General features: G+C 66.0%; 56 protein-coding genes (2 of these 56 cut by a window edge). 46 read left to right on the top strand and 10 right to left on the bottom strand.

Going from position 1 to position 55,926, the window contains the following annotated elements:
• The 5 genes from ftsZ to AC4GYS_RS00560 all read left to right on the top strand — a co-directional run.
• On the top strand, positions 1-1,154 hold the 3' portion of the coding sequence (gene ftsZ / locus AC4GYS_RS00580; protein WP_491107177.1) for a cell division protein FtsZ. It extends 250 nt beyond the left edge of the window; only the last 1,154 of its 1,404 coding nucleotides appear in the window; the start codon falls outside the window, past its left edge; it ends in the stop codon at positions 1,152-1,154.
• Positions 1,155-1,335: 181 nt separating this feature from the next.
• On the top strand, positions 1,336-2,574 hold the full coding sequence (locus AC4GYS_RS00575) for a hypothetical protein (protein WP_491107176.1): 1,239 nt from the start codon (positions 1,336-1,338) through the stop codon (positions 2,572-2,574).
• Complete coding sequence (locus tag AC4GYS_RS00570) at positions 2,571-3,734, top strand: deoxyguanosinetriphosphate triphosphohydrolase (RefSeq protein ID WP_491107175.1); 1,164 nt, start codon at positions 2,571-2,573, stop codon at positions 3,732-3,734. The genes AC4GYS_RS00575 and AC4GYS_RS00570 overlap by 4 nt, the downstream gene beginning before the upstream one ends.
• 99 nt (positions 3,735-3,833) lie before the next feature.
• On the top strand, positions 3,834-5,939 hold the full coding sequence (locus AC4GYS_RS00565) for a putative bifunctional diguanylate cyclase/phosphodiesterase (RefSeq protein WP_491107174.1): 2,106 nt from the start codon (positions 3,834-3,836) through the stop codon (positions 5,937-5,939).
• Positions 5,940-5,977: 38 nt separating this feature from the next.
• Positions 5,978-6,619, top strand: coding sequence for an NAD-dependent epimerase/dehydratase family protein (locus AC4GYS_RS00560; RefSeq protein ID WP_491107173.1), 642 nt, complete (start codon positions 5,978-5,980; stop codon positions 6,617-6,619).
• On the opposite strand, the gene AC4GYS_RS00555 is transcribed toward AC4GYS_RS00560, so the two are convergent.
• Positions 6,616-6,885 carry a PilZ domain-containing protein gene (locus AC4GYS_RS00555; protein WP_491107172.1) on the bottom strand — a complete coding sequence of 90 codons (270 nt, stop codon included), beginning with the start codon at positions 6,883-6,885 and terminating at the stop codon, positions 6,616-6,618. The two genes, AC4GYS_RS00560 and AC4GYS_RS00555, sit on opposite strands and share 4 nt — an antisense overlap.
• Positions 6,886-7,046: 161 nt before the next feature.
• On the opposite strand from AC4GYS_RS00555, the gene argS reads away from it, so the two are divergent.
• The 9 genes from argS to tatC are packed head-to-tail and all read left to right on the top strand — an operon-like array spanning position 7,047 to position 14,013.
• Positions 7,047-8,780: an arginine--tRNA ligase gene (gene argS, locus AC4GYS_RS00550; RefSeq protein WP_491107171.1), complete on the top strand. Its 1,734-nt coding sequence runs from the start codon at positions 7,047-7,049 to the stop codon at positions 8,778-8,780.
• A gap of 2 nt (positions 8,781-8,782) precedes the next feature.
• A complete protein-coding gene (locus AC4GYS_RS00545) occupies positions 8,783-9,472 on the top strand; it encodes a hypothetical protein (protein ID WP_491107170.1) in 690 nt (229 codons plus the stop codon).
• Positions 9,472-10,146, top strand: a complete 675-nt coding sequence (locus tag AC4GYS_RS00540; RefSeq protein WP_491107169.1) for an SPOR domain-containing protein — start codon at positions 9,472-9,474, stop codon at positions 10,144-10,146. The genes AC4GYS_RS00545 and AC4GYS_RS00540 overlap by 1 nt, the downstream gene beginning before the upstream one ends.
• Positions 10,146-11,156, top strand: a complete 1,011-nt coding sequence (nagZ, locus tag AC4GYS_RS00535) for a beta-N-acetylhexosaminidase (protein WP_491107168.1) — start codon at positions 10,146-10,148, stop codon at positions 11,154-11,156. The genes AC4GYS_RS00540 and nagZ overlap by 1 nt, the downstream gene beginning before the upstream one ends.
• A 27-nt stretch (positions 11,157-11,183) precedes the next feature.
• A complete protein-coding gene (locus AC4GYS_RS00530) occupies positions 11,184-11,930 on the top strand; it encodes a segregation and condensation protein A (RefSeq protein ID WP_491107167.1) in 747 nt (248 codons plus the stop codon).
• A complete protein-coding gene (gene scpB, locus AC4GYS_RS00525; RefSeq protein ID WP_491107166.1) occupies positions 11,927-12,496 on the top strand; it encodes an SMC-Scp complex subunit ScpB in 570 nt (189 codons plus the stop codon). Before AC4GYS_RS00530 ends, scpB begins: the two co-directional genes overlap by 4 nt.
• Before the next feature lie 30 nt (positions 12,497-12,526).
• Positions 12,527-12,799: a twin-arginine translocase TatA/TatE family subunit gene (locus AC4GYS_RS00520; RefSeq protein ID WP_491109330.1), complete on the top strand. Its 273-nt coding sequence runs from the start codon at positions 12,527-12,529 to the stop codon at positions 12,797-12,799.
• Between the two features lie 15 nt (positions 12,800-12,814).
• Positions 12,815-13,174, top strand: coding sequence for a Sec-independent protein translocase protein TatB (gene tatB, locus AC4GYS_RS00515; RefSeq protein ID WP_491107165.1), 360 nt, complete (start codon positions 12,815-12,817; stop codon positions 13,172-13,174).
• The gene (gene tatC, locus AC4GYS_RS00510) at positions 13,171-14,013 is read left to right on the top strand and encodes a twin-arginine translocase subunit TatC (RefSeq protein WP_491107164.1); all 843 of its coding nucleotides are present in this window, start codon (positions 13,171-13,173) and stop codon (positions 14,011-14,013) included. The genes tatB and tatC overlap by 4 nt, the downstream gene beginning before the upstream one ends.
• Positions 14,014-14,120: 107 nt before the next feature.
• Here the strand turns inward: tatC and AC4GYS_RS00505 are convergent, their stop codons facing one another.
• Both AC4GYS_RS00505 and AC4GYS_RS00500 read right to left on the bottom strand, forming a co-directional pair.
• Positions 14,121-15,665: a sensor histidine kinase gene (locus tag AC4GYS_RS00505; RefSeq protein WP_491107163.1), complete on the bottom strand. Its 1,545-nt coding sequence runs from the start codon at positions 15,663-15,665 to the stop codon at positions 14,121-14,123.
• A 22-nt stretch (positions 15,666-15,687) separates the two neighbouring features.
• A complete protein-coding gene (locus AC4GYS_RS00500) occupies positions 15,688-15,900 on the bottom strand; it encodes a NepR family anti-sigma factor (RefSeq protein ID WP_491107162.1) in 213 nt (70 codons plus the stop codon).
• Between the two features lie 279 nt (positions 15,901-16,179).
• On the opposite strand from AC4GYS_RS00500, the gene AC4GYS_RS00495 reads away from it, so the two are divergent.
• The 3 genes from AC4GYS_RS00495 to AC4GYS_RS00485 all read left to right on the top strand — a co-directional run bounded on the left by AC4GYS_RS00495 (position 16,180) and on the right by AC4GYS_RS00485 (position 17,934).
• Positions 16,180-16,989 carry a response regulator gene (locus tag AC4GYS_RS00495; RefSeq protein ID WP_491107161.1) on the top strand — a complete coding sequence of 270 codons (810 nt, stop codon included), beginning with the start codon at positions 16,180-16,182 and terminating at the stop codon, positions 16,987-16,989.
• A 78-nt stretch (positions 16,990-17,067) separates the two neighbouring features.
• Positions 17,068-17,208, top strand: coding sequence for a hypothetical protein (locus tag AC4GYS_RS00490; RefSeq protein ID WP_491107160.1), 141 nt, complete (start codon positions 17,068-17,070; stop codon positions 17,206-17,208).
• A 33-nt stretch (positions 17,209-17,241) separates the two neighbouring features.
• Entirely contained in the window at positions 17,242-17,934 is a 693-nt protein-coding gene (locus AC4GYS_RS00485) for a sigma-70 family RNA polymerase sigma factor (protein ID WP_491109329.1), read from the top strand.
• Positions 17,935-18,040: 106 nt separating this feature from the next.
• Here the strand turns inward: AC4GYS_RS00485 and AC4GYS_RS00480 are convergent, their stop codons facing one another.
• On the bottom strand, positions 18,041-18,166 hold the full coding sequence (locus AC4GYS_RS00480; RefSeq protein WP_491107159.1) for a hypothetical protein: 126 nt from the start codon (positions 18,164-18,166) through the stop codon (positions 18,041-18,043).
• Positions 18,167-18,290: 124 nt separating this feature from the next.
• Here AC4GYS_RS00480 and AC4GYS_RS00475 point away from each other — a divergent pair, with 124 nt between their 5' ends.
• The 14 genes from AC4GYS_RS00475 to AC4GYS_RS00410 all read left to right on the top strand — a co-directional run bounded on the left by AC4GYS_RS00475 (position 18,291) and on the right by AC4GYS_RS00410 (position 34,315).
• Complete coding sequence (locus AC4GYS_RS00475) at positions 18,291-20,981, top strand: bifunctional [glutamine synthetase] adenylyltransferase/[glutamine synthetase]-adenylyl-L-tyrosine phosphorylase (RefSeq protein WP_491107158.1); 2,691 nt, start codon at positions 18,291-18,293, stop codon at positions 20,979-20,981.
• Positions 20,978-21,436: a peroxiredoxin gene (locus AC4GYS_RS00470; RefSeq protein ID WP_491107157.1), complete on the top strand. Its 459-nt coding sequence runs from the start codon at positions 20,978-20,980 to the stop codon at positions 21,434-21,436. The genes AC4GYS_RS00475 and AC4GYS_RS00470 overlap by 4 nt, the downstream gene beginning before the upstream one ends.
• Before the next feature lie 36 nt (positions 21,437-21,472).
• Positions 21,473-21,940: an MgtC/SapB family protein gene (locus tag AC4GYS_RS00465; protein ID WP_491107156.1), complete on the top strand. Its 468-nt coding sequence runs from the start codon at positions 21,473-21,475 to the stop codon at positions 21,938-21,940.
• Between the two features lie 74 nt (positions 21,941-22,014).
• Positions 22,015-22,797, top strand: a complete 783-nt coding sequence (locus AC4GYS_RS00460; RefSeq protein WP_491107155.1) for a succinate dehydrogenase iron-sulfur subunit — start codon at positions 22,015-22,017, stop codon at positions 22,795-22,797.
• An 85-nt stretch (positions 22,798-22,882) separates the two neighbouring features.
• Positions 22,883-23,341 carry a PaaI family thioesterase gene (locus AC4GYS_RS00455; RefSeq protein ID WP_491107154.1) on the top strand — a complete coding sequence of 153 codons (459 nt, stop codon included), beginning with the start codon at positions 22,883-22,885 and terminating at the stop codon, positions 23,339-23,341.
• Complete coding sequence (gene zapE / locus AC4GYS_RS00450; RefSeq protein WP_491107153.1) at positions 23,338-24,444, top strand: cell division protein ZapE; 1,107 nt, start codon at positions 23,338-23,340, stop codon at positions 24,442-24,444. The genes AC4GYS_RS00455 and zapE overlap by 4 nt, the downstream gene beginning before the upstream one ends.
• A gap of 64 nt (positions 24,445-24,508) precedes the next feature.
• The gene (locus tag AC4GYS_RS00445; protein ID WP_491107152.1) at positions 24,509-25,648 is read left to right on the top strand and encodes a hypothetical protein; all 1,140 of its coding nucleotides are present in this window, start codon (positions 24,509-24,511) and stop codon (positions 25,646-25,648) included.
• 133 nt (positions 25,649-25,781) lie between these two features.
• Positions 25,782-26,747 carry a malate dehydrogenase gene (mdh, locus tag AC4GYS_RS00440; RefSeq protein WP_491107151.1) on the top strand — a complete coding sequence of 322 codons (966 nt, stop codon included), beginning with the start codon at positions 25,782-25,784 and terminating at the stop codon, positions 26,745-26,747.
• Positions 26,744-27,628: a succinate--CoA ligase subunit alpha gene (gene sucD / locus AC4GYS_RS00435; protein WP_491107150.1), complete on the top strand. Its 885-nt coding sequence runs from the start codon at positions 26,744-26,746 to the stop codon at positions 27,626-27,628. Before mdh ends, sucD begins: the two co-directional genes overlap by 4 nt.
• Positions 27,629-27,686: 58 nt before the next feature.
• The gene (locus tag AC4GYS_RS00430) at positions 27,687-27,974 is read left to right on the top strand and encodes a GIY-YIG nuclease family protein (protein WP_491107149.1); all 288 of its coding nucleotides are present in this window, start codon (positions 27,687-27,689) and stop codon (positions 27,972-27,974) included.
• Between the two features lie 56 nt (positions 27,975-28,030).
• On the top strand, positions 28,031-30,862 hold the full coding sequence (locus AC4GYS_RS00425) for a 2-oxoglutarate dehydrogenase E1 component (protein WP_491107148.1): 2,832 nt from the start codon (positions 28,031-28,033) through the stop codon (positions 30,860-30,862).
• Positions 30,863-30,880: 18 nt separating this feature from the next.
• On the top strand, positions 30,881-32,131 hold the full coding sequence (gene odhB, locus AC4GYS_RS00420) for a 2-oxoglutarate dehydrogenase complex dihydrolipoyllysine-residue succinyltransferase (protein ID WP_491107147.1): 1,251 nt from the start codon (positions 30,881-30,883) through the stop codon (positions 32,129-32,131).
• Positions 32,132-32,141: 10 nt separating this feature from the next.
• Positions 32,142-33,533 carry a dihydrolipoyl dehydrogenase gene (gene lpdA / locus AC4GYS_RS00415; protein ID WP_491107145.1) on the top strand — a complete coding sequence of 464 codons (1,392 nt, stop codon included), beginning with the start codon at positions 32,142-32,144 and terminating at the stop codon, positions 33,531-33,533.
• Positions 33,534-33,625: 92 nt separating this feature from the next.
• On the top strand, positions 33,626-34,315 hold the full coding sequence (locus tag AC4GYS_RS00410) for a PepSY domain-containing protein (RefSeq protein WP_491107144.1): 690 nt from the start codon (positions 33,626-33,628) through the stop codon (positions 34,313-34,315).
• On the opposite strand, the gene sppA is transcribed toward AC4GYS_RS00410, so the two are convergent.
• A complete protein-coding gene (gene sppA, locus AC4GYS_RS00405) occupies positions 34,312-36,171 on the bottom strand; it encodes a signal peptide peptidase SppA (RefSeq protein WP_491107143.1) in 1,860 nt (619 codons plus the stop codon). The genes AC4GYS_RS00410 and sppA overlap by 4 nt on opposite strands.
• A 110-nt stretch (positions 36,172-36,281) precedes the next feature.
• Between sppA and AC4GYS_RS00400 the strand changes: the two genes are divergently transcribed.
• The 4 genes from AC4GYS_RS00400 (at position 36,282) to AC4GYS_RS00385 (ending at position 40,618) form a co-directional block, all read left to right on the top strand.
• Positions 36,282-37,691 carry an MATE family efflux transporter gene (locus tag AC4GYS_RS00400; RefSeq protein ID WP_491107142.1) on the top strand — a complete coding sequence of 470 codons (1,410 nt, stop codon included), beginning with the start codon at positions 36,282-36,284 and terminating at the stop codon, positions 37,689-37,691.
• Positions 37,692-37,809: 118 nt separating this feature from the next.
• Positions 37,810-38,097 carry a co-chaperone GroES gene (gene groES / locus AC4GYS_RS00395; protein ID WP_491107141.1) on the top strand — a complete coding sequence of 96 codons (288 nt, stop codon included), beginning with the start codon at positions 37,810-37,812 and terminating at the stop codon, positions 38,095-38,097.
• Between the two features lie 71 nt (positions 38,098-38,168).
• The gene (gene groL, locus AC4GYS_RS00390; protein ID WP_491107140.1) at positions 38,169-39,815 is read left to right on the top strand and encodes a chaperonin GroEL; all 1,647 of its coding nucleotides are present in this window, start codon (positions 38,169-38,171) and stop codon (positions 39,813-39,815) included.
• A gap of 308 nt (positions 39,816-40,123) precedes the next feature.
• A complete protein-coding gene (locus tag AC4GYS_RS00385; protein WP_491107139.1) occupies positions 40,124-40,618 on the top strand; it encodes a hypothetical protein in 495 nt (164 codons plus the stop codon).
• A 1-nt stretch (position 40,619) separates the two neighbouring features.
• Here AC4GYS_RS00385 and AC4GYS_RS00380 read toward each other — a convergent pair whose 3' ends face one another.
• The gene (locus AC4GYS_RS00380) at positions 40,620-40,766 is read right to left on the bottom strand and encodes a hypothetical protein (RefSeq protein ID WP_491107138.1); all 147 of its coding nucleotides are present in this window, start codon (positions 40,764-40,766) and stop codon (positions 40,620-40,622) included.
• Positions 40,767-40,856: 90 nt separating this feature from the next.
• Positions 40,857-41,132, bottom strand: a complete 276-nt coding sequence (locus AC4GYS_RS00375) for a circumsporozoite protein (protein ID WP_491107137.1) — start codon at positions 41,130-41,132, stop codon at positions 40,857-40,859.
• A gap of 208 nt (positions 41,133-41,340) precedes the next feature.
• Here AC4GYS_RS00375 and AC4GYS_RS00370 point away from each other — a divergent pair, with 208 nt between their 5' ends.
• The 7 genes from AC4GYS_RS00370 to AC4GYS_RS00340 all read left to right on the top strand — a co-directional run bounded on the left by AC4GYS_RS00370 (position 41,341) and on the right by AC4GYS_RS00340 (position 51,130).
• Positions 41,341-42,306 (top strand): ArsR/SmtB family transcription factor, encoded by a 966-nt coding sequence (locus AC4GYS_RS00370; RefSeq protein WP_491107136.1) that lies wholly within the window; start codon positions 41,341-41,343, stop codon positions 42,304-42,306.
• A complete protein-coding gene (gene metF, locus AC4GYS_RS00365; protein ID WP_491107135.1) occupies positions 42,303-43,223 on the top strand; it encodes a methylenetetrahydrofolate reductase [NAD(P)H] in 921 nt (306 codons plus the stop codon). The genes AC4GYS_RS00370 and metF overlap by 4 nt, the downstream gene beginning before the upstream one ends.
• Positions 43,220-44,245 (top strand): homocysteine S-methyltransferase family protein, encoded by a 1,026-nt coding sequence (locus AC4GYS_RS00360; protein ID WP_491107134.1) that lies wholly within the window; start codon positions 43,220-43,222, stop codon positions 44,243-44,245. Before metF ends, AC4GYS_RS00360 begins: the two co-directional genes overlap by 4 nt.
• 1 nt (position 44,246) lies before the next feature.
• A complete protein-coding gene (gene metH / locus AC4GYS_RS00355; RefSeq protein WP_491107133.1) occupies positions 44,247-46,865 on the top strand; it encodes a methionine synthase in 2,619 nt (872 codons plus the stop codon).
• A gap of 79 nt (positions 46,866-46,944) precedes the next feature.
• Positions 46,945-48,945 carry a protein-disulfide reductase DsbD family protein gene (locus AC4GYS_RS00350; RefSeq protein WP_491107132.1) on the top strand — a complete coding sequence of 667 codons (2,001 nt, stop codon included), beginning with the start codon at positions 46,945-46,947 and terminating at the stop codon, positions 48,943-48,945.
• Positions 48,946-48,969: 24 nt separating this feature from the next.
• On the top strand, positions 48,970-50,187 hold the full coding sequence (locus tag AC4GYS_RS00345) for a threonine ammonia-lyase (RefSeq protein ID WP_491107131.1): 1,218 nt from the start codon (positions 48,970-48,972) through the stop codon (positions 50,185-50,187).
• 133 nt (positions 50,188-50,320) lie between these two features.
• Positions 50,321-51,130 carry an arginyltransferase gene (locus tag AC4GYS_RS00340; RefSeq protein ID WP_491107130.1) on the top strand — a complete coding sequence of 270 codons (810 nt, stop codon included), beginning with the start codon at positions 50,321-50,323 and terminating at the stop codon, positions 51,128-51,130.
• Between the two features lie 295 nt (positions 51,131-51,425).
• Here AC4GYS_RS00340 and AC4GYS_RS00335 read toward each other — a convergent pair whose 3' ends face one another.
• A complete protein-coding gene (locus AC4GYS_RS00335) occupies positions 51,426-52,121 on the bottom strand; it encodes a VIT1/CCC1 transporter family protein (protein WP_491107129.1) in 696 nt (231 codons plus the stop codon).
• A 45-nt stretch (positions 52,122-52,166) separates the two neighbouring features.
• The gene (gene ctrA / locus AC4GYS_RS00330) at positions 52,167-52,874 is read right to left on the bottom strand and encodes a response regulator transcription factor CtrA (RefSeq protein WP_491107128.1); all 708 of its coding nucleotides are present in this window, start codon (positions 52,872-52,874) and stop codon (positions 52,167-52,169) included.
• 243 nt (positions 52,875-53,117) lie between these two features.
• Here ctrA and AC4GYS_RS00325 point away from each other — a divergent pair, with 243 nt between their 5' ends.
• From AC4GYS_RS00325 to AC4GYS_RS00315, 3 genes are all read left to right on the top strand, one after another.
• Positions 53,118-53,795 (top strand): RluA family pseudouridine synthase, encoded by a 678-nt coding sequence (locus tag AC4GYS_RS00325; protein WP_491107127.1) that lies wholly within the window; start codon positions 53,118-53,120, stop codon positions 53,793-53,795.
• Positions 53,792-54,202, top strand: a complete 411-nt coding sequence (arfB, locus tag AC4GYS_RS00320; RefSeq protein WP_491109328.1) for an alternative ribosome rescue aminoacyl-tRNA hydrolase ArfB — start codon at positions 53,792-53,794, stop codon at positions 54,200-54,202. Before AC4GYS_RS00325 ends, arfB begins: the two co-directional genes overlap by 4 nt.
• A gap of 95 nt (positions 54,203-54,297) precedes the next feature.
• Positions 54,298-54,777, top strand: coding sequence for a GAF domain-containing protein (locus tag AC4GYS_RS00315; RefSeq protein ID WP_491107126.1), 480 nt, complete (start codon positions 54,298-54,300; stop codon positions 54,775-54,777).
• Here the strand turns inward: AC4GYS_RS00315 and AC4GYS_RS00310 are convergent.
• On the bottom strand, positions 54,774-55,244 hold the full coding sequence (locus AC4GYS_RS00310; protein ID WP_491107125.1) for a universal stress protein: 471 nt from the start codon (positions 55,242-55,244) through the stop codon (positions 54,774-54,776). The genes AC4GYS_RS00315 and AC4GYS_RS00310 overlap by 4 nt on opposite strands.
• A gap of 106 nt (positions 55,245-55,350) precedes the next feature.
• On the opposite strand from AC4GYS_RS00310, the gene AC4GYS_RS00305 reads away from it, so the two are divergent.
• On the top strand, positions 55,351-55,926 hold the beginning of the coding sequence (locus AC4GYS_RS00305) for a pyruvate dehydrogenase complex dihydrolipoamide acetyltransferase (protein ID WP_491107124.1). Its footprint extends 813 nt past the window's final position; the window shows 576 of its 1,389 coding nt (coding positions 1-576); it begins with the start codon at positions 55,351-55,353; its stop codon lies off the right edge, out of view.

Here is a 55,926-nt window from a genome sequence, read left to right as displayed (position 1 = left end):
CTGCCGAGGAAACCATCGAGGAGCTGGAGCGGACGCTCGACGGCGCCCACATGTGCTTCATCGCCGCGGGCATGGGCGGCGGCACCGGCACCGGCGCCGCTCCGGTCATTGCCAAGGCCGCCCGCGACAAGGGCATCCTGACCGTCGGCGTGGTCACCAAGCCGTTCGCCTTCGAAGGCGCGCGCCGCAGCCGCGCGGCCGACGCCGGCATCGCCGAACTGCAGCAGCACGTCGACACGCTGATCGTGATCCCGAACCAGAACCTGTTCCGGCTCGCCAATTCGGACACGACCTTCAAGGAAGCGTTCGAGATGGCCGACGAGGTGCTGCAGCAGGGCGTGCGCGGCATCACCGACCTGATGGTCATGCCGGGCCTCATCAACCTCGACTTTGCCGACGTCCGCGCCGTGATGGGCGAGATGGGCAAGGCGATGATGGGCACCGGCGAGGCGACCGGTGAGAACCGGGCCATCGAGGCGGCCGAAAAGGCGATCAGCAATCCGCTGCTCGACGGCGTATCGATGCGGGGCGCCAAGGGCGTCATCGTTTCCATCGTCGGTGGCGAAGACATGCGCCTGATGGAGGTCGACGAAGCCGCCAGCCACATCAAGGAACTGGTCGACCCGGACGCCAACATCATTTGGGGCTCCGCCTTCAACAACGATCTCGACGGCCGTATCCGCGTGTCGGTGGTCGCGACGGGCATCGAGGCGGAAGAATCGTCCAAGCCGAGCGGGGCGTCCGGCTCCGGCACCAAGGTCTTTGCCTTCCCGGGCCGTTCTAGCGTGCCCGCGGCCGCCCCGGCGCCTGCCGCCGCTCCGGCCGCTCCGGCTCCGGCTCCTCGTGCGTCGGAAGCGGCGCTTGAAGAACCGCTGGACCTCGGCTCCGACGAAGGCGGCGACGAACTGCTGCTCGACAGCGAGGATATCCTGACCACGCCGGTCGGCGCACCGCCGATCCGCCCGCCGGTTGCGGAGGTCGAGCCGGCCGCTGCTCCGGCCGCGCGTCCGGTACGGGACAGCGGCACGCTGTTCGAGCGGATGAGCAACATCGCGCGCGGCGCGGCCAAGGTCGAGGACAGCGAGCCGGCGCCGACCATTCGTCGCGAACCGCTCGACATTCCGCGCTTCCTCAACCGGCAGAATAATCAATAGCGCCACTCTGCAATCTGCAGATATGCCATCGGGACGGGCTTCGCTGGTCGGCAACGGCCGGCGGAGCCTTTCTCGTATCGGTCATGGACCCGTCACGGTTCGTCTTCCTCACCTCACGGCTCGCCGCGAAGCCGACGACCGGAAAGCTTGTGGCAAGCTAGGGAGAGGCATGGGGTTGGGGATGTCCACGACATTGCGCGTGATAGGTTTGGCTGTGCTTGGCGTCGGGCTGTCGAGCCCGTCGGCGGCACAATATATCGGCGGTGGCGCACCGCCCCCACCGGTCGCGCCTGTCGCCGGTTACGCGGAAAGCCCGAGCGCGGCTCTTGCGCGCCATGTCCGCACTCTGGCCGGCAGTCCCCGCAACTATGACGCGCTGATCGGTGCGGGAAAGGCGGCGCTGGCGACCGGCGATCCGGAGGCCGCCATCGGCTTTTACGGGCGGGCGGAAGAGGTCAATCCGCGCAGTTGGGTGCCCAAGATCGGCCAGGGCGCGGCACTGGTTCAGATCATGGATCCGGGGGCGGCTCTTGCCGCGTTTGAACAGGCGCAGCGGCTTGGCGCCAGCCAGTCCGCCGTCGCGCTCGAACGGGGCCTTGCCTTCGACCTGCTCGGCGACCAGTTGAAAGCGCAGAACGATTATCGGGTGGCGCTGTCCGGCGCCGATCCGAACGAAGCCCGCCGGCGTTTAGCGCTCAGCCTGGCCGTCAGTAACAAGCGGGCGGAGGCGCTGAGCACTCTCGATCCACTGCTTGTCCGCCGCGATCCGGGAGCGATCCGGGCCCGTGCCTTCGTGCTGGCCTGCACGGGTGATGCCGCGGGCGCCCGAAGCGCGGTCAACGCGGCTCTGCCGGGCATGGCGGGGACGATGGAACCCTTCCTGCGTCGGCTCGCAACGCTGCGACCAGCGGAAAAGATCGCCGCCGTGCATCTGGGCGTGATGCCCGGCAACGGAGCGCCGTCGCCCGCCTACCAGGTCGCTGACAGCGCCCCGCAGGGCAATCGGCTGGGCGAGATCGAGCAGTTGCTGCGCGCTCCGCCGCCGGCCCCTGCGCCGATGGCCTCCAGACCCGTCGCCCAAGCGCCGGCGCCCGTCCGGGTAGCCATGGCTTCGCCCGTAACGCGTCCGCCAACCGTCGCCGGACCAGCGCCGAAGCGGCTCTGGCTGCAGCTGGCCACCGGCAACGCTGCGACATTGCCCGCGCAATATCGCCGCCTGTCATCGAAGGAGGCGTCGCTGTTCGAAGGGATCAGCGGCTATGTCGTGGAGGAGCCCGGCAAGGCCAGGCTGGTGATTGGTCCGTTCAAGAGCAAGAGCGACGCCGACATGTTCGCCGAAGACCTGGCGAGCGTGAACATCGATGCCTTCGCCTGGACGAGCCAGCCGGGACAACAAGTCCGGAAACTCGGCACGCAATGACGCTTGGCCCGGCGCTGGCCGCCCATCCAGCGCGGTCGCGCGGGCGCCTTTACCCTGAGCCGGATTCGGGTCCGCGCGGCCCCCGCGACGCCTTCCAGCGCGATCGCGACCGGATCGTTCATTCCGTCTCTTTTCGCCGACTGCGGCACAAGACGCAGGTGTTCGTGGCGCCGGATGGTGATCATTACCGGGTGCGACTGACGCACTCGATCGAAGTCGCCCAGATCGGCCGTACGGTCGCGCGCGTGCTCGGCCTCAATGAGGATCTCACCGAGGCCCTGTGCCTGGCGCATGATCTTGGCCATCCCCCGTTCGGCCATGCGGGCGAAGACGCGCTGAACGACGCACTGGCGGCGCATGGCGGATTCGACCACAACGGTCACACGTTGCGGCTGGTGACCAAGCTGGAAGCGCCTTACCCCGATTTCGATGGTCTCAACCTGTCCTGGGAGACGCTTGAGGGCCTGGCCAAGCATAACGGGCCGGTCGCCAACGCGCCGTGGGCGCTTGCCGAGGCCGACGCGCAGTTCGGGTTCGAACTCGGCAGCTGGCCCAGCCTGGAAGCGCAGGTCGCGGCGCTGGCCGACGACATCGCCTACGACAACCACGACATCGACGACGGGCTTCGCGCCGGCATCCTGTCGCTGGATGCCCTGTTGGAACTGCCGCTGGTCGCCCGTCATTGGGACGCGATCGGCAGGCGGCATCCCGACCTCGTGCTGGACCGCAAGCTGAAGGCGCTGGTCCGCGACAAGATCGGCACCATGGTCGGCGACCTGATTGCCGAAACCCGGCGGAGAGTGGTGGAGAGCGGGGTCAAGACCCTCGAGGACGTCCGCGCCGCCGGGCGCCCGCTGGTCGGCTTTTCCCCCGAGCTCGCCGCCGAAGAGCGGGACCTCAAGCGTTTCCTGTACACGCAGCTCTACAATGCCACGCCCCTCCAGCCCGTCCGGCTGGAAGCGCAACGGATCGTCGGCAATCTCGCCAAGGCCTATCTGGCCGAGCCACGGCTGCTGCCCGATGCCTGGTGCCTGGACCCGTCCGATCCGACTGCGCGGGCCCACTCGGTCGCCGACTATCTGGCCGGCATGACCGACCCGTTCGCGATCAAGCGCCACGAACAGCTGATCGGCCCGGTTCATCTGCCGGACCGCTTCTAAGGCGATACCGCACCACTTCGGTGGTAATTCAACGATTCGATAACTTCCTGCCGGGTACGGTGGTCGGTGGTGGGTCGTCTTCCCGCCGGGGAGTGATTCATGCCGTTATCCGCCGCCAGCGTCCTTGCCGATCAGGCATCGTCGGACGGGCAGCTGTCCGCCAAGGCGGCGGCCCTGATCGATTCGGTTACCAACGACGCCTTTGTCTGCGCCGATATCGGCAATCGCATCATCCACTGGAATCGCGCGGCGGAGCTCATGTTCGGGTGGAGCCGGGCGGAAGCGCTCGGCCGACCGCTTACCATCATCATGCCGGAACGAATGCACGGCCCGCATACCGCCGGCATGGCCCGCGTGGCCGGTGGCGGAGAATCCAAGCTGGCCGGGCAAACGGTGGAGGTTCCGGCTGTCCATCGCGACGGGCGTGAGTTTCCGATCGAGCTTTCGCTCGCGATGTGGACCGATCCCGCCACCGGCAAGCCCGGCGGCTTCGCTTCCGTCATTCGTGATGTGACGGCTCGTCACGAGCTCCGGCAGGAGAAGGAGCGCACCCAGGCCCTGCTCGATACGGTTCTGGAGCATTTGCCGGCCATGCTGTTCGTCAAGGACGCAGACACGCGCCGCTATCTGCTGCTCAACAAGCAGGGTGAGGAATCGATCGGCCTCGAACGGGCGCAGGTCATCGGCCGCACGGATGCCGAGCTGTTCCCGGACGTGGGGCCGTCATACATGGCGCGCGACGACGAAATGCTGCGCAGCGGCAGCAGCACGATCTTCGAAAGCCAGTTCCGGCGCGACGATGACGAGGTGCGGGTGCTGTGTACTCGGCGCTTGAGCGTGGAGGCCGCGGACGGGCAGCGCTTGATCATCGGGATCTCGGAAGATGTGACGGATCGCCGCAGCGCGGAAGCACGGATCCAGTATCTCGCCGAGCACGACGATCTGACCGCCTTGGCGAACCGGGCGACCTTCAGCCGGAGCCTGCGAGACCTTTGTGCCGACGGCCGGCTTGGCGCTTTGCTGTGCATCGATCTCGACCGGTTCAAGGCGGTGAACGATCTTTACGGGCATGCGATCGGCGACGGGCTGCTCGTGCAAGTGGCGGAGCGGGTTCGCCTTACGCTCGATGGCCGCGGCGTAGCGGCGCGGCTCGGCGGCGACGAGTTCGCCATCCTGCTCCCCGATGCGACGGCGAACGAGGCTGCGACCGTTGCCAAGCAGCTGATCGCGGCAATCGATTCGCCCTTCGCTGTCGAAGACCGCGTTGCCCATGTCGGCCTCAGCGTTGGCATCGCAATGCACCCCGATGACGGGGAGGACGCCATCGAATTGATGCGCAATGCCGATCTGGCGCTGTATCGGGCGAAGGAGCGGGGACGGCGGTCGTCCTGCTTCTTCGATGCCGAGATGGACCGGCTTGCGCGCGAACGGCGGGAGCTGGAGAACGACCTCCGCCACGGCTTGTCGCGCGGCGAAATCCTGCTCCACTACCAGCCGCTTGCGTCACTCGACGATGGCCGCATCTTCGGGTTCGAGGCCCTGGCCCGCTGGCATCATCCGGTGAGGGGCGAGCTTTCGCCGGAGCTATTTATTCCGATCGCCGAAGAGGGCGGCCTGATCGTCGAGCTTGGCCAGTATGTCCTGGACCTGGCCCTGTCCGAGGCCGCCCGCTGGGCCCCGCCGCTCAAGATCGCGGTGAACCTGTCGCCGATGCAGTTCCTGCAGGGCGATTTCGCGGCCGACGTGGAGCAGGCGCTGGCCCGTTGGGGCGTTGCGCCGGAACGGCTGGAGCTGGAGATCACCGAAGGCGTGCTGATCCGCGACGCGGACGCCGCGCTGCAGATGCTGCGGCGGCTGAAAGCGCTCGGCATCGGCATCGCCATGGACGATTTCGGCACCGGCTATTCATCGCTCAGCTATTTCAGGATGTTCCCCTTCGACAAGGTCAAGATCGATCGTAGCTTCGTGCGCGACATGGGCTCGAACCAGCAGGCCATGGCGGTCGTGCACGCGGTGATCGGGCTCGCTCGCGGGCTTGGAATGCCGGTGGTCGCGGAAGGGGTCGAGACGGCCGAGCAGTTGAAGCAATTGGCGGACGAAGGCTGCACCCAGGTGCAGGGCTTCCTGATCGGCTCACCCGACCGGATCGAACAGTTCGAGGCGATCGTCGGGCGGGACGGCCAACGGGCGTCCGCCGCCGCCTGAAGCGTAGCTTTGCGCCGCAGAAGTTGTACGCTTTCCCAATGACGCTGCGCATCGCCGCCATCGGCGCGACCGGCCTGATCGGCCGGAACCTGTGGCCGTTGCTGGAGAAGCGGCATGACCTTCTCGTTCTTGGCCGCAACCCAAGCGGCGCGCGGCACGAGCGGCTCGGACCGGGCGACGCGTGGCCGGACCTGCTGGCAGGCGCGCAGCTTGATGTCGCCGTGTCCACGCTTGGGACCACCCGAAAGAAGGCCGGAAGCTGGGACCGGTTCGCGGCGGTCGATTGCGATACCGTGCTCGCCTTCGCGCGGGCGGCACGAGACGCGGGAGCGCGCCAGTTCATTACGGTCTCGTCCGTTGGCGCCAACCCGCTATCGGGCAACCGCTATCTCCGCCTGAAGGGCGAGGTGGAAGAGGCCTTGGCCGCGATCGGCTTCGACCGGCTGGACATCGCCCGTCCCGGCCTTTTGCTCGGCGACCGGCCCGGCGACAGCCGCAGGCTGGAGCGCCTCGGCATAATTGTTAGCCCAATCGTCAATCCGCTGCTTCGCGGGAAGCTGGAGCGCTACCAGGGCATCGACGCAGCACTGGTCGCTCGGGCGCTGGCGAGCCCCGTTGGCCGAGCGGAGCCCGGGCGCTTCGTCCATACCAATCGGGAGTTGAAGCTGCTGGTTGCCTAGATCGTTGCGCGGGGCGGGCACAGAAATACGCCGCCGGCCTGTCGCCCGGCGACCCAGCGGATCTGCGCGGCGAGCGGCTCGTCCTTTCCAAATTTGATTCGGACGTGCTCCCCGACCTCGAAGGTTTCCGCGGTTTCGATCCGGAACCCCTCGGCCGACAGGTCGACCAAAGTCACCGGCAATTGATTCCCGCTGGCATCCAGCAGGACCGCAGCCTTGCCGATCGCGGTACGCACCGCCCGTCGCTGGCCCGAGCCATCGTTCATGTCCGTTGCTCCCTGCAACTCGTCTAGACCGACGCGACGCGAACACAACGTAGGCTAACGACGGTATCATAGCGGACGCAGGGCGCCATAGGTCGTGACGACCGGTCGAGCCTGCGCTACGAGGCGGCAAACCCATTCGTTTCCAGCAAAGTCGAGATCCCTTGAGCCTGTACGCCCGCTTTTCCGATCAGCTTCATCAAGTGCTGGACCGCCTGACGGACGACGGCGCACTCCCCTCCGGCCTCCCGCGCAAGGCGGTGGCGGTCGAGCCTCCGCGCGATCCCGCGCATGGGGATCTGGCGACCAACGCCGCCATGGTTCTGGCCAAGGGCGCCGGGACCAATCCGCGCGCACTGGCGGCCGCGCTCGAACCCCGGCTGGCGCAATTGCCGGGCGTCACGGCGGTCGAGGTGGCGGGGCCTGGCTTCATCAATCTTCGCCTGGCCCCGGACGTCTGGCGGGACGAACTGCGCGCAATCGTGACCGAAGGCGACCGCTACGGCCGCCGCGACATTGGCGGCGGGGAGCGGGTCAACGTCGAATATGTCTCCGCCAATCCCACCGGCCCCATGCACATGGGGCATTGCCGTGGCGCCGTGGTGGGCGACGCGCTCGCCTCCGTGCTCGAAGCGGCGGGGTTCACGGTCACGCGCGAATATTACGTCAATGACGCGGGCAGTCAGGTCGACACGCTCGCCCGCTCCGCCCACCTGCGTTACCGCGAGGCGCTCGGGCAGGAGATCGGCGAGATCCCGGAAGGCCTGTATCCCGGGGATTACCTGAAGCCGGTCGGCGCGCTGCTCGCCGCCGAATTCAGCGATCGGTACGTGATCGCTCCGGAGGCCGACTGGCTGCCGGTGTTCAAGCAGCGGACGGTGGCCGCGATGCTGGACCTGATCCGCCACGATCTGGGCCTGCTCGGCATCCATCACGACAAGTTCAGTTCGGAAGCGGAGCTTCAGGCTTCCGGCGCACCGGAGCGGGCAATGGAAGCGCTCCGGGCCAAGGGGCTGGTCTACCAGGGCGAACTGGAGCGGCCCAAGAGCCTGTCCGAGCATGACGAGTGGGAACCGGTCGAACTGACCCTGTTCCGCTCGACCGAGTTCGGCGACGACCAGGACCGGCCGATGAAGAAGTCGGACGGCAGCTGGACCTATTTCGGCGCGGACGCGGCCTATCACCTGCAAAAGGCAGAGAATGCCGACCATCTCGTCAACATCTGGGGTGCGGACCATGCCGGAACGGTGAAGCGCGTTCAGGCTGCGGTCCGGGCGCTGACCGACGGCAAGGTCGATCTCGACGTCAAGCTGGTCCAGATGGTCCGCCTGTTCCGCGCCGGCGAGCCGGTGAAGATGAGCAAGCGCTCCGGCTCCTTTGTCACGTTGGCCGATGTGGTGGAGGAGGTGGGCAAGGACGTCGTCCGCTTCATGATGCTGACCAAGCGCGCCGACACGCCGCTCGACTTCGATTTCGCCAAGGTGGTGGAAGCGTCGAAGGACAACCCCGTCTTCTACGTGCAATATGCCCACGCCCGAATCTCTTCGCTGGGGCGCAAGGCGGCGGAGGTCGGTATCGCGCTCGACCAGCCGGCCGACCTCGATCTGCTGGACGACGAGGAACTCGGGCTGGTCAAGCTCGCGGCGCAATATGCACGGGTGATCGAAGGCGCGGCGCTGGCGCATGAGCCGCATCGCATCGCCTTTTACCTTTACGACCTTGCCGCGGCGTTTCACGCACTGTGGAACCGGGGCAATGATGATCCATCGCGACGGTTCCTGCTGGAAGACCGGCCCGAGCTTAGCCGTTCCCGGCTTGAACTGGCGCGCGGGGTGCAGCAGGTTATCCGCTCCGGCCTCGCCTTGATGGGTGTCGAGGCGGCAGAGGAGATGCGCTGATCTTGGCCCAACCGGCCGCCTCGAATGATCGTTTGCCGTGGCTCACGGAGGTGCCGCGCACGCCCGCGCCGCCACCACCCAAGCAGCGCTGGAAGTTCCCGTGGGGCGCCGTGCTGATCGGCCTGGCCTTCGCGTTCGTGGCCGTCGCCGCTTATTACCTTGGCATCCGTAAGGCGATGGCGCCCGCCGACCCCGTGGAACAGCCGTCGATGCCGCTCGACGAACCGTACGAGGCGCCGCAGACCGATGCCGTAGTCGAACCAGACGTTCCGGCTGTGGAGCCGCTGGATCAGCCGGTCGTCACGACACCCGCTCCGGCCTCCGGTTCTGCGTCTCCGCGGCCGGTCGCAAGGCCGCGAGCGCGGACGGTTGCACCAGCCGCCGATCCCGAGGCAGCGTCGGAGAATGATGCTGCGCCAGTGGTGGTCCAACCCGTGGTCCGTGGCCGCATCATCCAGGTCGGCGCCTATCCGACACAATCCCAGGCGGAGTTTGCCTGGCAGCAGCTGGTCAAGACCTGGCCCTATCTCGCAACCAAGCCAAGGCTGATCTCACCGCTCGATGTCCGTTCGACCGACGGCAAGGCGACGAGGATGCATCGGCTGCAGCTGGCGACGGCCTCGCAGGCGCAGTCCGAGGTCATCTGTCAGCAACTCGAAAAGAAACGACAGAATTGCACGGTGGTATACTGATGGAAGCAAGAGGGGCGTCTGCTGGGGATGCCAACTTCCCGTGGCTTGAAGCGGTCGATGACGAGGACGATGCGCCGCGGCTGTCCGCCCGCAAGATGCTGGCCGTCATCGCGGTCGTGCTGCTTGCGGCCGGGCTGGTCGCCGGCACCTTGTTCTGGCTTGGCCGTCAAGGCGGCGGGGAGGGCAGTGGCCCGCCCGAACTGATCCGAGCCGAGCCCGGACCCTACAAGATCAAGCCAATCGACCCGGGCGGACTCGATGTCGCCGGCGACAGCGGCACTGCTTACGCCACCAGTGCCGGCGAGGAAACGGACGCCGAGCTCGATCTCGGTGCGGTTCCCGAGGAGCCGATCGCCCGGCCGCAGCCCGCCCCCAAGGCACCCGTTGAAAGCGCCCCGGCCGACAATCCTCCCGCCCCCGCCGAAGCACCGGCTGCACCGGCCGGTCCAGCGGGATCCAGTATTCAGCTTGGCTTCTACCCAAGCCAGGCTGCGGCCAATTCGGCGTGGGACACGCTTTCCGGACGCTTCTCGGCCGTTGCCGGCGCTGGCAAGATCGTCGTGCCCTATCAGGGCGGCTACCGCCTTCGTGCCGGCTTCGGGTCGGCGGCGGAGGCAAGTCGCGCCTGCCAGCTGCTCAAGGTCGCGGGCGAAGCCTGCTTCGTGGTGCGCTGATGCAGGCTGCGATCTACGGCCTGGCCGGGCTGACGATGACGCAGGAGGAGCGCGCTTTCTTCCTCGACTGCGATCCCGCCGGCTACATCCTCTTCCGGCGCAATTGCGAGTCGCCCGAACAGCTGCTCGCCTTGACCAGTTCCTTGCGTGACCTGCACGGGCGCGCAGACGTGCCGATCCTGATCGACCAGGAAGGCGGCCGGGTCGCTCGCATGCGGCCGCCGGTCTGGCCGCAGCTGCCCAGCGGCGAGGCGTTCGACCGCCTGTATCAGGCCGCGCCCAGCTCCGCGATCGAGGCCGCACGAATGAACGCGCGGGCCATTGCCCTGCTGCTCAAGGCGTCGGGCGTGAACGTCAATTGCCTGCCAATGCTCGATGTGCGTCAACCGGGCGCGACCGACATCGTCGGCGACCGGGCCTACGGCGGTGAGCCGATGCAGGTCGCCGCACTCGGCCGCGCCGTGCTCGACGGCATGGCCAGCGCCGGCGTCGTCGGTGTCGTCAAGCACATGCCCGGCCATGGCCGTGCCCTTGTCGACAGCCACAAGGAATTGCCGGTGGTGACCGCCTCCGACGAGGAACTGGCAATCGATCTCGAACCGTTCGAGCGTCTCGCCGCCGCCCCGATGGGCATGGTCGCGCATATCGTCTTCACCGCCTGGGATGCGGAACGGCCGTCGAGCCAGTCGCCACTCGTGATCGAGCAGATCATTCGGCAACGGATCGGCTTCGGGGGCTTCCTGATGACCGACGATATCGGCATGGAGGCGCTCCGTGGTTCCGCCGGTGAACGCTCCGCCAGCGCGATCGCTGCCGGGTGCGACGCCACGCTGCACTGTTCCGGCAAGTTCGACGAGATGATCGACGTCGCCGCGCATGTCGGTGAATTGACCCCCGACGCGGAGGCGCGGCTGGCTCGGGCCATGGCCGGCGCGCTGGTCGAGGACGAGACCGCGCCCGATCTTGCGGCGGCCACCGCCAAGCGGGACGAGCTGCTGGCGCTGGCCTAGCATGAGAACTGCGCTAATCTCCGCTCGATGACCGCCGAACTTGCCCTGCGTCGCGAGGAGGAGTTGCAGCTTTCCCTCGGCGCGTGGGAGGGTCCGCTCGACCTCTTGCTCAACCTCGCCCGCGCCCAGAAAGTCGATCTGGCGCAAATCTCGATCCTGCAGTTGGTCGAACAATATCTCGCCTACCTGAACGGCGCCAAGGCGCTCAAGCTGGAGATCGCGGCGGACTATCTCGTGATGGCCGCCTGGCTCGCCTATCTGAAGTCCTGCCTGCTGCTGCCAAAGGACCCGGAGCAGGACCCCAGCCCCGAGGAACTTGCCGCCCGCCTTCAGCTGCGGCTGCAGCGGCTCGACGCAATGCGCGACGCGGGCGCCCGGCTGATGGCGCGCGACCGGCTGGGCCGCGATGTCTTCACCCGCGCAGCCCCGGAAGGATTGCGGCTGGTTCGCAAGGCCGCGTGGCAGTCGAGCGCCTACGACCTTTACGTCGCCTACGGCGCCGTTCGGGCCCGGTCGGCACCCGTAATGCATGTGGTCGCCCAGCGCGCCGTGTGGACGCTCGAGGCCGCCATCGAGCGGGTGTCGGCACTGGTCGGAAGCCGGATCGAGTGGACTCACCTGGAGCATTTTCTGCCCGCCAGCCAGGACCCGCAGTTTCGCAAGTCTGCCCTTGCTTCCTCGTTCGCGGCCACGCTGGAACTCGCTCGCAAGGGCCGGCTGGAGTTTGCGCAGGAACGCCCCTTCGCCCCGATCATGGTCCGCGCACGGTCATGATCAACGACTTCATCCGTGCCGTCGAAGCGACCCTGTTCGCATCTGCCGAGCCACTCACTCCGCAAGAGATCATGCTGCACACGGGGGAGGGGGACGTCCCGTCTGCGCTGGCCGATTTGTCGAACATCTATGCCGGGCGCGGCATCAATCTGGTCGAACGGGGCGGGCGCTGGCATTTCCAGACCGCTGCCGATCTTGCCCACCTGCTCCGCCGCACGCGGGAAGAGCCGCGCCGCCTGTCGCGCGCCGCGACCGAAACGCTGGCGATCATCGCCTATCATGAGCCGGTCAGCCGGGCGGAGATCGAAGCCATCCGCGGTGTCCAGATCTCCAAGGGCACGCTGGACGTGCTGATGGAGGCGGGCTGGGTGCGCCCGGCCGGCCGCCGCGAAGGCCCGGGGCGCCCCCTGCTCTACGCCACCACGGCAGAGTTCCTCAGCCATTTCGGCCTCGCATCCCGGCGCGACCTTCCGGGGATCGACGATCTGAAGGCGGCGGGCCTGCTCGATCCGGTCGATCTGGCGCTAAGCCAGCTGCAACTGGAAAGCGCCGACGAAGAGGACTAGATAGCCCCTGACGTTTTCGGAGTAACAATGATGGGCGGCTTCAGCCTCTGGCATATCCTGATTTTCGCGGTGATCGTGCTGCTGCTGTTTGGCGGCAACCGCTTTTCCAACATGATGGGCGACGTCGCCAAGGGCCTGAAGAGCTTCAAGAAGGGCATGGCCGACGACGAGGACGAGGCCCAGCGCCGCCACGAGGAACAGCGCCGGCTGGGAACGCAGGATCGTCCGATCGACGTCACCCCCAACGCCCGCGCCGCCGATCCGGTCGCGCCCCCGCCGCCGTCGGACCAGCAGCCCCGCTAGCAGGGGTTTCGCGCCATGTTCGGCGTCGACAGCAGCGAGCTTTTCCTGGTCGCCGTGCTGGCGTTGATCTTCATCGGTCCCAAGGAACTGCCGACCACCATGCGGACCGTCGGCCGCTGGGTCGGCCGCGCCCGTGCCCATGCCCGCCATTTCACCGCCGGCATCGAAAACATGATGCGGGAGGCGGAACTGGAGGAAATGGAAAAGAAATGGCGCGAGGAGAACGAGCGCATCATGCGTGAGCATCCGGTGGCGCTCCCCTATCCGGGCGCGGAGCTTCCCCCGCCTCCGCCTCCGATCCCCGACGCCAACGGACGTGATGAGCCGCAGCTTCCCCTGCCGGAGCCCGATGTTCGCGACCGGCCGCTGCCGTGAAGGACATCGACGAAACCAAGGCACCGCTGCTGGAGCATCTGGTCGAGCTTCGCCGCCGACTGTTGATCAGCCTGGCCGCTTTGGTCGGCGCCTTCTTTCTTTGTCTTTACTTCGCGAAGCCGATCTTTGCCGTGCTGGTCCAGCCGCTGCTCGCCGCCGGACAGGGCCGGCTCATCTACACCGACGTGTTCGAAGCGTTTTTCACCGAGGTGAAGGTCGCGCTGTTTGCCGCTCTGATGCTCTGCTTCCCCGTCTTCGCGACCCAGGCGTGGCGCTTCGTCGCCCCCGGGCTTTATGTGAAGGAAAAGAAGGCGTTCCTGCCGTTCCTGCTGATGACCCCCTTCTTCTTCGGCGGAGGGGCGGCATTCGCCTATTTCGTCGCCATGCCCTGGGCGCTGAAATTTCTGTTGAGCTTCGAGGGCAATGTCGGCGGCGTTACGCAGGAAGCGCTGCCGGGAGTCGGCAATTACCTCAGCTTCGTGACGCGGTTTCTGTTCGGCTTCGGGGTCGCCTTCCTGACCCCAGTGCTGCTGATGCTGCTGGAGCGGGCCGGGCTGATCACGCGCGAGACACTGACCAAGCATCGTCGACATGCGATCGTGGTCTGCGCGGCGGTCTCGGCCGTGCTGACGCCGCCGGACGCCGTGTCGATGCTGCTGCTGCTGGTCCCGCTTTACCTGCTCTATGAGTTCACCATCATCGCGATCCGCCTGACGCACTGGCGGGCGTCACGGCGGGTGACGCAACCCTTGGTCGGCGATGTCGATGAGGCCCAGATACAAGTGGGCCCGGAAACGCCACCGGGGGGGGGGAGGGTTGGCGGATCCGGGCCCATGTAAGCGGATAGCGAGAGCGGGGGGGCAAAAGGTCACTATCCGAAGTGTAGAACGAGATACCCGCTCCCCGGTTCCCGCCGGTTGAATCTTTTTTTAAAACTTTTTCCGCCTCAGCGGGGCGGGAAGACCGGCAGGTCCACGCTGTAGCGACCAAGCTTGCGGTCAAGGGTCGAACGGAGCTGTTTGGCAAGGCCACCGATGATCCGCTCGAACTGCTTGCGGTCGGGCTCTTCAGCCATTTCCGGATTGAGGATGGCGCTGGAAATCTCGAACCGTGCCGAAAGATCGCTTGTCCGGCGGAGGGTCAGCTCGACCGGGTCGTCGGGACGGCTCAGCATGGCGAATTCCACCACCTCCGTCACGAGGAAGGCGACCGCCACTGCGACGTCTTGCGTCGTGTTGAGGCTTTCCAGGTCGAGATCGATGTTCAGCGAGCGGGCGCCCTCCGGTGCGCTGGCGCGAAGGGACGCAGCCAGCTCGCTGAGCAGTGGCCGCAAGGCGATGCCGCGGTTTTCCTCCAGCTCCGCATAATGATTGCGGTGCACGACGGCGAGCGCATCGACCCGGCGGCCGATCGACGAATAAGCATCGCGCGCTTCGGCAGTGCCGGCGCTGCGGCCGTGAATATTGAGCAGGCTGGCGATAACCTGAAGATTGTTCTTCACCCGGTGATGCACTTCGCGCACCAACTTGCGCTGGCCTTCCAGCGCGATCGCCATCTCCTTTTCCGATTGTTCGATCCGCTCGACCGCCCGGCCGAAGCTTTGGCCCAGCTCCCGGATTTCGACGGCCGAGCCGAGCCGGTCGGGCAAGGTCAGTTCCGCGCTGCCGGGCTGGTAGGCGGTGACCGCGCGCTGCATCCGCCGGAGCGGCTTGATCAGGAAACGGCTGACCATCAGCCAGGAAAGAAAGGCCGCCGCGATCCACATCAGCAAGGGCAGCAGGATCAGGCCGCGGTCGACCGCGGGAATGCGCTCGATCTGCACGCCGGTCCGGGCCCTCAACTGCCCGCCGGCAACGCTGCGTTCGCGCTCGATGACATCATGCTGCAGCCGGCCGGTCGACGCCGTGCCGGTCACCAGCCGCATGCTCTGCGCCCCGTCGCTGACCGATAATTGTTCGATATCGCCCTGCGCCGCTTCGGCCGCTGCGCGCAGCTGTTCGCGGGTCAGGGTGCCGGTGGCCATCCCCCCGATCACGCCGACACGATAATAAAGCAGGCTGCCGCCGGGCGAGAGCCACAGCCGCACTCCGCCGGGCGGAACCAGCAATGCGCTTCGTTGCGGCGCCATGGATCCGACCGTGCACAGGACGTTGCCGCTGGCATCCTGCAACGAAAAGTTGCGCGGTGGATCGGCGACGACCGACAGCGATCGCAAGGCGTAAGCACAAAAGTCGCGGTCCGGTTCGCGCAGCGCGGCATTGCCGGCGATGCGCAGTGCCAGCGCATTGCGGGCGATCAATCCGTCGACCGACCGCAGTGCGGACAGGCTTTCGGAGTCCGCCCGAGCGACGAGCGCGCGATTGGCCGCGTTGATACCCTGGGCCGCGACCCAGCCCAGGACGATGCCCAGCGGCAGAATGGCCGCGGACAGGATGACCAGCAATTTACCTGTAGTGGGAAGGCGCTGAAACCAACCGGACAAACGGCTCACGATGCGATCACCGCGCCACCGTTCAGCTCAGCTTGCCGAGCAAGTCCATGAAATCGTCGGGCACATCTTCGCGCAGCGTGTCGTCGTAAACGCCGCGAAGCACCCGGCTTACGTCGTCCGGCTCAGAGGCAACGCGGCGCTTGCGCGTCTTCCCGGGCTGCTTGGAAGGCGCATTCTCGTTGGACGCAGACGGTGATCCAGCCGGCTTCTGCTCGGCGGTGGTGCGAGCATTCAAGCTGTCGTCCCCCTTGTTCGGGTGCGCGGAATCACTGTCTTCACCTTCGGATGACACCATTGTCAGTTAGACCCAGCCCCTTTGAAGTCGGATAGTCGACACGTCAACTGCTACGACTTCTTCGCGCTTGGAAACCAAGTGCTCAATGCTTTGTTCCGCTCGCTGAAAAACAAGTTCCGCCTGTGGCCTTGCCTCTCGTGCAGGGCGGGCGCGAGGCTTGCACAATCCGATTGTCGCTCCCAATAGGGGCCGCAAAACACGCTAGGAGCACTGCAAAACATGTCGCTTGGCCAGGAACTCGCGCCGCACCTGCCTTTCTTGCGCCGCTATGCGCGCGCGCTCACCGGCAGCCAGACCCACGGCGACGCTTTCGTCCGGGCCGCGCTGGAAGCGATCGTCGCTTCGCCGGAAGATTTTCCCCGGGACGTCGAGCCTCGCCTTGGGCTCTACAAGACGTTCCATGCGATCTGGTCGACTGCCAATATCGAGGAAGGGGACGAGCCGCAGGGCACCGTGGGCGGTTTCGCCGGCCCGGAAGGGATCGCGCAGGCGCGCCTGTCACGTATCACTCCGCTGTCGCGCCAGGCGTTGCTCCTAACCGCACTCGAGGGGTTTTCGGCCAACGACACCGGCTATTTGATCGGCGCGTCTCCACAGGACGTCGACAGCCTGGTGTCCGAAGCACTCGAAGAGATCGAGCGCCAGACGCTCGCCGACGTGCTCATCATCGAGGACGAGCCGATCATCGCGATGGATATCGAGACTATCGTCCGCGACCTCGGCCATAATGTGACGGGCGTCGCGGTCACACGCGACGAAGCGGTCGCCCAGGCGCGGGCCCACCCGCCGGGCCTCGTACTGGCAGACATCCAGCTGGCGGACGATTCCAGCGGAATCGACGCGGTCCGTGACATTCTGGCGGAATTCGCGGTGCCGGTGATCTTCATCACCGCCTTCCCCGAACGCCTGCTGACCGGCACCCGGCCCGAACCGACCTTCCTGATCACCAAGCCGTTCCAGCGGGCGACGGTGAAGGCCGCGATCGCGCAGGCGCTGTTCTTCGATGCGGCGACGGTTCCCGCCAGTTAAACTGTGTCAGCTTTGGGAACTGGAGTTCCCATCGTTGCGTTCCTGCACCAAATCGACATTCCTGGGAATCGACGCAGCATGAATAATGACCAGCCGGAACATCTCACCGGAACGGAAGCGCGTGCCGGAACAACGCCCGGGGTGGCGCGGGTGGCGCTGTTTGGCGGATTGGGCCTCGTAATCCTGATCTTCGCCATCATCGTTCTGGTCGCCGGTTAACCGCCGCATTTCGGAACGAGGCTCATGAATGCTATGACCGAAAACGCGGCTGCGATGCAGGCTGCTGAGGGTGGGGATCGGGTGAGCGACAACGTCGACGAAGAAGAGGTGCAGGAAGCGCCGCGGATCGACTGGGTTCCCCTGTCCGATCCGGATTTCAAGGATCAACTGGCACAGGTCATCCCGCACCTTCGTGCGTTCGGACGGTCCTTGTCCGGCAGCCGCGACCTGGCCGACGATCTGGTTCAGGAAACGCTGCTGAAGGCTTGGGCGGCGCGCAAGCGCTTCCAGGCGGGGACCAACATGCGGGCGTGGACCTTCATCATCCTGCGCAACCTGTTCCTCAGCCAGATGCGCCGTGCCCGTTTCAAGGGCGAGTGGGACGAACTGACCGCCTCGAAACTTCTCGCTGCGCCGGCCAGCCAGGATCGCCATGTCGAACTGGGTGATATGCAGCGGGCGCTGATGCACTTGCCCCAGCCGCAGCGTGAAGCCCTGATCCTCGTCGGGGCGGGCGGCTTTGCCTATGAGGAAGCAGCGGAAATCTGCGGTTGCGCGGTCGGGACGATCAAGAGCCGCGTCGCCCGTGGCCGAGTCGCGCTCGAGCAGCTTCTATCTGGCGGCAAGCTGCCTTCGCGGCGGCAGCACAAAACCGATCCCAACACCTCCGCCCTGGCCCAGATCATGGGCGAGGTCGATGATCTGTCAGGCGGACGCGACCACTAGCCGTCGTCTCCGCCCAGGCGCCAATCTGCCCGGCAGCCGCAAGGTTGCCGGGTTTTTTGTGTACTCGCCGGTCTTGCCGAAACGTTAGGGGGAAGAAGGGCCGAGATCAGCCCAGACGCGAGAGGAGGTCGTCGAACTCCTGATCGGTGCTCGCGACGGGAACCGCCGCAAACGCCTTGCGCAGCGCAGCGGTGACTCCGGCATGTGCGGGCGGAAGTTCGACTCTGATCACGCGTCGATCCATTCGGTCTCTATCCGCCGCCGCCTTCTCTGAAGGGTCGGAAAACATCAGCCTAACAACGTCCCTGACGGCAACAGGTTTCGTGTCGCGACGCTTTGGGGCATGGCGTGGCATAATGAACGCACCGGTCGCGCACTCGAACCGCCTCGACGCTTTGGACCGTGCGCGGCGCTTCTCGCCCTTTCTGCGGCACGCGATGGAGCGTCATCCCGATGTCGCCGATCGGTTCGCGACAAACGGCGCTTCGGCTGCAGCGGAGGTTGCGCTGCAAGTGGACGCGCCGGCGCTCGCCGAACGTCTGCGCCGCCAGCGCATAAGGCTCGCGCTGGCGGTTGCGCTCGGTGATCTGTCCGCCGAATTGACCCTGGAAGCGGTCACCGGGTTGCTGTCCGACTTCGCGGACCGGGCGATCGATCTCGCGCTGCGCCAGGCCGTCGATGAACGGATGGGGGAGGGCAGCTTCGCCGGTCTGACCGCACTGGCGCTCGGCAAGCTCGGCAGCCACGAACTCAACTATTCGTCCGACGTTGACCTCATCCTCCTGTACGATCCCGGCACCTTGCCCCGGCGCGGCCGCGACGATCCGGCGGAAGCCGCCGTTCGCTATGGCCGCCGGCTGATCGAACTGCTGCAGCAGCGGGACGAGCATGGCTATGTCGTCAGGGTCGACCTCCGCCTCCGCCCGGCGCCGGAAGTCACCCCGATTGCGCTCGGCATTGCGGCGGCGATCTCCTATTACGAAAGCTCGGCCCTCCCGTGGGAGCGGGCCGCCTTTATCCGGGCCCGGCCCTGCGCCGGCGACCTGACCCTCGGTCGCGAATTCCTCGACGCGATTCAGCCGTTCGTCTGGCGGCGCAGCATCGACTTCAACGTCGTCGACGAAATCCGCGACATCTCCACCCGGATCCGGGATCATTACAACCAGGGGCAGGAGTTCGGGCCTGGATACGATCTTAAGCGTGGGCGGGGTGGCATTCGCGAGGTCGAGTTCTTCGCGCAAATCCAGCAGCTTATCCATGCCGGGCGGGATCCGCGCCTGCGTGCCCCGGCAACCCTCGATGCATTGGCGGCGCTGCGCGATGCGGGCAAGCTTGGCGAGAACGACGCCAAAACCCTGGCGGAAGCCTACCGGCGACTTCGAACGGTCGAGCACCGGGTGCAGATGATTGCCGACGCGCAGACTCATCTTCTGCCACCGGCCGCGTCGGCATTAAACGACGTCGCCAGGCTACACGGCCTTCGCGGGGGCGAAGAGCTGCTCGCCTGGCTCCGACAGCCCGTTGCCGATGTCGAGCGGCTCTTTGGCGAGCTCGCGGACGACCGCGCGGACCGGCTCAGCAACGACCCGCAGGTGCTTGTCGCCGAGCTTGGCCGATTGGGCTATCCCGAGCCGGAGGCAGCAGCGACCCGCATCGCCGAATGGCGCTCGGCCAAGGCCCGCTCGCTTCGCTCGGCTGCAGCGCGATCGGCGTTCGAGAAAATGCTTCCCGGCCTGATGGAGGCGTTCGCAGCCGGCCCCGATCCGGCCCGGGCGATCAACCGTTTCAGCGATCTGGTCGATCGCCTCTCCAGCGGAGTCAATTTTTACCGCCTGATCGCCGCGCAACCTGAACTCGGCAAGCTCCTCGCCACTGTCCTCAGCCACGCCCCGGCACTGGCCGACCAGCTGACCCGACGCCCAGAGTTACTCGACGGGCTGCTCGATTCATCAAGCTTCGGCCTGCCGAATTCTGCCGGCGAATTCGCCGACCGCCTGCGCGACGTCATCGTTGGCCTGCCCTATGAACAGGCACTGGATCGGGCTCGCCGCTTCATCGGAGAGCGCCGCTTCGGCTTGGGAGTGCAGCTCGTCAGCGGGTACCGCGACCCGATCGAGGTCGCCGAAGGCTACAGCGATGTGGCGGAGGGGTCGCTCATCGTGCTGGCCGAGCTGGCGACAGCCGATTTCGAACGCAGCCACGGCCGGATCGCGGAGGCCGAGCTGATGATCCTGGCACTCGGCCGGCTGGGTGGGCGAGCGTTGACCCACGCGTCCGACCTCGACCTCATCTTCATTTACGATGCGCCACCGGACACTCGGTCGGACGGCGCGAAGCCGCTGGGGCCCGCCGATTATCATAACCGACTGGCCCGCCGGATCATTGCTGCAATGAGCGTGCCGACCGCCGCCGGCCCATTGTACGAAGTCGACACCCGCCTTCGGCCGCAGGGCGAGGAAGGCATGCTTGCGGTCAGCCTCGACGGGTTCGACAATTATCAGCGGAACGAGGCCTGGACCTGGGAACATATGGCGCTGTGCCGGGCCCGCCCGCTGGTCGGATCGGAAGACGGCAAGCGCCGTCTGGCCGGCATAGTCCGCTCGATCCTCGCCACCCCCCACGATGCGGACAAGGTGCGCGCGGACGCGGCAGGGATGCGCGCCGAGATGGCGCGGCATAAACCGCCCGCCGGGCCGCTGGACATCAAGCTTGGACCGGGCGGCCTGGTCGACCTGGAGTTTGCGATCCATACGCTGCAGCTGTCGTGTGCCTGCGGACTGGATCCGCGGCTGGAGGTCGCAGTGGAGCAGCTTGGCGAGGCCGGGCAGCTCGACGCCGATCAGGTCGACGCCGATCTGCGGCTGCTGTCGCGAATCCTCGTCTGCCTGCGGCTTCTTGCCCCGCGCACCACCAACCCCGAGCCGCAGAGCCAGACGCTGCTGGCACGGTTGTGCGGACAGGGTGACTGGGACGGGCTGCTTGCGGCACAGGACGCCGCGCGGCAGAGGATCGCCGCGCTATGGCAACGGGTTCAGGAGGGAAGATGATCGAGGAAGGACAAAAGGCACCGGCATTGACGGTCGCCTCGACCGATGGGGGAAGGGTCGACCTTAATTCGCCGGGAGGCCCGCTGGTGCTCTATTTCTACCCCAAGGACGACACGTCCGGCTGCACCCGGCAAGCACAGGACTTCACGGCGCTGGCCGACCAGTTTGCCGCTGCCGGCGCGAAGGTGGTGGGCGTTTCGCGCGACCCCGCCGCCAAGCACGATAAGTTCATCGCCAAGTACGACCTCAAGGTGCCGCTGGCGTCGGACGAGGACGGCGCCATCTCCGACGCTTTCGGAACCTGGGTGGAAAAGTCGATGTATGGGCGCAAGTATATGGGGATGGAGCGCGCGACCTTCTTGATCGGCGCCGACGGGACGGTCCTGCGCGCCTGGCGCAAGGTCAAGGTTCCCGGCCATGCGGACGAGGTACTGAAAGCCGTTAAGGCCGCGTAACGGAGCTTTGTTGCGTGACCGTCGTTTGACGGTTCCATGACAGACCTCCTCGGCGCTAACAGCTTCGACTTCCTGCCCCACCTGCTGCCGATGGTGGTCGCCTATCTGCTGGCGCTGCCGATCGGTTGGAATCGCGAGAAGGCGGAGCGTAGTGCGGGCCTGCGCACCTTTCCGCTGGTGGCGGTGGCGACCTGTGGCGTCATCCAGGCGGCCGAGGGGCTGGTCGGCGACGAAGCCGAAGCGATGGCGCGGATCATCGAGGGCTTGATCACAGGCATGGGTTTCATCGGCGGCGGTGCGATCCTGAAGGTCAAGGAAAGCGTCCGCGGGACCGCCACCGCGGCCAGCCTGTGGGTGACGGGCGCCATCGGGATCGCAGTGGGACTGGGCAGCATCGACGTTGCCGTGGTGCTGACGATCATGGCTTTCGTGACGCTCTATTTCCTGTCGCCCTTAAAGCAGATGGTGGACCCGGAGCCCGAGGCTCCACGCGCCGATCGTTAGTGCTTAGGGAGGGCTGGCGTTCGGCCGTCGCGGCGACTATCTCGCGCGCAACACCAAGAGGTTCAATAGCGACAATGGCCGAGTTCACGCTTCCCGCAAACAGCAAGATCACCAAGGGCAAGACCTTCAAGTCCGACGGTCCGCGGGACAGCGTCAAATCGTTCAGGATCTATCGCTATGATCCTGATAGCGGAGCCAATCCGCGCTACGACACCTATGAGGTGGATACGTCCGAGTGCGGACCGATGGTCCTCGACGCACTGATCAAGATCAAGAACGAGATCGATCCGACCCTGACCTTCCGCCGGTCGTGCCGCGAGGGGATCTGCGGCAGTTGCTCGATGAACATTGCCGGTCGCAACGGCCTCGCCTGCACCACGGCGATCGATGACGTGAAGGGTGAGGTGCGCATTACGCCGCTGCCACACTGCGACGTGGTCAAGGACCTGGTTCCCGATTTCACGCACCTGTATGCGCAATATTCGAGCATTCAGCCCTGGCTGAAGACTGCCACCCCGGCCCCGTCCGGCAAGGAGCGGCTGCAGTCTCCGGAGGACCGGGAGAAGCTGAATGGCCTGTACGAGTGCATCCTGTGCTTCTGCTGCTCCACCAGCTGCCCGAGCTATTGGTGGAACGGCGACCGCTTCCTCGGGCCGGCTATCCTCCTTCAGGCCTATCGCTGGCTCGCCGACAGTCGTGACGAGATGACCGGTGAGCGGCTCGATCAGCTCGAGGACCCGTTCCGGCTTTATCGCTGTCACACCATCATGAATTGCGCGAACGTCTGTCCGAAGGGCCTCAACCCCGCCAAGGCGATCGCCGAAACCAAGAAGCTGATCGCCGAACGGGCGGCCTAGCGGTCCCGGAGCGCGGCCACGCCGACGCGGATTGTTCTGCGTCGGCCTGCTTGCCCGTTCGACCAACGCCAACTAACCCCCGCCCATGAACGATGCCCCCCAACGCCCGGACGGAGCGCGCGAAGATCCCGACCATCCGGGCTGGTACAGCTGGTTCGACGTACCGCCAGACAGTTTCGCTGCCGCGACCGGTAAGCTGATCTTCCGCCCCGATGGCCCCGGCCGCGGCGTGGTCCGGATGTTTCCGACGGAAAAGCACTTGAACCTCGGCGGCTCGCTGCACGGCGGCGCGGTCATGAGCTTCATCGACATGGCCCTGTTCGGCGGCGGGCGGTGCGCGGGCATGGAGCGCGCGCACTACGTCACGCTCGACCTTACGACCCATTTCATCGCCCGGGGCGAGGCAGGCAAACCGCTCGACGCCCATGTCGAGCTCGTCCGGCAAACCCGCAGCCTGGCCTTCCTGCAAGGCGTTGTGCGGCAGGGCGGACAGCCGTGCTACAGTTTCACCGGCACGCTGAAGAAGCTTCGCGATCGTACATGAGCGGACCTGTCGCGGCCGCCTATGCCGAGCTTCTGAACGCCGGCGAACTCAAGGCCGATCCCCACCAGCAACGCGCCGTCGTGGCGCTCGACCGCCTTGCGCATGAACTTGCCCGCCCGAATGGGGGCTTCCTGAAGCGGCTGCTGCGCAAGACGGAAACCGTCTGCGGGGTGTACCTGTGGGGTGGGGTCGGGCGCGGCAAGTCGATGCTGATGGACCTCGCCTTCGATCATGTCCCGGCCGTGACGAAGCGCCGCGTCCATTTCCACGCTTTCATGCTGGACGTGCACCAGCGGCTACGCGCGGCGCGGGCGAGCGGGCAAGGCGACCCGATCCCGCCGGTGGCGGAAAGCATCGCCGCCGAAGCGAGGCTGCTGTGCTTCGACGAGATGGTGATCAACAACACCGCCGACGCCATGATCCTGTCGCGCCTGTTCACCGCTTTGCTCGAAGAGGGCGTTGCCGTCGTCACCACCTCCAACCGGCCGCCGCACGATCTTTACAAGGACGGGCTGAACCGCGAGCTGTTTCTGCCGTTCATCGACCTCATCGAACGGCGCATGAACGTGGTGGAGCTCAATGGTCCCACGGACTATCGCCTCGACCGTCTGGGTGGCGTCCGGACGTGGCACGTCCCCAATGGTCCGGAGGCCACCGCCGCGCTCAGTCAGGCCTTTTTCCAGCTTACCGACTATCCGGTGGAGGACCGGGCCAAGGTCCCGACCGAGGAGCTGGATGTCGGCGGCGGCCGCACCTTGCACGTGCCCAAGAGCCTCAAGGGCGTGGCGGTGTTTTCCTTCAAGCGATTGTGCGGGGAGGCGCGCGGGGCAGCCGACTATCTGGCGATCGCGCAGCGCTTTCACACCGTCATCCTCGTCGGCATTCCGGTCATGGGTCCGGACAAGCGCAACGAGGCCGCGCGGTTCGTCACGCTGATCGACGCGCTCTACGAGCATAAGGTCAAGCTGCTGGCAGCCGCCGATACGGAACCTGCGGACCTCTATCCCGTGGGCACGGGCGCATTCGAATTCCAGCGCACCGTCAGCCGCCTGGAGGAGATGCGAAGCGCCGATTACCTCGCCCAGGGTCATGGCGCTGAATGAAGCTCGGCCGTTAACCTTGTTTTAGGCGCGAAGCGCGCAGACCAGGCCCGGTAAGGGGACGGTAATGGCGACGCACGCGGCCGAGGCACTGCTGACGAAAGGCGACGCCGGTCCCGCGCACTCGGAACGCTATCTGTTCAGTCCGCTTATTGACTTCCTCTGTCTTGGGGGAAGCACGCTGCTGCTGTTGCCGGTCGTTCTCGCGCTGGGGGGCAGCGACGACTACGCCGGCATGGCGGCAACCATGCTGATCGTCGCGCACCTGCTCAACCACCCGCATTTCGCGGCCAGCTATCAGATTTTCTATCGCGGCTTTCGCCAGAAGCTGAGCGGGCCGCTGGGACGTCGCTTTGCCTTTGCCGGGATCATCGTGCCGGCGCTGCTTTCGATCTTTTTCCTGTACGGGACGCTGACCTCCAGCACGCGGCTGCTGGGCTATGCCGCCAACCTGATGGCGCTCGCCGTCGGCTGGCATTACGTCAAGCAGGGCTATGGCATGCTGATGGTCGACGCGGCCCTGAAGCGCCGCTTCCTGGACGATCGCACCAGGTCGGTCCTGCTCGTCAATTGCTATGTGACGTGGGTCGCCTCGTGGCTTGGCTTCAATGCGGTTGCGAGCCAGCAGGACCTGTGGGGCCTTGCCTATTACAGCTTCGCTATTCCGCAGCCGATCATCACGGCGGCAGCCGCGGCGGCAGCTTTGAGCGGCGCGGTGGCCGTATGGGCGCTTGGCCAGCATTGGCGTCGCTCCGGCGCGCTACCCGTGAACGGCGCAATCGCTTATTTCGTCAGCCTCTATGCCTGGCTGATGTTCATCACCATCAATCCCATCTGGGCGTTGATGGTGCCAGCGCTCCACTCGCTCCAGTATCTTGTCGTGGTGTCGCGCTTTCAGCTGAACTACGAGACGGCGCAGCTGGGAACCGACTCATACAAAGCCAGGTCGCTCGTGCGGCGCTACTTCGGCAGCCACCCGTTGCCGCACATGATCGTCTTCTTTCTCGTCGCCGCAGCCCTCGGCTGGGTCGGATTCTGGGGTCTTCCGACCATCCTCGATGGCCTGGTGCCTTATGATGGCACCGCGCTGACCCCGACCCTTTTCCTGTTCTTCTTCTGGACTTTCATCAACGTCCACCACTACTTCATGGACAACGTCATGTGGCGGCGGGAGAACCCCGATACGCGCCAATATCTCTTCGGCTAGCGTTATCGCCGCCAAGCAGCCCGCGAGCGTCCGTCATCGGGTTGCCCCGACGCGCGCTCCGGTCTAGAGCGCCGCGCAACGCCGCCCGTCCAGGTCGCGGCCTTTCATTTCAGAAGGGAAGCTGGTCCCCCTCATGGCTCGCAAGAAGATCGCCCTCATCGGCGCCGGCAACATCGGCGGCACCCTCGCTCACCTCGCCGCCCTGAAAGGGCTTGGCGACATCGTCCTGTTCGACGTGGTCGAGGGCGTTCCCCAGGGCAAGGCCCTGGACCTCAGCCAGTGCGGCCCGGTCGAGGGCTTCGATGCCAGGATCACCGGTTCGAACGACTATGCCGATATCCGGGGCGCGGACGTGATCATCGTCACCGCCGGCGTCGCCCGCAAGCCGGGCATGAGCCGCGACGACCTGCTCGGCATCAACCTCAAGGTGATGAAGGCGGTCGGCGAGGGCATCAAGGCCAACGCGCCGGACGCCTTCGTGATCTGCATCACCAACCCCCTCGACGCGATGGTCTGGGCGCTGCGGGAATTCTCCGGCCTGCCGCACAACAAGGTGGTCGGCATGGCCGGCGTGCTCGACTCCTCGCGCTTCGCCCACTTCCTCGCCGAAGAGTTCAAGGTGTCGGTCAAGGACGTGAACGCGTTCGTGCTCGGCGGCCACGGCGACACGATGGTGCCGGTGACCAGCTACACCACCGTCAGCGGCATCCCGGTCGACGACCTGGTCAAGATGGGCAAGTCGTCCAAGGAAAAGATCGACGAGATCGTCAAGCGCACCCGCGGCGGCGGCGGCGAGATCGTCGCGCTGCTGAAGACCGGCTCGGCCTACTACGCACCCGCGACGTCCGCGATTGCGATGGCCGAAGCCTACCTCGGCGACCAGAAGCGCATCCTCCCCTGCGCGGTCTATGTCGAGGGCAAGTACGGCCTGGACGGCCTGTACGTCGGCGTGCCGGTGGTGATCGGTGCCGGCGGCGCAGAAGAGATCATCGAGATCGCGCTCGACGACGAGGCGAAGGGCAACCTTCAGGTCAGCGTCGATGCGGTGAAAGAGCTGCTGGAAGCCTGCAAGCAGATCGACGGGAGCCTCGGCCAGTGAGCATCCTCGTCAACAAGAACACCCGCGTCATCACGCAGGGCATGACCGGCGAAACCGGCACCTTCCACACGCAACAGGCGCTCGCCTACGGCACGCAGATGGTGGGCGGCGTGACGCCGGGGAAGGGCGGGACGACGCACCTCGACCTGCCGGTGTTCGACACGGTGGCCGAAGCGGTCGAGAGAACCGGCGCGGATGCGAGCGTGATCTACGTCCCGCCGCCCTTCGCCGCGGACTCGATCCTGGAGGCGATCGACGCGGAGGTGCCGCTGATCGTCTGCATCACCGAGGGCATTCCGGTGCTCGACATGGTCAAGGTCAAGCGCGCGCTGACCGGCTCCAAGTCGCGCCTCATCGGGCCGAACTGCCCGGGCGTGCTGACCCCGGACGAGTGCAAGATCGGGATCATGCCGGGCAACATCTTTTCCAAGGGCAGCGTCGGCGTTGTCTCGCGCTCGGGCACGCTGACCTATGAGGCGGTGTTCCAGACCACCAACGAGGGCCTCGGCCAGACCACCGCGGTCGGGATCGGCGGCGACCCGGTCAAGGGGACCGAATTCATTGACATGCTCGAGATGTTCCTCGCCGACGACGAGACCAAGAGCATCATCATGATCGGCGAGATCGGCGGCAGCGCGGAGGAAGAGGCCGCGCAGTTCCTCGCCGACGAAGCCAAGCGCGGCCGAAGCAAGCCCACCGTCGGCTTCATCGCCGGCCGCACTGCGCCTCCGGGCCGTCGCATGGGCCATGCCGGCGCGATCGTCGCCGGTGGCAAGGGTGACGCGGATTCCAAGATCGCCGCGATGGAAGCGGCTGGCATTCGCGTGTCTCCAAGCCCATCTGAGCTCGGTCGCACGCTTGCGGAGCTCCTGAAGGGCTGAAATTGTACCCCGGCGAAGGCCGGGGCCCAGGAGCCCGCAAGGGCTTCAAGGTGCAAAAATGAAGAACGGCTTCGTGTACATCATGGCAAGCCGCAAGAACGGGACGATATACATCGGATCAACCAGCAATTTGCCGAAACGCGTGTACGAGCACCGCAAGGGCTTAATTAACGGCTTTACCAAGGAAAATGGCTGCAAGCTGCTGGTGTGGTTCGAGGCTTACGATGATTTGCAGGAAGCGCGACGCCGCGAACTGCAGATGAAGGAGTGGAAACGGGCTTGGAAGATCAAACGGATCGAGGAACGGAACCTCGATTGGAGTGATCTCTACCCGAACTTGTTCTAATCCCGGCTGCCGCCGGGCCTGGGCCCCGGCCTGCGCCGGGGAGCAATGAGGCTGAAGTGAACGAGCTGTACGAGACCGAACAAGGACCCAGCTGGCAACGCCCGAACTGGCCGTTGGCGGAGCTCGACGAGGTCAATCTCGGGCTCGATCCGACCGAGGCGACGATCGAGCAGGTCGCGGCCAAGGCCAAGGAAGCAGCCAGGGCTGCCGGCGTAACCGACGAAGCCGCAGTCCGCCGGGCGGCCGAGGACAGCATCCGCGCGATGATGCTGATCCGCACCTATCGCGTGCGTGGCCACCTGGCCGCCGACCTCGATCCGCTCGGTCTGGCCAAGCGCGAGTTACCCGCGGACCTGACGCCGGAGTTCCATGGCTTCAGCGCCGCCGACATGGATCGCCCGATCTTTATCGGCGGGACGCTTGGCCTCCAGGCCGCGACCGTGCGGGAAATCGTCCGCATCCTGCAGGCCAACTACTGCGGCAAGGTCGGCCTGGAATATATGCACATCAATGACCTGGAGGAGCGTCGCTTCCTCCAGGAGCGGATGGAAGGCCGGGACAAGGCGATCAGCTTCACCCCCGAAGGCAAGCGCTCGATCCTCGAAAAGGTGATCCACGGCGAGCAGTGGGAGAAGTTTCTCGCCAGGAAGTATGTCGGGACCAAGCGCTTCGGCCTCGATGGCGGCGAAAGCATGATCCCGGCCCTGGAAGCCGTGATCAAATATGGCGGCCAGCTGGGCGTCGAGGAAATCGTGGTCGGCATGGCCCACCGCGGCCGCCTCAACGTGCTCGCCAACGTCATGGGCAAGCCCTACCGCGCCATCTTCAATGAATTCGCGGGCGGCAGCGCAAACCCGCAGGACGTCGGCGGCTCGGGCGACGTGAAATATCACCTCGGCACCTCGTCCGACCGTGAGTTCGACGGGATCAAGGTCCACCTGTCGTTGCAGGCCAATCCGTCACATCTCGAGGCGGTCAATCCGGTCGTGCTCGGCAAGGCGCGCGCGGTGCAGACCATCAAGGCCGATCCGGAAGGCGACAAGGTGCTGCCGGTGCTGCTGCACGGCGATGCGGCGTTCGCGGGGCAGGGAATCGTGTGGGAATGCCTCAGCTTCTCCGGCCTGCCCGGCTATGGCACCGGTGGCTGCCTGCATTTCGTCATCAACAACCAGGTCGGCTTCACCACCAGCCCACAGTTTGCGCGGTCCTCGCCCTACCCGTCGGACGTGGCCAAGGGCATCCAGGCGCCGATCCTGCACGTCAACGGCGACGATCCCGAAGCGGTCACTTTCGCCTGCAAGCTGGCGATCGAGTTCCGGCAGGAATTCAACCGCGATATCGTGATCGATATGTGGTGCTATCGTCGCTTCGGCCACAACGAGGGCGACGAGCCGAGCTTCACTCAGCCGCTGATGTACGACGCGATCCGCCAGCATCCGCCGATCAGCGACATCTACGGCAAGCGGCTGGTCGCGGAAGGCGTGATCGACGCCGGCTGGCAGGAAGCGAAGACCGCCGAATTCACCGCCTTGCTGGAGGGCGAGTTCGCCGCGGGCGCCAGCTATCTCCCGAACAAGGCGGACTGGTTCGAAGGGCGCTGGGCCGGCCTCAACCGTCCGACCGAGCCGGTCGAGGGCCGCCGCAACACCGGCACCGCGCTCGACGAAAGCGAATATGAGGCGGTTGCCGCCAGGCTGACGGCCATCCCCGAGGGGCTGACGGTCCACAAGACCCTCACGCGCATTCTCGATGCCAAGAAGGCGGCCTTGGAGAGCGGGCAGGGGATCGACTGGGCGACTGGTGAGGCGCTGGCGTTCGGCGGGCTGCTGCTTGAAGGGCACAACGTTCGCCTGTCCGGCCAGGACTCGGGCCGGGGCACCTTCAGCCAGCGTCATGCCGTGTGGACCGACCAGCAGACCGGCCACAAGTTCGTGCCCCTGACGACGATCGACGGCGGCCGGTTCGAGGTTCGCGATTCTCCGCTGTCCGAATTCGGCGTGCTGGGCTTCGAATATGGCTACAGCCTGGCCGATCCGCGGACGCTGGTGCTGTGGGAAGCGCAGTTCGGCGACTTCGCCAACGGCGCGCAGGTGATCATCGACCAATTTATCTCCAGCGGAGAGGCCAAGTGGCTGCGAGCCAGCGGGCTCGTCCTGTTGCTGCCGCACGGCTATGAGGGCCAGGGGCCGGAACACTCCTCCGCCCGGCTGGAGCGCTATCTGCAGCTGTGCGCCGAGGACAATATCCAGGTCGCCTATCCGACCACGCCGGCCAACTATTTCCATCTGCTGCGCCGCCAGCTGCTGCGCGACTTCCGCAAGCCGTTGGTGGTGATGACGCCCAAGTCGCTGCTGCGCCACAAGCTGGCGGTCTCGACCCGCGCCGACTTCACCGGCGACAGCCACTTCAAGCGCATCCTGTCCGACCTCAACCCGCCTGCGGATGGCACGACCCGCCGGTTGGTCCTGTGCTCGGGCAAGATCGCCTACGAACTGATCGAGGCTCGTGACGCCGCGGGCGCCAGCGATGTGGAGGTCCTCCGCATCGAACAGCTCTATCCCTTCCCGTCCGAGCCGCTGGTCAAGCGGTTGAAGGCGATGCCGAACCTGCAGTCGGTCGTGTGGGCCCAGGAAGAACCGCGCAACAATGGCAGCTGGTTCTTCGTCGAGCCGTTCATCGAGGCTTGCCTGGTCGAAAGCGGTCATAATCTTCGGCCGCTCTATGCCGGCCGAATGGCCGCCGCATCGCCTGCGACAGGCCTTGCCAAGCGCCACGTCGCGGAGCAGGCCTCGCTCGTTGCCGCTGCCCTTGGTACGAGCGAGGCGAAAGCCGATGCGGCGGGCAACGCGGCGGATACGGTGCGCAAAGCCGGCAAAGCCGGAAGCTGATCGAGCAAAAGGAAAAACATGCCGACCGAGGTCAAAGTCCCGGCTCTGGGAGAAAGCATCACCGAAGCCACGCTTGGAGCGTGGATGAAGAAGCCAGGCGACGCCGTTGCCGCTGACGAGCCGATCGCGAGCCTTGAGACGGACAAGGTCTCGGTGGACGTTCCCTCCCCGATCGCGGGCGTCTTCGGCGAGGCGCTGGTCAGCGAAGGCGAGACGGTCAACGTCGGCGCGGTGATCGCGACCATCGGCGAGGGCGGGGCCGCCTCTGCTCCTGCGCCGGCAACTGCCAGTGCTCCCGCGCAGGCGGAGGCCCAGACCGAGACGCCGGCCGAACCGGCCGCCGCGCACCCGATGAGCGAGGCCGAAGCTTCGTCGTTGCGCCTCTCGCCCGCCGTTCGTCGGGCCGTGCTTGAGGCGGGGATCGACCCCTCGTCGATCAAGGGCTCGGGCCGCGACGGCCGTTTGACCAAGGACGATGTGATTTCCGCGGCCGAAGCGAAGAAGGCGGCCCCCGCGGCCCCCGCGGCTGCTTCGCAACCGGATCAGGCTCCCGCTTCCTCGGGAGCGCAACGGAGTGAAGAGCGCGTGAAGATGACGCGCCTGCGCCAGACCATCGCCACCCGGCTGAAGGAAGCGCAGAACACCGCCGCACTGCTGACCACTTTCAACGACGTGGACATGAGCGAGGTCATCGCCGCCCGCGCCCGCTACAAGGACCTGTTCGAGAAGAAGCACGGCATCCGCCTCGGCTTCATGGGCTTTTTCGTGAAGGCGGTTGCGCTTGCCGCGCGGGACGTGCCGTCGGTCAACGCCCGGATCGAGGCCGACGAGATCGTCTACCACAACTACCTCGACGTCTCGGTCGCCGTGTCCGCGCCCAAGGGCTTGGTGGTGCCGGTGGTCCGCTCGGCCGACCAGATGAGCTTTGCCGAGATCGAGCAGGCCATTGCCGGATATGGCAAAAAGGCCAAGGACGGCACGCTTACCGCCGACGACATGAAGGGCGGGACCTTCACCATTTCCAATGGCGGCGTGTTCGGCTCGCTGCTGTCGACCCCGATCATCAACCCACCGCAGTCGGCGGTGCTCGGCATGCACCGGATCGAGGAGCGGCCGGTCGTAAAGGACGGCCAGATCGTCGCGCGGCCGATGATGTATCTGGCGCTTTCCTACGACCACCGGTTGGTCGACGGCCGCGAGGCGGTCACCTTCCTCGTCCGCATCAAGGAAGCGATCGAGGATCCGACTCGTCTTCTGATCGACCTCTAAGGGATCACCCATGGCAGACTATGATTTCGACGTTCTGGTGATCGGCGCCGGCCCCGGCGGTTACGTCGCCGCGATCCGCGCCGCCCAGCTTGGCCTCAAGACCGCCTGCGCCGAAAGCCGCGAGACCCTTGGCGGCACCTGCCTCAACGTCGGCTGCATCCCGTCGAAGGCCCTGCTGCATGCGTCCGAGCTGTTCGAGGAAGCCGCGCACGGCCACATGGCCGACTGGGGCATCACCGGCGAGTTCAGGCTCGACCTCGACAAGATGCACGCCGGCCGCAAGGACGCGGTCGGCGGCCTCACCAAGGGCATCGAATTCCTGTTCAAGAAGAACAAGGTCGAATGGCTCAAAGGCCGCGCCACGTTCGAGAGCAAGGACAGCGTGAAGGTCGGCGACCGCACGGTCCGCGCCAAGAATATCGTGATCGCCACCGGCTCGTCGGTCACGCCGCTGCCCGGCGTCGCCGTCGACCAGCAGCGTATCGTCGACAGCACCGGCGCGCTTGAGCTGCCGGAAGTGCCGAGCCACCTCGTCGTCATCGGCGGCGGCGTGATTGGGCTGGAGCTTGGAAGCGTGTGGCGCCGGCTCGGAGCCAAGGTCACCGTGGTCGAATATCTCGACCAGATCCTCCCCGGCATGGACGAGGAAGTCCGCAAGGAAGCCAACAAGATCTTCAAGAAGCAGGGCTTTGCATACAAGCTCGGCACCAAGGTGACCGGCGCTCAGGTGAGTGGCAATGGCGTCACCGTGACCGTCGAACCCGCCCAGGGCGGAGCGGCCGAGACGATCGAGGCCAGCCATGTGCTGGTCTCCATCGGCCGCCGCCCGAACACCGACGGGCTGGCGCTCGACAAGGCCGGGCTGCAGGTCAACGCCAAGGGCCAGGTCGAGATCGACCACAGCTTCCGCACCGCCGTGCCCGGCATCTGGGCGATCGGCGACGTGGTCCCCGGCCCGATGCTCGCCCACAAGGCAGAGGATGAGGGCATTGCGGTGGCCGAGAACATCGCCGGCCTGACCGGAATCGTGAACCACGCGATCATCCCGTCGGTGGTCTACACCACGCCGGAAATTGCCGGCGTCGGCCTGACCGAAGAACAGGCGAGGTCCGAGGGCGAGGTCAAGGTCGGCAAGTTCCCGATGATGGCCAACAGCCGCGCCAAGACCAACCGGGAGCCGGACGGTTTCGTCAAGGTCGTCGCCGATGCCAAGACCGACCGGGTGCTTGGCGTGTGGATGATCAACAACCTGGCCGGCACCATGATCGCGCAGGCCGCACAGGCGATGGAGTTCGGCGCCACCAGCGAGGACATCGCCTACACTTGCCACGCCCATCCGACCCACGCGGAGGCCTTCAAGGAGGCGGCGATGGCGGTGCGCGGAAAGCCGATCCACATCTGACGGACGTCCCGGCGAAGGTCGAGACCAGCCGCCGGTCCAGCGCGCCGCCGGGCCGGCTGGACCCCGGCGTGGGCGCAGGTACAAGCTAATCCATGCGCATTCGTCACAACCTTCGTCGTTGGCACATCTGGCTCGGATGGATTGTCGGCGTGCCGATGCTGTTCTGGACGCTGTCCGGGGTCGTCATGGTCTGGAAGCCGATCGAGGAGGTTCGCGGAACCGATCTCCTGCGTGAGGCACCGCCGGTCCGCCTGACGGCTCCGCCGACCATTCCCCGGCAGGTTGCCGGCATGCCGCTTCAGCGCTTGGCGCTGGAAAGCCGGGCGGTTGGGCCCCGCTGGGTCATTCAGGTGGACGGCGCGCCGACCCGCCTGGCCGATCCGCTGTCCGGTGCCTTGCTGCCGCCGGTCAGTGCGGCGGAGGCGGCCCGCGAAGTGGCCGCGCGCTATGGGGGCAGGGCGACGGTGGCGGAAGTCCGCAAGGTGGACCCCAGCCGCCCACCCGTCGAGTTCCGCCGCGCAGACCCGGCCTGGGCCGTGCATATGACCGACGGCACGCACTTCTACGTCGATGCCGGCTCGGGCGAGATCGTCGCTCGCCGCACGCGTTGGTGGCGGCTCTACGACTGGATGTGGGGCCTCCACATCATGGATCTCGACACGCGCGAGAACACCCACAATCCGTGGATCGTGGCATTCGGGATCATTGCCTTGCTGACGACGCTGATGGCTCTGGTCCTCCTGCCGTTGACCGGCAAATGGAAGCGCCGGAGCACCCGCTAGCGGAGCAGCTTGAGCACGCTCTCCAGCCAGCCGGCGTCCGTCGCGCTGATCCTTGCCGGTGCGACCGAACCGCACTCCAGGCAGCGCACCTGGACGGTTGGCCCGTTCAACACGGCCCGCGCGTCCAACAGTCCGCTGATCAGCTGCTGGCGATCGCGCATCGCCAGGCCGGCGAACGCATCGGCCTCATCCGTGCTCTCTTCCTCGTCCGAGAAGAGCGACGCGAACTCGGCGCGCCAGCTCTTGGGCCGCTCCAGGTAGGTCACGCCGCGCTCGTCGCCGAGTTTGGCGAATTCCGCCGCCTTGGCGATCGCCTCGTCCATGCCCCCGAAGCTGTCGACCAGGCCCAGCTGGCGCGCCGGCCCACCGGCCCAGACCCGCCCTTGCGCGATTGCGTTGACCTGCGCTGGCGACTTCCCTCGGGCCTGCGCGACGATGCCGAGGAAGCGGCGATAGATGCTTTCGATCCCAAGCTGGATCAGCTGGCTCGCTTCCGGCGAAGGACCATTCAGAAGATCCGGTTCGCCGGACAGGGGGGTCGTCTTCACCCCGTCCGCGCCGATGCCCAGCTTTTCCAGCGATCCCTGGAAGCTCGGCAGGATGCCGAACACGCCGATCGAGCCGGTGATGGTCGACGGCTCCGCCACCACATGGTTCGCTGCGGTCGCCACCCAATAGCCGCCCGACGCAGCGACGTTGCCCATCGAGGCGACGATCGGGATATTGCGCGCCTTGGCCATCAGCAGCGCCTGGCGAATCCGTTCGGATCCGGTGACCGATCCGCCCGGGCTGTCGATCCGAACCACGATGGCCTTCAGGTCGCGCGTCCTCAGACCCTTTTCGATCGTCTCGGCGATGCTGTCCCCGCCGGCAGTGCCCAGCGGCGCCTTGCCGTCGACGATCGTGCCCGCGACGGTGACGATACCGATCGGGCCCGACGGGCTGGCCTCAACCTTGTCCGCGACATAGCTGTCCAGGCGGATCCGGTTGAAGCCGCCGCGTACCGATTTGTTTTCGCCGCCAAGCTCGGCCAGCCGGCGCTCGAACTGGTGCCGCTCGCCGATCCGGTCCACCAGTCGGGCCCGCTGCGCGGCTCCCGCGAAATCGCCGTTGCTGGCCGTCACGAAGGCGGCCGTGTTGGCAAGATAGGGATCGAGCTGTGCCTGCGGGCGCGCGGTGCGGATGTCCTGCCGCCAGGTTTCCAGCAGATTGCCGGCCAGTTCCTGCGCGTTCTGCCGCGCTTCGGGCGACATGTCGGTCCGCGTGAACGGCTCGACCGCGCTCTTGTAGGTGCCGACGCGATACACGTTGGCGGTCACGCCCAGTTTGTCGAGCAGCCCCTTGAAGTAAAGATTGTTGCCACCCGGCCCTGCAAGCGCGACCGTGCCGAGCGGATTGAGCCACACTTCCGACGCGTGCGAGGCGAGCTGGTAGCTGTCGTCGGAATACGCGGTCGCGTAGGCGATCACCGGCTTACCTCCACGACGGACCTCGTCCAGCGCTTCTCCGACTTCGTTGAGGGCTGCCTGTCCGCCACCGGCGAACCGATCGAGATCGAGCGCCACCGCTTTCACCCGCGCATCGTCCTTGGCGGCCAGCAGCGCGGCCCGAAGTTGGCGCAGGCTGTATTCGCGCGGCGCCGATCCCCCGCCAAGGGTGGCGAGCGGATCGACCTCCTGCGGTTGCTCGACGATGCTGCCGTGCAGGTCCAGCGTCAGCACGCCGTCGCGCACCGCCGGCGCCGGCCGGGCGGAAAGGGCGGCGTACAGCACCCCGAAGAACAGCAGCATGAACAGCAGCACCAGCGCATCCTTGATGCCGACCAGCAGGTGCCAGACTCCGCGAACGAACCGCATGAAATTCTCTCCTTGTCAGGCGGCGTTAGCCGAGCCGTTCCACCGGCAACAGGGGCATTCGACGAGGGAGGGATGGTGGCCCGCTCGGCGTCCCGCTACGGCACGCCGCCATGCCTCGCCCCAAACCTCTCGCGACCGCGCCAAAGGACTGGCGCGAGGAACTGGCGGCGACGCTGCGGCTCGGCTGGCCGCTGATCCTGTCCAATCTCGCCCAGATTGCCATCACGACCACCGACGTTCTTATGCTGGGTCAGCTGGGCGCGATCCCGATGGCCGCATCGGCGATGGCGGTGAATCTGTTCAACATTGTCCTGTACACCGGTATGGGGCTTGCGGTCGGCACCGCTCCGCTGATCGCCGCAGCCCTCGGCCGCAAGGTCGAAGCGGTGCGCGAAACCCGCCGCACTTTCCGCATGGGGATATGGCTGGTGGCCGGCTACAGCGTCTTCGGCTGGCTGATCTTGTGGAACGCCGAATGGCTGTTTGGTCTGTTCCGGCAGGATCCCATCCTTTCTGCGGCCGCCGGCGAATATATGCGCGTCCTGATGTGGGCGCTGTTGCCGGCCTTGCTGGTGGGCGTGTTCCGCACCTTGCTGACGGCCTTCGATCGGACCCCGATCACGCTTTATGTGACTATCGGCGGGGTGGCCGCCAACGCACTGCTCAACTGGCTGCTGATCTTCGGCAACTGGGGGGCGCCGCGGCTGGAACTGGCGGGCGCCGCGATTGCCAGCCTGTGCACCAACCTGATGATGGCGGCGCTGCTGGGACTGTGCATCTGGCGACTGCCTCGGCTGCGCTTGATGCACCTGTTCGGCCGCTGGTGGCGGCCCGACTGGTCGCGACTGCGCGACCTGGTGCGGATCGGCCTTCCGATCGGCGCGACCTGGGCGTTCGAGGTCAGCGTGTTCAGCGCGGCCATCTACCTGATGGGACTGATCGACACTGTATCGGTCGCCGCCCACGTGATCGCGCTTCAACTCGCGGCCGTCACCTTCATGGTCCCGCTCGGCCTTGCCCAGGCCGTCACCATCCGCGTCGGCATGGGCTATGGCGCGCGCAATCCGCAATGGATCGCGCTGGCCGGCAATGTCAGCCTCGCCGTGACCGTCGCCGTGATGGGGTTTGGCGCAATGGCTATGTGGCTGTTCCCGCATCAGCTTGCCGGCCTGTTCCTCGATGCGTCCCGGCCGGAGAACCGCGCGGTGATTGATCTCGCCGCGTCCTTCCTGCTGATCGCTGCCGTGTTCCAGCTGGTCGACGGTGCGCAGGTGGTCGGCGCGGCGATGCTGCGCGGTCTTCAGGACACCCGCGTGCCAATGATCTATGCAGGCATCGGCTATTGGCTCGTCGGCCTTGGGGCCGGGGCGGGACTGGCCTTTTGGGGCGGCCTGCGTGGCTATGGCATCTGGATCGGACTCGCGCTTGGACTGGCGGTTGTCGCAACCTTGATGCTGTGGCGCTGGCATCGCCGGACAGCGCTCGGGCTGGTTCCCGCGCCGGCCGCGATTTCCACCTGAACTGCATATTGACGGGGTGGATTGCCCCACCCATATGCGCGGCGTTGCTGGCACTCGGCTAGTTTGAGTGCCAGCGCGCAGGTTCAACTCTCAAAGCTAGTATAGAGGGGCTTAGCATATGGCTTTCAGGCCGCTTCACGATCGAGTCCTCGTCCGCCGCGTCGAGGCCGAAGAGAAGACTGCGGGCGGGATCATCATTCCCGACACCGCCAAGGAAAAGCCGCAGGAAGGCGAAGTCGTCTCCGTCGGCACCGGCGCCCGCGCCGACGACGGCAAGATCACGCCGCTGGACGTCAAGGCCGGTGACCGCATCCTGTTCGGCAAATGGTCGGGCACCGAGGTCAAGGTCGATGGCGAAGACCTCATCATCATGAAGGAAAGCGACATCCTCGGGATCGTCGGCTGACCCACTCGCCTCCCGATTAGACGGGGGGCGTAGTGTCCATGTTGTCCAAGTTGAAATGAAAGGGTAGCCAGATGGCAGCCAAGGACGTGAAATTCAGCCGCGATGCGCGTGAGCGCATCCTCAAGGGCGTCGACATCCTCGCCGACGCCGTCAAGGTGACGCTTGGGCCGAAGGGCCGCAACGTCGTCATCGACAAGAGCTTCGGCGCGCCGCGCATCACCAAGGACGGCGTCACCGTCGCCAAGGAAATCGAGCTCAAGGACAAGTTCGAGAACATGGGCGCGCAGATGCTGCGCGAAGTGGCGTCGAAGACCAACGACATCGCCGGCGACGGCACCACCACCGCCACCGTGCTGGCCCAGGCGATCGTTCGCGAGGGCATGAAGTCGGTTGCGGCCGGCATGAATCCGATGGACCTGAAGCGCGGCATCGACCTTGCCGTCACCAAGGTGGTGGAGGACCTGAAGGCCCGCTCCAAGCCGGTTGCCGGTTCCAACGAGATCGCCCAGGTCGGCATCATCTCGGCCAATGGCGACACGGTTGTCGGCGAAAAGATCGCCGAAGCCATGGACAAGGTCGGCAAGGAAGGCGTGATCACCGTCGAAGAGGCCAAGGGTCTCGAGTTCGAGCTGGACGTCGTTGAAGGCATGCAGTTCGACCGCGGCTACCTGTCGCCCTACTTCATCACCAACCCGGAAAAAATGTCGGTCGAACTCACCGATCCGTACATCCTGATCCACGAGAAGAAGCTGTCGAACCTGCAGGCGATGCTCCCGATCCTGGAGAGCGTCGTTCAGTCGGGCCGTCCGCTGCTGATTATCGCCGAGGACATCGAGGGCGAGGCTCTGGCCACGCTCGTCGTCAACAAGCTGCGCGGCGGCCTCAAGGTCGCGGCCGTCAAGGCTCCGGGCTTCGGCGATCGCCGCAAGGCCATGCTCGAAGACATCGCCATCCTGACCGGCGGCGAGATGATCTCCGAGGACCTCGGCATCAAGCTGGAGAACGTCACGGTCGGCATGCTCGGCACCGCCAAGCGCGTCACCATCGACAAGGACAATACCACCATCGTCGACGGCGCTGGTGAAAAGTCCGGGATCGAAGGTCGCGTTGCTGCGATCCGCCAGCAGATCGAGAACACCACCAGCGACTACGACCGTGAGAAGCTCCAGGAGCGTCTCGCCAAGCTCGCCGGCGGCGTTGCCGTGATCAAGGTCGGCGGTTCGACCGAGGTCGAGGTGAAGGAGCGCAAGGATCGCGTTGACGACGCGCTCCACGCGACCCGCGCCGCGGTCGAGGAAGGCATCGTTCCGGGCGGTGGTACGGCTCTGCTGTACGCGACCCGCGCGATCGAGGGTCTGAAGGGCGTCAACGACGACCAGACCCGCGGCATCGATATCATCCGCAAGGCGCTCTACGCCCCGGTTCGCCAGATTGCGGCGAACGCGGGTCATGACGGTGCGGTGATCTCGGGCAAGCTGCTCGACGGCGCCGACCAGAACATGGGCTTCAACGCCCAGACCGACACCTATGAGAACCTGGTCCAGGCCGGCGTGATCGACCCCACCAAGGTCGTCCGCACCGCGCTGCAGGACGCAGCCTCGGTCGCCGGCCTGCTGATCACCACCGAAGCGGCGGTCAGCGAAATGCCGGAAGACAAGCCGGCCATGGGCGGAATGCCCGGCGGCGGCATGGGCGGCATGGGCGGAATGGACTTCTAACGAGCCGGCCGGGGCCAAGGACGTCGACCCAAGGTCGACAACTTGGCCTCGGACGCGGCGAAGTTCGGCTGGCCGGGCGAACAGCCCTCAGGCTGGTCGAACCGGTCCAACGTCAAGCACGGGTTTTGCCCGGGCTAATTGCTTAGCCAAGCAGAAGGGCCGGGGGAGCAATCCTCCGGCCCTTTCGTTCGTCCACGATGTTTCGCGTACTTTCCCTCGGCCTCGTGGCGCTGACGGCCGCCTGCGCTTCAAGGCCCGCGAGTCCAGTCGCAGCGCTCGCTTCAGCACCGCCGACCGTAGCCCCAGCCATGCCCCGGCTCCTCGGCTGGAATCCGCCGTGCCAGCCCTCTCGGCCGAGACCCCCTGTCCCGAACGACCCGATCGTCTCGGTTGTCCAGCCCGCTGCTGATCGGTTGATCGAGCGTGCCCAGTCCGAGCCCGGCTACGGTGGCGCCTGGTTCGAGAACGAGCCCTGCTATCGCCTCGTTCTGGCCTTCACCGACGGCCAGCCTCGGCAATCGATCGTCGATGCCGCCGAACCCTGGTTTCGTCCTTACCTCGGCTTCGCCCGATCGAGCTTTACGGAGGCGGAGCGTAATGCCGCCAGCGAAAAGCTAAGAAACGCAATGGTGTCAGAAGGGATTTCATTCGCGTTCAGCGACGGCGGCGGCGTTGGAGGCTGGACGATCTACGTCGGCTCGCAGGCCGATCTCGAACGCGCCCGCACGCTCGTGCCGGCACGCTTTCTTCCGATCACCCGCTTCGAGATCGGCATTCCTGTCCCGGTACCCGAGCGCGGCTGATCTACCGGCTGTCCGACGCCGCTCCGTTCAGCATGGATTCCGCGTTGTCGAGCCGCTCTGCTTCCTGCTCGGTCGGGCCGGGCGGGCGCTCCTCCCGCTCGCAGGCGGCAAGCAGCAGGACGGCCAACGGCAACAGGATCGGCTTCACCCCGGCAGCTTACCACGCTCCTCCAAATGCAAAAGGGCCGCCGCGGTAATCCGCGACGGCCCTCCTGTTTCGTCAGTGACGAGTCGGGGCTTACTGGCCCGCGACGTTGTCCTGGCCGTTGGCGACGTCCTCAGCGGCGTTCTCGATCGACTCGCCAGCATTCTCAACCGCGTTGCCGGCGGCGTCGAGGGCGTTGTCGGCGGTCGCGCCGAGGTTGTCCGTGGCGTTCAGGGCCGAGTTGGTGTCGGCAGCCGCTTCGGTTTCGATCGTGTTCTCGGTCGAAACGGCGTTGTCCGGAGCATTGTCCTGGCAGGCAGCGAGGCCGAGACCAAGAACCGCAACAGCGGCGATAGCAATCTTCTTCATGATCGTTCCATCCCTATCATCGTTGCGCCGGAAACCATCTGGCTCCCGGAGCGGGGCTCGACCCGCCGCATATTTGCGGTCAGGCCAGCGGGCGGATTTAGGTGAGGCAAAAGGGTCACGCAATGATCTTTTGCGACGAACCGTTTTCAACCGTCGCAAATGCTGTCAGCGCATTGACCATATAAAGATATCTTTATATCCTTAACCCGTGACCGCATTCCTGCCTTTGTCCGATCTGTTTCAGGCGCTTGCCGACCCGACGCGGCTGCGGATCCTGACCTTGCTCGACGAAATGGAGCTGTCGGTCGGAGAGCTCGCGCAGCTTTTGTCGCAAAGCCAGCCGCGCGTGTCTCGCCATGTGAAGATCCTGACCGATGCCGGGCTGGTGGAGCGCCGCAAGGAGGGTAGCTGGGTGTTCCTGGCGCTTGCCCGCGGCGAACCTGCGGCTGGGCTCTTACCGCTGATCGAGGCCGCTGGGCAGGAGGAGGACCGCCGCGCCTTTGCCAGTGACCGTGCTCGCCTGGCGGCTGTTCGCCGCGACCGGGCGGAAGCGGCGCAACGCTATTTCGAATGCCATGCCGATGAATGGGACGGCATCCGCTCGCTCCATGTCGCGGAAAGCGAAGTGGAGGACGCGATCGCGCGCGCCCTTGGACCAGACCCGCTGGGCCGGCTGGTCGACATCGGGACGGGCACGGGGCGGATGATCGAATTGTTCGGCCGTGCATCCGACACTGCGATCGGGATCGACAAAAGCTCCGAGATGCTTCGCCTTGCCCGCGCCAAACTGGCGGCGGCGGCCGTCCCGGCGAGCCTGAGGCAAGGCGACATGTATGCGCTTCCGCTGGCCGACGGCACCGCCGACTGCATCCTGCTGCATCAGGTCCTCCACTATGCCCATGCTCCCGGCGAAGCGATTGCCGAGGCGGCTCGACTGCTTGCGCCGGGCGGACGTTTGCTGATCGTCGATTTCGCGCCGCATGAGCGGGAGGATTTGCGGGAGCGGGCCCAGCATGTGCGCCTCGGCTTCGCGGACGAGGCCGTCCTCGCCTGGCTCAATTCGGCCGGGCTCAAGGGGCAGGTAGTCGAACATCTCGCTGGCGGTGAGCTGACGGTCACGCTGTGGTCGGGCATCAAGGCCGCGCAGCGCTTGCCCCGGCGGAGGGCCGCATGAACCGCCCGGCCCTTGCTCCCGTACCCCAGGCGGAGCCCGCACCATTGTTCGCGCAAGCCAAGGGCGACATCGCGGTCAGCTTCGAATTTTTCCCACCCAAAAGTGAAAAGATGGCGGAAACGCTGTGGGCTTCGATCGAAACCCTGGCGCCGCTGCACCCGCAATTCGTGTCCGTAACCTACGGCGCGGGCGGCTCGACCCGTGAACGGACTCACGCAACTGTCGAACGGATCGTGCGCGAAGCCCGCTTGCCGGCCGCAGCACACCTGACCTGCGTCGATGCCAGCCGCGCCGAAATCGATGAGATCGCGCACTCTTACTGGAAGGCTGGCGTGCGCCACATCGTCGCCCTGCGTGGCGATCCGCCGGAGGAAGGGGCGACCTATCGGCCGCACCCGGACGGCTATGCCGACGCGGCCGCGCTCGTCGCTGGTTTGAAAGAGGTTGCCCCCTTCGAGATCAGCGTCGCCTGCTATCCGGAGGTGCACCCGCAGGCGAATTGCCCCGAAGCCGACCTCGACAATCTTGCTCGCAAGGTCGACGCCGGGGCCGACCGGGCGATCAGCCAGTTCTTCTTTTCCGTCGATGCCCTCCTGCGTTTTCGCGATCGCGCCGCGGCCCGCGGCATCGCGGCCGAGATCGTGCCCGGAATCCTGCCCGTGTCCAACGTCGCCCAGACCCGGAAATTCGCGGGCCAGTGCGGCGCGTCCATTCCCCGCTGGATGGACGAGATGTTCGAGGGCCTCGACGACAAGCCGGCGGCGCGGCAGCTCGTCGCGGCGACCATTGCGGCCGAATTGTGCGGCCAGCTTTATGCTGGTGGCGTTCGCCACTTCCACTTCTACACGCTCAACCGTGCGGAGCTGGCCTATGCCATCTGTCACCTGCTGGGCGTCCGCGCCGAAGTCGCCCAATGACCGCCGCCGAAGCCTTGAAGGCGGCCGCCGCCAAGCGGATTCTCGTCAAGGACGGGGCGTTCGGGACGGCCATTCAGCAGGCCGGGCTGACCGAAGACTGCTATCGCGGCAACCATCATCTTTCCAAGGACCAGAAGGGCAACAACGATCTGCTCTGCCTCACTCGGCCGGACCTGATCACCTCCATCTGTGAAGGCTATGCGACTGCCGGCGCGGATGTGCTGGGGACCAACAGCTTCAATGCCAATCGCATCAGCCAGGCCGACTATGGCGCGGAACACCTAGTCGGGGACATGAACGTCGCGGCCGCCCGCATCGTCCGTGAGGTCGCGGACCGGTTCGAGGCGCAGGACGGCCGCCGCCGCTTCGTCGCCGGAGCGCTCGGGCCGACCAACAAGACCTTGTCGCTCTCGCCCGACGTCAACGATCCCGGCTTTCGCGAGGTGGACTTCGATTTCGTTCGCGATGTCTATCACGAGCAGGCCGAAGCCCTGCTTGAGGGCGGCGCGGACTTCATCCTGATCGAGACGGTGTTCGACACCTTGAATTGCAAGGCCGCGATCATGGCCGCGCTCGATCTTGCGCCGATCATGATCTCCATGACCCTGACCGACCTTTCCGGCCGCAATCTGTCGGGTCACACGGTGGAGGCCTTCTGGGCCAGCGTCCGCCACGCGAAACCACTGACCGTCGGGCTCAACTGCAGCTTCGGCGCCGCGCAGCTTCGGCCGCATCTCGCCGCCCTGTCGGCTCAGGCGGACACTCTGATCATGGCCTATCCCAACGCCGGCCTGCCCAACGAACTCGGCGCCTACGACGAAGCGGCGGAAGAGACCGCGGCTCAGGTTGCGGAATGGGTCGACGAAGGCCTCATCAATATCGTCGGTGGATGTTGCGGTACGACTCCCGCCCACATCGCCGCGATCGCCGGGACGGTGCGCGATTGCACGCCGCGCACCGTCCCGCAGGCGCCCTCCCGCACGGTGCTTGCGGGGCTCGAGCCGATGGTTCTGGCCGCCTGACATGACCGGACAAGCCGACACCGCCGCCGCCGCCGCGGCCACCCGCTTCGTCAACATCGGCGAGCGCACCAACGTCACGGGCTCCGCCCGATTCAAGAAGCTCGTGCTCGCCGGCGATTATGACGCGGCGGTCGAGGTGGCTCGGCAGCAGGTCGAGAACGGTGCCCAGATCGTCGACGTCAACATGGACGAAGCCCTGCTGGACTCAGAGCTCGCCATGACCACGTTCCTCAAGCGCATCGCCGCCGAGCCGGACATCGCCCGCGTGCCGGTGATGATCGACAGCTCCAAATGGAGCGTGATCGAAGCCGGTCTCAAATGCGTGTCGGGCAAGCCGATCGTCAACTCGATCAGCCTGAAGGAAGGGGAGGAGCCGTTCCTCGACCAGGCCGCGAAGGTGCGAGCCTATGGTTCCGCCGTCGTCGTGATGGCCTTCGACGAGACCGGCCAGGCCGATACCGCCCAGCGCAAGGTCGAGATCTGCGAGCGGGCCTACAAGCTGCTCACCAGCAACGGCTTTCCGGCCGAGGACATTATCTTCGACCCCAACATCTTCGCCGTGGCGACCGGCATCGATGAGCACCGGCGCTACGCCCTGGACTTCATCGAAGCGGCTCGGGAAATTCGCGAGCGGTGTCCCGTCGCGCATATTTCGGGAGGCCTGAGCAACCTCAGCTTTTCCTTCCGCGGCAATGAGCCGGTGCGCCGGGCCATGCACTCGGTGTTCCTCTACCATGCCATTCCGGCCGGCCTCGACATGGCGATTGTCAACGCCGGGCAGCTGGACGTCTACGACGCGATCGACCCTGAGCTGCGCGAGGCGTGCGAGGACGTCATCCTCGACCGGCGGGAGGACGCCACCGACCGGCTGATCGCCCTTGCCGAGCGCTTCAAGGGAACCGACGAGGTCGCGGAAAAGGCCGCGGCGGAGTGGCGGTCTCTCCCCGTATCGGAACGTCTGTCCTATGCGCTGGTCAAGGGCATCGACGCGCATATCGTCGAAGACACGGAGGAGGCGCGCCAGTCCGCCTCGCGCCCGATCGCGGTCATCGAAGGCCCGCTGATGGACGGCATGAACGTCGTCGGCGACCTGTTCGGCGGCGGCAAGATGTTTCTCCCGCAGGTGGTGAAGTCCGCGCGCGTGATGAAGAAGGCGGTTGCCCACCTGCTGCCGTACATCGAGCTGGAAAAGGACGAGGGCGCCAAGGGCAAGGGCCGGATCGTCATGGCCACCGTCAAGGGCGACGTGCACGACATCGGCAAGAACATCGTCGGGGTGGTCCTGCAGTGCAACGGCTATGAGGTGGTCGACCTTGGGGTCATGACGCCGTGGACCAGGATCCTTGAAGCCGCGAACGAGAATGGCGCGGACATGATCGGCCTGTCGGGCCTGATCACCCCCTCGCTCGACGAGATGGTGACCGTCGCCTCCGAGATGGAGCGGGCCGGCATGACCATGCCGCTGCTGATCGGCGGCGCGACCACCTCCAAGGCGCATACGGCGCTCCGCATCGCGCCGGCCTATACCGGGCCGGTGATCCATGTGCTCGATGCCAGCCGGGCGGTGGGCGTCGCCTCCGCGCTGGTCAGTGACGGGCCGCAAAAGGCGGAGCTGATCGAGGGCACGGCCACCGAGTATCAGAAGCTGCGCGACAGCCGGGCCGGGCGCGGCGACCATGAGCTTGCGACCATCGCCGACGCGCGCGCCAACCGTTTTGTTGCCGATCCCGGCCAGCGCCCGCCTGCGCCGGCTCGACCGGGTGTCCACAGCTTTGGTGAATGGCCGCTGCGCGACCTTCGTTCCCATATCGACTGGACACCCTTCTTTCGCGCGTGGGAACTTCACGGCAACTATCCGGCCATCCTCGACGATCCGGTCGTGGGTGAGAGCGCCCGCAGCCTGTATGCCGATGCCGAAGCCATGCTCGACCGCATCGTCGCGGAGCACTGGCTCCGTCCGGTCGGAGTGGTCGGCCTGTGGCGCTGCTGGCGCGAAGGGGATGACGTGCTGGTGCTTGCGGGCAATGATCCCACGCGCGTGCCCTTCCTTCGACAGCAGGTGAAGAAGCGGGAAGGGCGCCCCAACATGTGCCTCGCAGACTTCATCGCGGAAGAGGGCGAGGATTGGATCGGCGGGTTCGCCGTTGGGATCCACGGTGCCGAGCCGCATCTTGAGCGCTTCCGCCAAGCCAATGACGATTACAGCGACATCATGCTGAAAGCGTTGGCGGATCGCTTGGCCGAAGCATTCGCCGAGCGACTCCACCACCATGTCCGAACGTCGGTATGGGGCTATGCCGACGAGCACCTGAGCAATCAGGAACTGATCCGCGAGCGCTATGCCGGCATCCGCCCCGCGCCAGGCTACCCGGCCAGCCCCGACCATAGCCTGAAACCCTTGCTGTTCGATCTGCTCGGGGGCGAACCGGCCGGGCTGACCCTGACCGAAAGTTTTGCCATGCTGCCGACCGCGGCCGTGAGCGGTTTCTACTTCGCCCACCCGGACAGCGCCTACTTCGGTGTGGCGAAGATCGGCAAGGACCAGCTGGCCGACTATGCCGAACGGCGCGGTGTGGATTTGGAAACGGCGACTAGGTGGCTGCGGCCAAACCTGGATTGAGGCAAGCGCAGCGAAGCCGCCAATCGGCGCGCCATGGATTGCTTCGCCTTCGGCTCGCAATGACGTAGATGGCGGTCGAATGTTTCGCTTTCTCCTGCTTTTCCTGGTCTTTCTTACCGCGCAGCCTGCGGGCGCACAGCTGCGTTCCGATGCCGTGCCCAACATTACTCCGCAGCTGGTGGTGGACGGCCCCGTGCGCCCCGGCAGTGAGGTCGATCTCGCCATTCTCATGACCCCGGCCAAGGGCTGGCATGGATATTGGGAGAACCCGGGCGACGCCGGGCAGCCGATGAGCATCGATTGGCAGCTGCCCTCCGGCGCCTCGGTCGGCCCGCTGCGCTATCCGGTGCCGCAGACGCTCACCCTCGCTGGGCTGATGAACTACATCTACAAGGGTCCTTACGCGATCCTGAGCCGTCTCAAGGTGCCCGCGGATGCTCGCGGCATCCTGCCGATCCGGGGCGAGGCGCAGTGGCTGGCGTGCACGGACAAGATCTGCGTGCCGGAGCGGGGGTCATTGAAGCTCGATGTCCCGATTGGTGCCGGCACGGACGAAAGCGCTCGTTTCGACGGCTGGCGCCAGAAGCTTCCACGTCCCTTGGGTAGCCCGGCGCGCTTCCAGGCCGCGGGCGAGACCCTCCGGATTGCCGTACCGCTGCCCGCTTCGGTTCCCGTGGGCGAGCTGACCCTTTTCCCGCTCACCGAAAATGTGATCGACTACGCCGCCCCGCAAAGCTTCCGGCGCTCCGGCGACACGCTCGTCGCGGAACTCTCCACCAAGGGTTCCGCGCCCGCCGCCTTTAACGGCGTCCTTGCCCTTGGCGATGGGAGCGGTCTGCAAATTTCCGCCGCGCCCGGCCCGGTACCCAGCGGAGGTCGACCGGTCGGGAGCGGGACGGGTAGCAGCCTTCTTCTCTGGGCACTCCTCGGTGCCCTGGCGGGCGGGGTGCTGCTCAATCTCATGCCGTGCGTCTTCCCGATCCTCGCCTTGAAGGCGCTGGCGCTCGCCAAGGCCGGCGGAGACGAGCGAAACGCGCGCCGCGACGCGCTCGCCTATACCGCGGGTGCAGTCGCGGGGACGGGGGCGCTTGGGATCGCCCTTCTGCTGATCCGGGCTGGCGGCACTGCGGCAGGTTGGGCGTTCCAGCTTCAGGACCCCAGGACCATCACCCTGCTGTTGCTGCTGGCGGTGGCGATCACCCTGAACCTGCTCGGCGTCTTCCGCTTGCCGGTGCTTGGCGGGGAGACAAGCCCCCGAGGCGGCTTTGGTACGGGGGCATTGGCAGCGTTCGTCGCGACGCCCTGTGCGGGGCCGTTCATGGGGACTGCGCTGGGCGCCGCGCTGCTGCTGCCCGCGTGGGCGGCGGTGCTGGTGTTCGCCGCACTCGGCCTTGGAATCGCCCTCCCGTTTCTTGCCGTCGCCTTCATCCCTGCTCTTCGCCGACGCTTGCCGAAGCCTGGCAAGTGGATGCAGACCCTGCAACGCATACTCGCAGTCCCGATGGCGCTGACCGCGGCGGCCTGCCTCTGGCTCCTGTGGCGTCAGGGTGGCCAGCCAGCGTTGATCGCGGGCGGCGCGGCAGTGCTTGGCCTCACCTTGCTACTGGTTTGGCTCGGCCGGTGCCAATGTTCGTCCCGCACGCCGGCGTGGGCGGCAGGCGGGGCCATTTTCGCCGTGGTCATTGCCGCGATCGTCGCGGCGCCGCAGGGGAACGCCGGCGCCGTCCGGACGCTGGCCGGCGTCACGCCCTGGTCGGAGCAACGCGTTGCAGCCGCGCGGGCCGAAGGTCGCCCCATTTTCGTTTATTTCACCGCCGACTGGTGCCTTAGCTGCAAGGTCAACGAGGCGAACGCCATCGATCGCGAGGCTGTGCAGGATGCCTTCAGAAAAGCGCGTGTGCAAACACTTGCCGCCGACTGGACCAACGGTGACCCGGCGATCACCCGCTTCCTCGAAGCTCGTGGTCGCGCCGGCGTGCCGCTCTACCTCTGGTATCAGCCCGGCAGTGACGAGCCCGAGGAACTGCCGCAAATCCTCACTCCAGCCATGCTGACGGAGCGTGCCGCTCGCCAGCGCTGAGATTGTTCGCTACCTCGCCCTGCGATGACCGATCTTCCGACCCTCGACGACATCCGCGCGGCCGCCACTCGCATCGAGGGTGCCGTCCTCCGCTCTCCGACCCTCAAGAGCCGCACCCTGTCGGAGATTACCGGCGCGGAGGTCTATCTCAAGTTCGAGAACCTGCAATTCACCGCCGCTTACAAGGAGCGCGGCGCGCTCAACAAGCTGCTACAGCTGACCGAGGAGGAGCGGGGACGCGGCGTAATCGCGGCCAGTGCCGGCAATCATGCCCAGGCCGTCGCCTATCATGGCAAGCGGCTCGGTATTCCCGTCACCATCGTCATGCCGACCAATACGCCGGTGGTTAAGGTCAGCCAGACCGAGGAACATGGCGCGCGCGTGGTCCTGCACGGCGAGCGGTTCGACGATGCCTATGCGCTCGCCCGGCAAATGGAAGGGGAGGAGGGCATGGTGTTCGTCCATCCGTTCGACGACCCAGCCATCGTCGCCGGCGCCGGAACGGTCGGCGTGGAACTGCTGGAAGACGCGCCGGACGTGGACTGCATCGTCGTCCCGATCGGCGGCGGCGGACTGATGAGCGGCGTCGCTACCGTGGCCAAGACGCTGCGGCCGGAAATCGAAATCGTCGGCGTGGAGGCCGAGCTTTATCCCTCGATGAAGAACGTCATCGACGGCACTGTGACCTCGATCGGCGGCGACACGCTGGCCGAAGGGATCGCGGTCAAGGAACCCGGGCAGCTCACCCGCCGGATCATCGCCGAGCGCGTGGATCGGATCGACCTCGTCGCCGAGAAGGATATCGAGCACGCCGTTGCGCTGCTCGTCGGAATCGAGAAGACAGTGGTCGAGGGTGCCGGCGCCGCGGGCCTCGCCCTAATCCTCGCCCATCCGGAGCGCTTCCAGGGGCGCAAGGTCGCCACGGTGCTATGCGGCGGCAACATCGACACCCATCTCCTTGCCAATGTCCTCATCCGCGAACTGGTCCGGTGCGGCCGGATTGCCCGCCTGAAGATCGGCGCGCAGGATCGACCGGGCGCGTTGGCCGCAATCACAGCCCGCTTCTTCGAATGCGGCGTCAACATCATCGAGACTAACCACCAGCGCATCTTCTCCAAGTTGCCGGCCAAGGACACGATGATCGAGGTCGAGTGCGAGGCCCGCGACGCCCAGGCAATCGACACTCTGGTGGAGAAGCTTGAAAGCGCCGGATTCACCGTGGAACGCGTGGAACTCGACTGACCGAGAAGTGCTGACCCAGCACGGCACATTTCCCGTAGGCATTAACCACTCAATCCATGGCTCAACCTCTTTCAATGTGCGTTTGGGAGACGCATAAACACTTTCGTAACCATCTCGTCCGGAGCTGTCGGCGTTGAGCGCACCGTTTCGATTTCCGAAATTCTTCGTGACGAGCCCGTCGCCGTGTCCGTACCTGCCCGGCAAGATCGAGCGGAAGGTGTTCACCGAACTGTCCGGCCACCACGCGGGCGAGCTGAACGAGGCGCTTGGCCGCATCGGTTTCCGCCGCTCCCAGTCGGTCGCCTACCGCCCGAGCTGCGTCGATTGCAACGCCTGTGTTTCGGTTCGGGTGGCCGCCGACGAATTCGCACCCACCCGCACCCAGCGACGACTGATCCGCCGCAATTCGGATCTAGAGGTTATGGCCTGCAAGCCGTGGACAACCGAGGAGCAATATTCGCTCCTCCGCCGGTACCTCGCCGTGCGCCACCCCGGCGGCGGCATGGCCGAGATGGACGAGAACGACTTCGCCGACATGGTCGAGCAGACGCCCGTTCGTACCTACCTCGTCGAATATCGCGAACCGTCGATCGACGGGCGCCCGGGCAAGCTGGTCGGCGCCTGCCTGTCGGATCAGCAGAACGACGGGTTGTCGATGATCTACAGCTTCTACGATTGCGGACCCGAAGCACGGCGCGGCCTTGGCACATTCATCATCCTCGACCACATCATCCGGGCTGCCCGCACCGGGCTACCCTACGTTTACCTCGGCTACTGGGTCGATGGCTCGGACCGCATGGCCTACAAAGCACAGTTCCAGCCGTTGGAGGTCCTGGGCCGGGACGGCTGGAAGCGCCGGGAAGAGGGGCCCTTCCTTCCGGAGCGGAGGGTGCTCGGCCAGATGGTCAAGAACGATCGACGGCGCGGCCTGCTCAAGGTCTGACGGACTCCGCCACCCGTGATCCGGGGCGAATTTCATGATAGGAGAGGCCCATGCCTCGACATGATCAGCTAGGCAGGTTCTCGCGGGTTCCTGGCCGGCGCTCCTCGCTGATGGCCTATCTCGCCAGGCGCGCGCTGATTCCGAAACGCAAGCCTCCGCGCCGTCCCGAACAGGACGGTGTGCCAGTCGAGCCGAATTCTCCGACGACGCTGTCCGGCGGAGCTGCGGCTCCGCTGACGTTCGAGGGCGATCGGCAGGCAGGTCGCGGCGATTTGGGATTGGGGTCCCAGGGGAACTAAGCGACCGCTGTTCCGAACAGCCGGCCAACCCCAGCCGTGACGAGCATCGCCAGTGCGCCCCAGAATGCAACCCGTAGAACGGACGGAAGAATCTTCGCTCCGCCGAGTCGGGCCCCCACGGCGCCCAGCAGCACCAGGCAAAGCATGGACACTACGGCGACCACGGGAATGACGGCGCCTGGCGTCACCAGCGCTACCGCGGCCAGCGGAGCCGCCGCGCCCGCGGTGAACGTCAGCGCCGAAGTGATCGCCGCCTGCAGTGGCCGCGCGGTGGTGAAATCCGAAATGCCAAGCTCGTCACGCGCGTGCGCCAGCAGCGGGTCCTTGGCCATCATCTGATCGGCCACCTTCAGCGCCAGTTTCTTCTCGACGCCCCGCTCCTCGTAAATCCGGGCGAGTTCGAGCCGCTCGGCCTCCGGAACAGTGGCAAGCTCGGTCCGCTCTCGTGCAAGGTCGGCTTTCTCCGTATCGGCCTGCGAACTGACGGAGACATATTCGCCGGCGGCCATCGACATCGCACCGGCGACCAGCGCGGCAGCACCGGCGATCAGGACTTCGGATTGACTTGCGGCCGAGGCCGCGACGCCGACGATCAGGCTGCCCGTGGATACGATGCCGTCGTTGGCGCCAAGCACGGCGGCTCGAAGCCAGCCGATGCGCGACATCGCGTGGTCTTCGAAATGCGACCTCATCGTCGCACCTTTATCAGACTAACGGTGGAATGGCACGAAGGCCGCTCAGGCGACCGCCGCCTCCGGCAGTTCACCTTCGGCGCTATCGCGCAGCACATAGCCGCGGCCCCACACGGTTTCGATGTAATTGTCGCCGCCGCAGGCGAGGCTCAGCTTCTTGCGCAGCTTGCAGATGAAGACGTCGATGATCTTCAGCTCCGGCTCGTCCATCCCGCCGTACAGGTGGTTGAGGAACATTTCCTTGGTCAGCGTGGTGCCCTTGCGCAGCGACAGCAGCTCAAGCATCGCATATTCCTTGCCGGTCAGGTGGACGCGGCTGCCGTCGACCTCGACCGTCTTCGCGTCCAGGTTGACCGCCAGCTTGCCGGTGCGGATGACCGACTGGCTGTGGCCCTTCGACCGGCGGACAATCGCGTGAATGCGGGCCACCAGCTCATCGCGATGAAACGGCTTGGTGACATAATCGTCGGCACCGAAGCCCAGCGCGCGGACCTTGCTGTCCATCTCGCCGATGCCGGACAGGATCAGCACCGGCGTGCCGACCTTGGCCGTGCGCAGTTTCTTCAGCACGTCGTATCCGTGCATGTCGGGCAGGTTCAGGTCGAGCAGGATGATGTCGTAATCATACAGCTTGCCGAGATCGAGGCCCTCTTCGCCCAGATCGGTCGTATAGACGTTGAAGCCTTCGGTGCCGAGCATCAGTTCAATGCTCTTGGCGGTCGTCGGCTCGTCCTCGATCAGCAGTACCCGCATGAAAAGTCCCCCGTTCGCGGACCGGAAAGCGTTACGCCCTCTTAACGGCCCTGAAGCGTGCATTAACCATTCGAGGTCTGACCGACAAAGGTTAATATGGTCTAAATGGCTGGATTCCGGTGGAATCGTTGCGCGGCTGCATCAGTCTTTTTCCGTCATTTCGAGCCTAGCGAAGCAATCCAGCACTCTTGCCTCAAGGAACTGGATTGCTTCGTCGCTTCGCTCCTCGCAATGACGCTAATAATGAAACTCTCCGACCGCATCCTGTTCATCGACGGCGAAGCCATCGTGATCGACAAGCCCGCGGGGCTGCCGGTCGACAACCCGCGCGTCCTCGGGGACAGCGTCGAAGGGCGCTTGCACGAACTGACCTTCGGCTTTGCGCGTCCGCCAGTGCCGATGCACCGGCTGGACCAGGACACCTCCGGCTGTTTGCTGCTCGCCCGCAACCGCAAAAGCCGCGCGGTCTTCCAGCAGGCCTTCGAAGCCGGCGAGGTCCGCAAGGCCTATCTGGCGGTTGTCGCCGGCGAGGTCGACGGGGAGGAAGGCGTCATCGACCTGCCGCTCGCCAAGATATCGTCCGCCGAACGCGGCTGGCGAATGGAAGTGGACGACAGCGGCAAGCGCGCGATCACGAAGTGGCGACGCAAGGCCGTGGTGGAAGGCCAGACGCTGATCGAGTTCCGCCCGGAAACCGGTCGGACGCATCAGATCCGGATCCACGCCGCCCGTGGCCTGGGTGCGCCGATCGTTGGCGACCCGGTTTACAATGGGCAGGCAAGCGGCAGCACGATGACCGGTCCGGACGCCGGCATGCTGCTGCACGCCATCCGGCTCGCCGTGCCCCGCCCGCCGCGAGAGGAGATCGACGTCACCGCCCGGGTCCCAGATCGTTTCGGACGGTGGCTCGACCAACTATGAAGCCGGAAGACGTCGTGATCCCGGAAGAAGCCTTGTCGGAGAAATTCCTCGCCGCGACTGGTCCGGGGGGGCAGAATGTCAACAAGGTGGCCACCGCCTGCCAGCTGCGCGTCGACGTGTTCAAGCTCGGGTTGCCACCGCACGCCTATGACAAGCTTAAAAGCCTTGCCGGCAGCCGCATGACCTCCGGCGGCGAGCTCCTCATCACCGCCCGCAATTACCGCACGCAAGAGGCTAACCGCGACGACGCGCGGCGGCGGCTGGCCGAACTGCTCGCCGCCGCCCATGTGCTGCAAGCCAAGCGCCGCCCGACCAAGCCAAGCCGCTCGGCCAAGGCCAAGCGCGTGGAGGCGAAGAAGGGGCGCGGCGCGGTGAAGGTCGCTCGAGGAAAGGTGACGGACTACTAAGTCCGTCATCCCGAGGAGCGCAGCGACGCAGCGATCCACGGTGACGCGAATGCCACTGGCTTGCTTCGCTTCGCTCGCAATGACGAGGAATTGAAATGTACGACTTCAAGATTGCCGCCGGCCACAAACCCACCCTATACCGCGACCTCCTCGCCGCGCTGGACAGCCTGGTCGCGGGCGAGCCGGATCCGATCGCCAATATGGCCAACGCCTCGGCCCTCATCATGGAAAGCCTGCCCGACCTCAACTGGGCCGGCTTCTACCGCAATATCGATGGCGAGCTGGTGCTTGGCCCGTTCCAGGGGCGCGCGGCCTGCATCCGGATCCCGTTCGGCAAGGGCGTGTGCGGCACCGCCGCGCAAACCCTTCAGGTCCAGCGCGTCGACGACGTCAACGCCTTTCCCGGTCACATCGCCTGCGATGCGGCAAGTGCATCGGAACTGGTGGTGCCGATCGTACGCGACGGCAGGCTGGTCGCGGTGCTCGACCTCGATAGCCCGACCCCCGGCCGCTTCGACGATGAGGACGAACGCGGCTGCCGTGCGCTGTGCGAGATTCTCGCCCGCGTCCTCTAGCTTAGTTCTTCCAGCCGCTCGTCGCTCAGACCGCCCGGGATGATCATCACCGGGCAGGGCAGCTTGCCAGCGTCTGTGCCAGTGAAGGTCGCGACCAGCGGCCCCGGCGCGCCGCTGGGCGATGCGCCCAGCACCAGCGCGGCGATATCCTGCCGCTCGCCGATCAGGCTCTGCACGACGCTCACCGGCTCGCCCTCGCGGATCAGGATCGTGGGTTCGATCCCGGCCTCATCGACGATCTCGCCGACGGAAGCGGATACCGTTCCTTCGATCCGTAGCCGCTGCTCTTCCTCGATCGCCGCCTGCACGCCGCCCCATTGGACGAAATCCTGAGGCTCCGCGATCGCCAGCACCTCGATCGTCCCGCCCGTCTTGGCCGCCCGGCGCGCCGCAAAGCGCAGTGCGACCCGCGCCTCCGGGCTGTCGTCGATCACGACCAGGTAGGTGCGCTGCTTGTCTTCCCCCATGCTCGCCAGCCTGCGCCACCTCGGCGGCGCGCGCAAGCTTGACGGGTGCGGCCGGCTGGTCTTTGAGCGGGTGAAACCCTTCCGTTCACCCAAAAGGCCTTCGTTCATGGCGACCGAACTCAAGATGCCCGCCCTGTCCCCCACCATGGAAGAGGGCACGCTCGCCAAATGGCTGGTCAAGGAAGGCGACACGGTGTCCAGCGGCGACATCCTGGCGGAGATCGAGACCGACAAGGCGACGATGGAGTTCGAGGCGGTGGACGAGGGCGTTTTGTCGAAGATCCTCGTCGCGGAAGGGACGGACGGCGTAAAGGTCGGCACGCCCATCGCGCTCATCGCGGGGGAGGGGGAGGCAGTGGCTCCCGGCGACGACGCTAAAACCAGTCACTCCCGCGAAGGCGGGAGCCCATCTCCCGAAGCCGCAACCCCGCCGAAGGCCGCGGAGACGGATTCCCGCCTTCGCGGGAATGACGAGAAGGCGGTTGCTGCCACCGCGCCGGCCGCGACCGCACCCGCTCCGGTCGAAACCCCGGCCGCGCCAGCCCAGCCTGCTGCGCCGGCCAAGTCTGAAGGCGACCGGATCAAGGCCTCACCACTCGCCCGTCGTCTCGCTCAGGCGCAGGGCATCGACCTTTCGACCCTCACGGGCACCGGCCCTGGCGGCCGCATCGTCCGCGCGGAC

The organism is Sphingomonas sp. SP1 (assembly GCF_058313395.1).
This window is presented reverse-complemented; position numbering and strand designations above follow the sequence as displayed.

Excerpts from the sequence above, each read along its gene's own strand:
- AC4GYS_RS00350 (WP_491107132.1), top strand. The coding sequence starts at position 46,945 with ATGTTTCGCTTTCTCCTGCTTTTCCTGGTCTTTCTTACCGCGCAGCCT.
- odhB (WP_491107147.1), top strand. The coding sequence starts at position 30,881 with ATGCCGACCGAGGTCAAAGTCCCGGCTCTGGGAGAAAGCATCACCGAA.
- AC4GYS_RS00520 (WP_491109330.1), top strand. The coding sequence starts at position 12,527 with ATGGGCGGCTTCAGCCTCTGGCATATCCTGATTTTCGCGGTGATCGTG.
- AC4GYS_RS00325 (WP_491107127.1), top strand. The coding sequence starts at position 53,118 with ATGAAACTCTCCGACCGCATCCTGTTCATCGACGGCGAAGCCATCGTG.
- groES (WP_491107141.1), top strand. The coding sequence starts at position 37,810 with ATGGCTTTCAGGCCGCTTCACGATCGAGTCCTCGTCCGCCGCGTCGAG.
- AC4GYS_RS00540 (WP_491107169.1), top strand. The coding sequence starts at position 9,472 with ATGGAAGCAAGAGGGGCGTCTGCTGGGGATGCCAACTTCCCGTGGCTT.
- AC4GYS_RS00400 (WP_491107142.1), top strand. The coding sequence starts at position 36,282 with ATGCCTCGCCCCAAACCTCTCGCGACCGCGCCAAAGGACTGGCGCGAG.
- AC4GYS_RS00455 (WP_491107154.1), top strand. The coding sequence starts at position 22,883 with ATGAACGATGCCCCCCAACGCCCGGACGGAGCGCGCGAAGATCCCGAC.
- AC4GYS_RS00430 (WP_491107149.1), top strand. The coding sequence starts at position 27,687 with ATGAAGAACGGCTTCGTGTACATCATGGCAAGCCGCAAGAACGGGACG.
- AC4GYS_RS00530 (WP_491107167.1), top strand. The coding sequence starts at position 11,184 with ATGACCGCCGAACTTGCCCTGCGTCGCGAGGAGGAGTTGCAGCTTTCC.
- ctrA (WP_491107128.1), bottom strand. The coding sequence starts at position 52,874 with ATGCGGGTACTGCTGATCGAGGACGAGCCGACGACCGCCAAGAGCATT.
- tatB (WP_491107165.1), top strand. The coding sequence starts at position 12,815 with ATGTTCGGCGTCGACAGCAGCGAGCTTTTCCTGGTCGCCGTGCTGGCG.
- AC4GYS_RS00410 (WP_491107144.1), top strand. The coding sequence starts at position 33,626 with ATGCGCATTCGTCACAACCTTCGTCGTTGGCACATCTGGCTCGGATGG.
- AC4GYS_RS00560 (WP_491107173.1), top strand. The coding sequence starts at position 5,978 with ATGACGCTGCGCATCGCCGCCATCGGCGCGACCGGCCTGATCGGCCGG.
- AC4GYS_RS00475 (WP_491107158.1), top strand. The coding sequence starts at position 18,291 with ATGAACGCACCGGTCGCGCACTCGAACCGCCTCGACGCTTTGGACCGT.
- AC4GYS_RS00470 (WP_491107157.1), top strand. The coding sequence starts at position 20,978 with ATGATCGAGGAAGGACAAAAGGCACCGGCATTGACGGTCGCCTCGACC.
- metH (WP_491107133.1), top strand. The coding sequence starts at position 44,247 with ATGACCGGACAAGCCGACACCGCCGCCGCCGCCGCGGCCACCCGCTTC.
- AC4GYS_RS00445 (WP_491107152.1), top strand. The coding sequence starts at position 24,509 with ATGGCGACGCACGCGGCCGAGGCACTGCTGACGAAAGGCGACGCCGGT.
- mdh (WP_491107151.1), top strand. The coding sequence starts at position 25,782 with ATGGCTCGCAAGAAGATCGCCCTCATCGGCGCCGGCAACATCGGCGGC.
- AC4GYS_RS00385 (WP_491107139.1), top strand. The coding sequence starts at position 40,124 with ATGCCCCGGCTCCTCGGCTGGAATCCGCCGTGCCAGCCCTCTCGGCCG.
- sppA (WP_491107143.1), bottom strand. The coding sequence starts at position 36,171 with ATGCGGTTCGTTCGCGGAGTCTGGCACCTGCTGGTCGGCATCAAGGAT.
- AC4GYS_RS00375 (WP_491107137.1), bottom strand. The coding sequence starts at position 41,132 with ATGAAGAAGATTGCTATCGCCGCTGTTGCGGTTCTTGGTCTCGGCCTC.
- AC4GYS_RS00310 (WP_491107125.1), bottom strand. The coding sequence starts at position 55,244 with ATGGGGGAAGACAAGCAGCGCACCTACCTGGTCGTGATCGACGACAGC.
- AC4GYS_RS00345 (WP_491107131.1), top strand. The coding sequence starts at position 48,970 with ATGACCGATCTTCCGACCCTCGACGACATCCGCGCGGCCGCCACTCGC.
- AC4GYS_RS00565 (WP_491107174.1), top strand. The coding sequence starts at position 3,834 with ATGCCGTTATCCGCCGCCAGCGTCCTTGCCGATCAGGCATCGTCGGAC.
- lpdA (WP_491107145.1), top strand. The coding sequence starts at position 32,142 with ATGGCAGACTATGATTTCGACGTTCTGGTGATCGGCGCCGGCCCCGGC.
- AC4GYS_RS00360 (WP_491107134.1), top strand. The coding sequence starts at position 43,220 with ATGACCGCCGCCGAAGCCTTGAAGGCGGCCGCCGCCAAGCGGATTCTC.
- nagZ (WP_491107168.1), top strand. The coding sequence starts at position 10,146 with ATGCAGGCTGCGATCTACGGCCTGGCCGGGCTGACGATGACGCAGGAG.
- metF (WP_491107135.1), top strand. The coding sequence starts at position 42,303 with ATGAACCGCCCGGCCCTTGCTCCCGTACCCCAGGCGGAGCCCGCACCA.
- AC4GYS_RS00465 (WP_491107156.1), top strand. The coding sequence starts at position 21,473 with ATGACAGACCTCCTCGGCGCTAACAGCTTCGACTTCCTGCCCCACCTG.
- AC4GYS_RS00490 (WP_491107160.1), top strand. The coding sequence starts at position 17,068 with ATGAATAATGACCAGCCGGAACATCTCACCGGAACGGAAGCGCGTGCC.
- AC4GYS_RS00485 (WP_491109329.1), top strand. The coding sequence starts at position 17,242 with ATGACCGAAAACGCGGCTGCGATGCAGGCTGCTGAGGGTGGGGATCGG.
- AC4GYS_RS00555 (WP_491107172.1), bottom strand. The coding sequence starts at position 6,885 with ATGAACGATGGCTCGGGCCAGCGACGGGCGGTGCGTACCGCGATCGGC.
- zapE (WP_491107153.1), top strand. The coding sequence starts at position 23,338 with ATGAGCGGACCTGTCGCGGCCGCCTATGCCGAGCTTCTGAACGCCGGC.
- AC4GYS_RS00335 (WP_491107129.1), bottom strand. The coding sequence starts at position 52,121 with ATGAGGTCGCATTTCGAAGACCACGCGATGTCGCGCATCGGCTGGCTT.
- AC4GYS_RS00460 (WP_491107155.1), top strand. The coding sequence starts at position 22,015 with ATGGCCGAGTTCACGCTTCCCGCAAACAGCAAGATCACCAAGGGCAAG.
- arfB (WP_491109328.1), top strand. The coding sequence starts at position 53,792 with ATGAAGCCGGAAGACGTCGTGATCCCGGAAGAAGCCTTGTCGGAGAAA.
- AC4GYS_RS00570 (WP_491107175.1), top strand. The coding sequence starts at position 2,571 with ATGACGCTTGGCCCGGCGCTGGCCGCCCATCCAGCGCGGTCGCGCGGG.
- AC4GYS_RS00575 (WP_491107176.1), top strand. The coding sequence starts at position 1,336 with ATGTCCACGACATTGCGCGTGATAGGTTTGGCTGTGCTTGGCGTCGGG.
- AC4GYS_RS00315 (WP_491107126.1), top strand. The coding sequence starts at position 54,298 with ATGTACGACTTCAAGATTGCCGCCGGCCACAAACCCACCCTATACCGC.
- groL (WP_491107140.1), top strand. The coding sequence starts at position 38,169 with ATGGCAGCCAAGGACGTGAAATTCAGCCGCGATGCGCGTGAGCGCATC.
- scpB (WP_491107166.1), top strand. The coding sequence starts at position 11,927 with ATGATCAACGACTTCATCCGTGCCGTCGAAGCGACCCTGTTCGCATCT.
- AC4GYS_RS00495 (WP_491107161.1), top strand. The coding sequence starts at position 16,180 with ATGTCGCTTGGCCAGGAACTCGCGCCGCACCTGCCTTTCTTGCGCCGC.